Consider the following 57,472-nt stretch of genomic DNA (forward strand, 5'->3'; position numbering starts at 1 on the left):
ACCGGCGTCCACCGCGGCAGACACCTCCATGATCTGCCCAAAACCTCATCCTCGGCCAGAGCCCGGGGCGAGGCAACCGCATACTTTCTCCCACCACGGCGCGTCAGCGACGCTGGACCGCTAGTCCAAGCGATCCTAGTCTGGCTGCTAGTCAGCGTTAAAGGGGTTGCTGGTGTCCGTGGCGAGGGTGCCGCTGCTGGCCGTCAGAACGCAGCCTGAAGCTTTTCCGGCAATTTCGAGGTCGGGGAAAGCAGCGAGGCCTGATGATGCTGCCCGCGTAAGAGTGCCCTTGATGGTGCAGTTGGACTGAAGCATGACCTGCGCGGAATTATCAACCGGGTTGCCGAAGGCGTCCAGGACATGGACGCTCACCGGCGGCGTGATGGGAGTGTTCTTGAGGACGACGGCGGGAATGGCATCAAACTTGAGTCGCCCCGCTGCTGCGGCCGTGATGGTCGCGGTCACCGGTGCGGGAGCCGCCAGCCCTTGGGAAGCTGCAGTGATGGTTGCGGTGCCGGCTTTGGTGTCCCCGTAAAAGAACGACGCCGACGAGGACCCGGCCGGGATGGTCACCGTGGAGATCTTTGCGCCGTTTGCCGCGGCAGCAAAGATGGTGGCACCGGCGGAGCTGGTGGCGAGCGAGACGCTGGAAATCCCGGCAGTAACGGCATTGCCGTAAGCATCTTGGCGTTGCAGCGTAACCGGGCCAAGGATTGCGGCGCTTGAGGCCGGGCCCGTAAGGGCTGCGCTGCTGGTGACTGTCAACTTGCTGGCTGCGGCCGGAACCACGGTGAACGTGCTGCTGACGGCGCCGGCGTAACCAGGGCTGGAAGCGATCAGCGTGTAGCCCGCAGCTGCCTTGTTGATCGAGAGGCCGCCGAACGCGGCTGTGCCCCACCCATCGGTGGTGGCGGTGACCGTTCCGGAGAGCGTCCCGGCAGCGGGATTGGCGCCAAGGCTGATGGTGACCGGGACTCCGGCTGAGGGAATTCCAGCCGAGGTTGCCCGCACACTGACGGTGATCGGCGAGCCAGCGGCCACGGTAGCGGATGGCTGTGAATCGAAGGAGAGGTCACGAAGGCTGGTCACCGCTACGGTTTCGCTGACGGGGCCCGCTGCTGTCCAGGAACGGTGGACGGCAGTTACCTGGTAACGGTGGGTGCCCTCCGGGACGGATGCGTCCGTGCAGGTAGTGCCTGCGATCGGAGCGGCCGGGCTGGAGCCGCAGGCGGCTACGGCTGTGGAACCGCTGATCCGGGTGACGTAGTAGCCCGTGGGGACCACGGCGCCGGGGGACCCTGTCCAGCTGACGGCAACGTTTGAGTTACTGCTTGCCGGCACCGAAACGTTGGTGGGCGGAAGCAGCGTGGCCGCTGACGCCGTCGTACTTCCGGAGCCGGAAGCCCGCCAGTGCGCTGAAGCGGGAGCAGCGCCTGCGAAAGCTGCAATAAAAAGGACCACGACGGCCAGCACTCCGGCACGCAAGAGCCAGTTAAACCAAACCAGCTCCCGCCGAAGCCGGGGGGTGGCTTCGGGGGAGCTGGCGTTTGTGGGCACGGGGACCTTCCGGAAAAATCGAGCTGGATAGCGGTCAGGCGGACTTCATCACCATTGGGCTACGAAGCTGATGGACTGCTTCAGGAAGGTGACTCCATGCCCCTTCAGCTGGCCGCGAAGTGCAGGGGCACCGTGGCGCCCTTGCAACCGTCCTGGTTCTCTGCGCTGTTGACCATCTGAAGAGTTACCGTGCCGGTGGCAGTGCCACCGGGCTCAAGTTCTTTAGCAGTAAAGTCGTAGTCCGTTATTGCGAAGTCGGCCGTCTTGCAGCCGGTCGATGAGGTCCACGTGGTGCCGTCGGTGTTGGCGACTTTGACAACAACTTTCGAGACCTTCTGAACGCCGGTGCCTGGGTTTGTCACGGTGAAGGTGACCTTCTGCGTCGGCCCGCCCGGGGAAAGGTCGCCGCCTGTAGCTGTACCGGTGATCTCGAAGCTGGAGGTGGTGCCGGCCTTGGTGGTGGCGCTGCCTGTTCCGGTGGCCGTCCAGTAGGCGAAAGCTGCACCGCCGCCGATGGCTACCAGTGCGGCAGTGGTGCCGATGATGCGCTTCTTACGTCCAGCAACCTTGCTCATGTCATACCCCTAAAACTTTTGCGGTAACCGCAGAGACCTTGTGAGCCTGTGTGGCTCCGATAGGAATAGCTTGGAGGAGCTGGCTCAAATTACTCATCGGTAATTCGTCAAGGTTTTGTCAAGTGTTCCTCGGCGTTTGCGCAGGTCAGCCGCACGTAGGCCGGGAAGGTACCACTGGGGCTATTCGCGTAGACCGGGGTGTGCGAACCTTTGGTGAAGGGAGCCGTGTTGCGGTGGCAGGAGGGGCCGAAGTGAGAATTGCATGCGGGCAGTTCAGCGCCGGCAGCGAACCCCAGCGGAACCTGGTGCAGATACAACAGCTGATGGAAACTGCCGCGCTGAATAACGCCGACCTGCTGGTGCTTCCCGAGTCCAGCCTGTACGCCGGCACCGAACCCCCAAGTGTCCTGGCGGACGTCGCAGAGCCCTTGGACGGTCCATTCATCAGCGGGATCGCAGCGCTCGCAAGAGGGCTCCACCTGCCCGTGGTGGTGGGAACCGCCGAAGCCACCCCCGGCGGCCTTCCGTTCAACACCCTGGTGGCTCTTGACTCGGAGGGCTCAGTTCAAGGCACGTACCGCAAGGTGCATCTCTACGACGCCTTTGGCTACCGCGAAAGTGACGGAACCAGCCAGGGCACCATCGCCGAGCCGTCTTTGCTCTCCTTCGGGCAGCTGCGCCTGGGCATGTTGACCTGCTACGACCTCAGGTTTCCGGAAAGTGCCCGCTACCTGGTGGACGCCGGCGCGAACGTCCTGCTGCTGCCGGCCATGTGGATCGTCGGCCCGGGCAAGGAAGACCACTTCAACACCTTGGTCCGTGCCCGTGCCATCGAGAACACCACCTACGTGGTGGCGGCCAACCAGAGCGGGCCGCTGGCCACTGCTTACTCGATTGTGGTTGATCCCTTCGGGGTGGTGATCGCCAACGCCGGCGAGGCGCCCGGAGTCATTTTTGCCGAGCTTGAACCTGAACGGATTGCGGCAGTCAGGACCCGTGTGCCGTCCCTGCGCAACCGCCGCTTCACAGTGGTACCCCGGGACCTCCACTAAGCCCCGGAAGTGTGACCTTCTTGACACCTGCATTTGACGTCCACGAAACATTCAGTGCCTTCCGCCGCCATAAAATTGGAGGCAGAGAAATTTCCCGGAAGGACCACTGTGCAGACCACCGACGCCGCGATGAAACCCATCATCGGACTCACCACGTACCTGGAGCAGGCTGGGACCGATGGTTGCGGCACGGTCAGGGCGGCATTCCTGCCCGAGACGTACCTGAACCCCATCATCGCCGCAGGCGGCGTACCCATCCTGCTGCCACCCCAGCCCGTCATGGCAGGCATGATCGAACTGCTTGTTGGCAGGCTCGACGGCCTGGTGGTTCCCGGCGGCTGGGACGTGGACCCGTCCCTCTACGGCCAGGAAGCCCACCCGGAAACTGATGCCCCGCGCCCAGAGCGTGATGCCTGGGAGCAGGCCCTGATCCAGGAAGCGATCCGCCAGGACGTTCCGCTGCTGTGCATCTGCCGCGGCGAGCAATTGCTGAACGTCACGCTGGGCGGCAGCCTCCACCAGCACCTGCCCGACGTCATCGGGAACGGCCAGTACCAGCCCGGCGGCTATAACTTCAACAGGATCCCGGTGGAGATCAAGCCCGGCTCCAGGCTTGAGCAGCTGATCGGTGCCAACCCCGGACCAGTGCCGGTCTCCCATCACCAGGCCGTGGACAAGCTCGGCGAAGGCCTTATTGCTGCAGCCTGGAGCGAGGACCAAGTGGTGGAAGCCATCGAATACCCGGCGAACACCTTCACCATGGGCATCCAGTGGCATCCGGAGGAGCTGCCGGAGGACTTCGGCCTTTTCCGTGGGTTCGTCGAAGCAGCCCGGGCGAAGTTCCTGTCGCGCCTCCTGCCGGCCACGCCGGCGTCGGCCGTCACTGCGGAGATCAATGCCAGCCTCGCTGGGCCGCCGCTCGTCTGAGCAAAATAACCGCCCGCAGGTGGCCAGGAGCTCCTGAAAAAGGCCAATGGGAACGCCCCGAAGCAGCGCGCGATGCGCCTTGTTTCGGGGTGTTTTCGCGTGTTTTTCCTTGCGGACAGGAAATAAGCATGCTTAGTATGTTCTAACACTGAGGTTAAGCCAAACGCTTCATGGTTCTATCCAGGAGTCAGAATGGCTGGTTTCCGAAACGTTTGTCCTCCTGCCCACGGACGAGTCCCACGTAAGGGAGATGCCGGCCCAAAGGGGCAGCGCTGATGCGCCGCCTGGGTGTGGAGGAAGAGTTCCTCATCGTCGACAATGCAAGCGGGCAGGCGGTGCCACTGGGCGAACTGCTGGACCGCCTGAGTGATGATGACGGGCTCAGCAGTGAAATGAAGCAGGAACAGATCGAAGCCTGCACGCTGCCAAGGATCAGCCTGGACGAGCTGGCGCAGGACCTCACGGCCCGGCGGGTGAGCGCGGATTCCACCGCCGGCGCGGTGGGTGCACGCTCCGTTGCCCTTGCCACATCGCCCTTTCCGGTGCAATCCACTGCCGCCCCGGGCGAGCGGATCGAGCGGATGATGCAGAAGTTCGGCGTGACGGCGGCTGAGCAGCTGACATGCGGCTGCCACGTCCACGTGGAGATCGACTCGGACGAGGAAGGCGTTGCCATTCTGGACCGGATCCGGATCTGGCTCCCGGTACTGATGGCCCTGACAGCGAATTCCCCGTTCTGCAACGGTGTGGACACCGGCTACGCGAGCTACCGCTCCCAGGCCTGGAACAGGTGGCCCACCGCCGGTCCCAGCGAAATCTTCGGCTCCGCTGAGGGTTACCACGCCCACATCCAGGAAATGCTCCGCTCGGGAGTTCCCCTGGACCTTGCACAGATCTACCTCGACGCGAGGCTTAGCCACCATCACCCCACCGTGGAAATCCGGGTGGCGGATGTGTGCCTGTTCGCCGACGACGCCGTCCTGCTCGCCGCCCTGGTGCGCGGCCTGGCGGAGACAGCCGCCAGGCAGTGGCGCGCGGGTGTGCCCCCGGTGCCTGCCTCTGCGGTACAGCTTCGACTCGCCTCCTGGCAGGCGGGCCGGTTTGGGCTCGACGGCGAACTGGTGGATCCGCTGACAGGCCAGCCCCGCGCCGCCTTCGACGTGGTCATGTCCCTGTTGGACTTCATCCAGCCGGTGTTGAAGGAGCAGGGCGAGTTCGACGTTGTGGAATCCCTGCTGTTCCAGGTCCTGACCAGGGGCACCGGTGCTGCAAGGCAGCGGGACGCCTACGCCAAAGCGGGCAGCCTGTGCGACGTCATCGCCGACGCAGTCCACGCCAGCAGCCTGCCCGCAACAGCGCTTTGGCAGCTGAGTGATTCGCCGCTGCTGGCGAGCGACCAGAGCTTTTAGGCAAGGATCAGGAACGAGGACCCTGAAATGTGCGGAATAGCCGGCGAAATCGCCTTCAACGGGAGAAAGGCCTCCCAGGAGTCGGTTCTGAAGATGATGGGGGCGATGACATCGCGTGGGCCCGACGGGCGGGGGACCTGGGAATCGGGCTGGGTGGCACTGGGCCATCAGCGCCTCAGCATCATTGACCTTTCCGAGGCAGGGGCGCAGCCAATGCTGGACGACGGCGGCCTGGCCGTCACGTTCAACGGCTGCATCTACAACTACAAAGAACTGCGCCGGGAACTGGAGCCGGAATTCACCTTCCGGTCCAACAGCGACACCGAGGTGATCCTGAAGGCCTACCGGAAGTGGGGCGACGACTTTGTCCACCACCTGGTGGGGATGTTCGCGGTGGCCCTTTACGATCCGCAGCGGCAGGAAGTCCTGCTGGCCAGGGACCGGCTGGGCATCAAACCGGTGTACGTCTCCGAGCTCCCGGGAAGGTTGCGCTTCGCTTCCAGCCTGCCGGCGCTGGTGGCTTCGGGCGGGATGGACACGTCCATTGACGAGACGGCCTTGCACCACTACCTGAGCTGGCACTCGATCGTCCCCGCGCCGCGGACCATCCTGCGCGGCATCCAGAAGCTGCCGGCCGCAACCATCCGGACCATTCGTGCTGACGGAACCTGGCACGACCGCGAGTACTGGAAACCTGACTACACGCGCCGCGCGGAGCACGCGGACTGGTCCGCGGCGGACTGGCTGGAAGCCGTCCGCGGTTCCCTTCAAACGGCAGTACGACGCCGGATGGTGGCGGACGTGCCGGTGGGCGTCCTTCTCTCCGGGGGCCTGGATTCCAGCCTCCTCGTTGCCCTGCTTGCCGAGGAGGGCCAGCACGGATTGTCCACGTTCAGCATCGGGTTTGACGGCGCCGGCGGGGACTCCGGAAACGAGTTCGCCTACTCGGACCTCGTTGCGCGGGAGTTCGGTACGCGGCATGAGCAACTGCACGTCAGCACTTCCGAGTTCACCCCGTCCATCGATGGGGCCGTGGGGGCGATGTCCGAACCGATGGCCAGCCACGACGTGACGGCGTTCCACCTGCTCTCCCGGACTGTCGCCGAGCATCTGAAGGTAGTGCAGTGCGGCCAGGGCGCCGACGAGGTCTTTGGCGGGTACGGGTACCACCAGCCGCTTGCTTCGGTGGGCCGTTCGGAGGCGTTGTCCACGTTCACCTCAAAATTTGTGGACCATAGCCATGAAGAACTCCTCAACATCCTGGAGCCCGAGTGGTACTGCGCCACCGATGTGAGCAGCCGGGTCCTGGCCGCCAACCTGGACGCCCCCGGTGCGGACACCGCCCTGGACGCGGTGCTCCGGCTGGATACCCACCTGCTGATGGTGGACGATCCCGTCAAGCGGCTGGACAACATGAGCATGGCCTGGGGCATCGAAGCCCGGGTGCCGTTCCTGGACCATGAGCTGGTGGAGCTCGCCGCGTCCTGCCCGCCGGAACTCAAGGCATCGCAGGGCGGAAAGGGCATTTTGAAGGACCTGGGCCGGCAGCTGCTGCCCACAGCCGTGGTGGACCGGCCCAAGGGATACTTCCCGGTCCCTGCCCTCCGCCACCTTGAGGAACCGTTCATCTCCATCGTCCGCGAGGCCCTCCATGCACCGGAGGCCAAGCAGCGCGGACTCTTCCAGCCGGCCTACATCGACGTCCTGCTGGCAGACCCCAACACGCAGCGGACAGCCGTGAACAGCAACGTCCTCTGGCAGTTGGCGCTGCTGGAAATGTGGCTCCAGCACCACGGGGTGGGCTAACGCCAGATGACGTCAGCGCCTGGGTGAGCCTCGTCGTCGTGCGGCGTAGGCGAACAGGGCGGTGGTGGCGACGGTGGCCAGATACCCGGCGATCACGATCAGCGAAATCCCCGCCCAGAAGTAGTTGGTGGTGCTGACCTCCTGCCAGGGACTGGGCGCGATCCGGACCAGCGAATACATCGCCACCGCAGCTGACGCCAGCCCGATCAGCACCGGCAGCGTGAGCCAGATCCGGGCCGACCCGATGTGCCCGCCAAAGCCGTCCCACGTATTCCACGCCCCGCGGCGGATGATGAGCCAGCCTGCCGGAATCATAAAAGCGCCCACCAGCAGGAACGCGGCAACCACGTCGGCCGGCCGGTGCCACTGGTTGATGAGCGTGGATACGCCCGATGCAATCGCGAACGTGCCGCCCACAAAACCGGCCAGCGGGCGCCAGCGGGGCGAGGCCATCAGGAACACCGCGGCTGCCGCCGACGCCGCCAGGGCGGTGTGCCCCGACGGCAGCGAATTCAGCTCCAGCGTCACCACGCCCTTGTCCGGCCGGGCCGGAAGCACATCCTTCAGGACCTGGGTGGCAATATTCGCGCCGATGCAGGCAGTCACCGCAATGCCGGCTTCCGTCCAGTGCTTCCGGATCACAGTGACAAAGAGCACCACGACGGCGGCCATCACCAGTGAGATGGTGGGCAGCAGGTCCAGGAACCTGGTGGTCGCCTTGCCCGCCGGCCCGTGGATATCGACGGCCTCCACCAGCGCGGACTCGTCGATGAACTGGCCCGTAGTGGTCTGGACGAAGTAGTAGTACGTGGCGATCAGCCCGGCAACGCAGGCCAGCGTGGCGAGCACGAAAAAGAAACCCGAGCCCGGAGCGGGGCGTGCTGGGGTCCTGGCCGGTGCCTGCCGTTGAGAAGTCATCACTTCAAGGTTGTCACAGAAAGCTGGGATCCCGCCGCATGTGCCGGGGATGCCGGCTGGGCCGGGCCCCGGCTGCAGTTACCCCAGGTTCCGGGCGAGTTCCTCGATCAGTTCGAACTGCTCGCGCACGCCGCCCTCCATGCCGGACTGGGCAATCATGTCCCGCACGTCCTTGCTTCCTGCGTCGGTGCGGATGCTGACCAGGGTGGCGCCGCCGTCGGCATCGCTGAAGGTGACGGTGTTGACCACGGACCCTTCCTCGCTGTCCGGCGACGCGCCGGGCGTCTCCATGACCTCCGTGTGCACGATCCGTTCGTTGGGTACGATCTCGCGGTACGTTCCGTGGAAGGCCACCTCGAACTCGCCGTGCGCCACCATCACGTAGCGCCATGCCCCGCCTACCCGGAAGTCCATCTCGGCCGTGGTCATCTCGCCCCGCCGCCCCGGCCACCAGCGCTTGACCAGTTCAGGCGTGGTCCAGGCCCTGTACACGAGGTGCCGGGGCGCGCTGACGGTCCGGGTGATGAGGATTTCCCGGTCGCTGGGAAAGGTCACGTCCATGGTGCCTGTTTGTGTCATTGTCCTGATCCTTAGTCTTGCGTGTCTTCCTGTTTGAGGTCGGCGAGCACGTCGTCCAGCAGTTCGAAGCGCTCGTCCCAGAGGTGCTGGTAGCCGGAGACCCAGTCATGGATGGGCTTCAGCGCCTGGGGGTTGAGCCGGTACAGCCGCTGCCGGCCCTCATCCCGCACATCCACCGCCCCTACCTCCCGCAGCACCCGCAAGTGCCGCGAGACCTGGGGCTGGGCCAGGCCAAGGAGTTCCACCAGCTCGTTCACCGGGCGCTCACCCTGCGTGAGCGCGTCCAGGATTTCCCGACGGCGTGGCTCAGCTACCGCGTTGAAAGTGTCCGTGGTGGTCGCTGCCCGTGCCATGCGCTCATTATATATCCGTATGGATATGCGTGCTCTGGCTCCTGCCCCGTTTCCTGCCGACCGGTCAATCTGGGTACTCGGACACCAGCGGTTTTGCCTTGACGGTGCTTAGCAACGCGGCAAGTGAACCGTCCATCGGCAGCAGCTCGCTGATGCCCGTGTCCTCGTTTCTCCGCGAGATCGTTTCGGTCAGCATGGAGTGGCCGAACCGGTACACGGCGTGGGCGAATTCGGCCTTGACGGCGGGGTTGAGCTCGGCCTGAGTGAACGCAAAGGACTGGAAGGGGTTAATCGCCGGCTGGACCTTCCGGGCGAACTCCTCGAACACCAGGTGCTGGTATTCCATCTCGTTGACGAAGCGTGCCGCCTGGAAGAGACGCTCACCGTTCCAGCCGTCTGCACCCAACGCCGACTTCCATTCTGCAAGGGTGGCCGCACCGCTCGGGGAAGTGTCGTTCTCGAGGGTGTTCTTGATATCGCCGACGAGCCGGTTGTGCTCGGAGTGGAAGACCTTGTGGATGGCGGTCAGGCCGATGTTCTCGTTGACCCGCCCATCACCGGCAACGAAATGTGCGTCGAGCATTTCATCGTCGTAAGTTCCCGCGGGCTGGCTGGCGAAGTCGGCGGAGGCCGCGTCATCAGCATCGGTCACCGGCGCCACCGGCGGGGTGGCGGGATTGTTGTCCGCGTACTTCGGGGACGGGTCCGCGTTGTGCGAGATCTCGGTCAGGAACGGCGTCTCGAAGTACTTCACATTCGCGGGAACCCGCACGGGAACCACGGTAGTCACCACTGCCACCTTCACTAACGCCGCCACCAGCCAGGTGATTACCGGGCTTACCCCGGGCACCACTTACAGGTTCGTGGTCAGGGCGGTCAACAGCACCGGAGCGGGTGCCGCATCGGCGGCATCCAATGCGGCTACGACGCCCAACCGGCCGGGCGCTCCGGTGATCGGGAGGGCTCGGCAAGGCGACAACCGCGGGCCTGTGACAGCCTCGATCGCCTGGACACCCCCGGCCACCACGGGCGGCTCACCGACCACCGGCTACAAGGTCACCGCCCTGCGGATGAGCTCGGGGGCAAACAATGCCACCGTGGTTTCAAGGACGGACTCCGCGGTCCTTCCGGCGACGGCCAGGACCCTGGAGATGACCCTTACCGGCAGCAACTACCGCTTTGTGGTGGTGGCCATCAACGGCGTGGGCACCAGCCCGGAGTCCGCCCGCTCGAACAGCGTGGTGGCGCGGTAGGAAAGGCATAGCGCAGCCAGCGCCTGCAGCTGGCAAGTGAAGGGGGTGGCCGCCAGGTCACCCCCTTTCGCTGTGCGCAGAGGTGGCCGATAGAGTGAAACCATGCCCGCCCACCCAGAGCATCAGCCCCGGAACGGGTTTCCGAACATCCCTTCCGTGGAGCAGCTTGTTAAGTCAGCGCACGTGGTCAGGCTGCCCATGCGCGTGAAGTTCCGCGGCATCATGGCGCGCGAGTCCCTGCTGCTGCAGGGTCCAGCCGGCTGGGGAGAGTTCTGCCCCTTCCCCGAGTACGGCGACGCCGAGGCCTCCCGGTGGCTTGCCGCCGCGATCGAGGCCGCCTGGACAGGGTTTCCCGCTCCGTTGCGTCCGGTGATTCCCGTCAACGCAACCGTGCCCGCCGTTCCGGCTGACCGGGTTCCGGAGGTTTTGGCGCGCTTTGGCAGGGTGGACGCTGTAAAGGTTAAGGTTGCCGAGCGCGGCCAGACGCTCGACGACGACGCCGCCCGCCTCGCCGCCGTCCGTTCCGCCCTTCCGGATGCGGCCATCCGCGTGGATGCCAACGGGGGCTGGGATATTCCGGCCGCTGTCGAGGCGCTCACACGGCTGGCCAACGTCCGCCTGGAATACGCCGAACAGCCGGTGCCCACCATCGACGGGCTGGCCGAGGTGCGGCGTGCCTTGCGGACCGCCGGAACACCTGTGCTGATCGCGGCGGACGAGAGTGTCCGTAAGGAATCAGACCCCCTGCGCGTGGCGCGCGCCGGCGCGGCCGACCTCATCGTGGTCAAGGTGGCGCCGCTCGGGGGAGTACGGCGCGCCCTGGACATCGTGGCGCAGGCCGGACTTCCCGCCGTCGTGAGCTCAGCGCTGGACACCTCGGTGGGGATCCGCGCTGGCCTTGCCCTGGCGGCGGCGCTTCCGGAACTGCCCTACGCATGCGGGCTGGGTACGGTGTCCCTGTTCGAATCCGACATCACCATGGATCCGCTCGTGGCCGACGACGGCGCCATCCGCCTCCGCGACGTCGCCGCCGACGCCGGGCTGCTTGAGCAGTATGCGGCTCCGCCAGAGCGCCGGGACTGGTGGCTGGCCCGGCTCCGCCGCGTCCACGCCCTCCTTACCGCCTAAACGCTCTCTCACCTTCCGCGCCTTTTTCGCACACGCTCCATCACCTTCCGCGCCTTTTCCGCGGACGCGCCATCACCTTCCGCGCCTTTTCGGCCGACGCTCCATCACCTTCCGCGCCTTTTCCGCGGACGCGCCATCACATCCCTGCAGGTCACGAGCGGCTAACCGGAGCTTCACCTTGTTGACTACTGCGCGTAGAAACCGGCTGACAGGGTGAGGGAACCGCATCGATTTCCCTGGAAGGCCCCCATGTCTGAAACGACTGCCCGCAAGTTCACCCTGCTGCCGATGCTCGGCCATACCAAGGGCAAGCGCAGTGCCGTCACCTGCGCGCTGAAGTGCGACAACGCGTGCGCAGGTGACGTCTGCAACACCAGCTCCAACAGCTACTTCCGCGACATCGCCTCCGCCACAATGTCCCGCCGCGCCGCCCTCGGCTTCGGCGCCGCCGGTGCGCTCGCCGTCGTCCTCGGCAGTGCCGTCACTTCGCCGGAATCCGCCAGCGCTGCCGGCCTCTCGAAGGCTGCGAAGGAAGGCTTCGGCAACTCCAAGCTCCGCTTCGCGCCGATCGCTCCGGTGGATGCCGCCGTCGACGCCGTCACGGTCCCCGAAGGCTTCACCTGGCAGCCGGTCATCCGCTGGGGCGACCCCATCTTCAACGGCGCGCCGGAGTTCGACCTGGACAACTAGACGGCCGCCGCACAGGAAAAGCAGTTTGGCTACAACAACGACTACGCGGACATCCTGGAGATTCCGGGCAGCAAGGGCCGCCGCGCGGTGCTTTTCGCCAACCACGAGTACACCAACGAGAACATCATGTTCCCGGCCACCATGCCTGCGGACCAGATGCGTGCTGTGGGGGCAGCCGCACACGGACTCACCGTGGTGGAGCTGGAGCGCCAGAACAAGAACAAACCGTGGACCTACGTCAAGGGTGCGCCGCTGAACCGCCACTACCTTAACAACACCGTCTACGAGCTGACCGGGCCGGCCGGCTCGTCACTGATCAAGACTGTTGACGATAAGGACGGCCGCTTCATCAAGGGCACCCTGGGAAACTGCGCCGGCGGAACCACACCCTGGGGCACCATCCTCTCCGGCGAAGAGAACTTCAACGGCTACTTCGTCTCCCCGGGCACCTCCGCCGAGGACAAGCGCTACGGCCTGACCAACAAGGCCACCGCCCGCGGTTGGGAACGGGACGACCCCCGCTTCGACACCCGCAACGCCGGCTATGAGAATGAAGCCAACCGCTTCGGCTGGATCGTGGAGGTTGATCCGTTCGATCCCGATTCCACCCCCAAGAAGCACTCCTCGCTGGGCCGCTTCAAGCACGAGGGCGCCAACGTGATCGTGGCCAAGTCCGGGCACGTCGTGGCCTACTCCGGCGACGACGAGCGCTTCGACTACCTCTACAAGTTCGTCTCCAAGGACAAGTACCGCGAGGGCGACCGCAAGCACAACATGACGCTGCTGTCCGCGGGCAACCTGTACGTTGCCAGGTTCACGGGCAACTCGCCGGCCGCTGAAATCACCGGCACCGGCGCAGTGCCTGCAGATAGTGCCTTCGACGGCATCGGCGAGTGGCTGCCCCTGGTCGTGGACGGCGAATCAGCAGTACCGGGCATGTCCGTGGAACAGGTGCTGGTGTACACCCGCCTCGCCGCGGACAAGGTTGGCCCCACCAAGATGGACCGCTGCGAGGACGTGCAGCCCAGCCTGCACACCGGCAAGGTCTACGTGGCGTGCACCAACAATTCCAACCGCGGTGTCGGGTCCAATGAAGGCGCCAACGAGGTCAACCCCCGCAACCAGAACCGCGACGGCCACATCGTGGAAATCACGGAGACCGGCGACCAGACCTCCACCGGGTTCACCTGGAACCTGCTCATGGTCTGCGGCGATCCCGCCCAGGGTGATGTCACCTACTTCTCCGGCCTCCCCGTGGACAAGGTTTCACCCATCTCCTGCCCGGACAACCTCGCGTTCGACTCGGTGGGCAACCTCTGGATTGCCACGGACGGCGCCCCCTCCGGTATCGGCCGCGCTGACGGCCTGTTCAAGGTCACCCTGGAGGGAGCCGATCGCGGCAAGGTGGAGCAGTTCCTCGCCGTTCCCCGTGACGCTGAAACGTGTGGTCCTATCATCCATGACGAGGAGCGCACCGTGTTCGTCGCCGTGCAGCACCCGGGCGAGGACGGTAAGTTCGAGGCGCAGGTGTCCTTCTTTCCGGATTATGTCAAGGAAGGCACGACGCCGGCTCCGGGCCAGGCACGCGCGCCGCGCCCGTCCGTGATCCAGGTGTTCCGCGGCTAGGTTCGTCCCCGGTGAATGAGCCTGTCGAAATCCAACGCTCTCTCACTTAACGCGGGTAATTCCAGGACGCTTTATCACTCTCTTCAGGAGAGTGATGGAGCGTCCCGGTTTAAGGCGCATTAAGTGAGAGAGCGTTGGCGGTTTATGGCACATTAAGTGAGAGAGCGTTGGCGGTTTTGGTGCGGGGAGTGATGGGGCGTCGGGGGTGGCAGACTGGTTTGGTGACTTCGCACAACGATTCCGCCCAAGACGCTTCAGATCAAGACGCTCCCCACCAAAACGCATCCGCTACAGACTCTTCCCCCGCAGAGACGTACTCCGCAGGCGCTTCCGACGCCGCACCTTCGTTGAGTGCCGTGGCGGCGGCGCGGATCGCCGTCGGGGTCTTGGTCGACGGCGGTGTGCAGCACGTGGTGGTGTCGCCCGGGTCCCGGTCCGCTCCCATGGCCTACGCCCTGGCGGAGGCGTCGGCCGAGGGTAAGGTGGAGCTGCTGGTCCGCATCGACGAGCGTTCCGCCGGCTTCACGGCGCTGGGCCTTGCCCTGTCCACCGGCTCGCCCGCCGCCGTCCTCACGACGTCCGGGACCGCCGTCGGGAATCTCCTCCCGGCGGTGATGGAGGCAAACCATGCCGCCGTCCCGCTCATCGTCCTGTCCGCTGACCGGCCGGACGAGCTGCGCGGCACCGGCGCCAACCAGACCACCATCCAGCCCGACATCTTCGGCGAACAGGTGCGCTTCGCCGTCGACGTCCCCGCAGGCACCGACCCCGAACGCGCCATCCGGACCGGCCTGTCGGCGGCCACCGGCGCGTTCCCCGACCTGGCCCCCGGCCCGGTCCAGCTCAACCTGGCGTTCCGCGATCCGCTGATTCCCGAGGCCGGGGCGGAGTTGCCGGCGGCGGCAGAACGGCCGCGGTACCGGCTGGCCAGTGAGCCGCTCGTGATGAACCTTCCGCCTGCATCTGAGCACCTGCCCGAACGACGCACCGTGGTACTCGCAGGGCACGACGCCGGCCCGGTCGCCGAGGCCTTCGCCCGCGCGCATGGCCTGCCGCTGCTGGCCGAGCCGTCCTCCAATGCCCGCTTCGGGCCGAACGCCGTGGGCCCGTACCGGCTTCTGCTGGAGCACTTTGGAGCCGGGGCAGCAGCGCCGATTGAGCGGGTGGTCCTGTTCGGCCGGCCTACTCTGTCGCGGCCGGTCGCAGCCCTACTGGCCCGCGCGGACGTTCAAACCGCCCTCTACCAGCCGGTTCCGGTGGCCTGGTACGAGCCCGGCCGGCGCACCGAGCTGCCCCTGGAAAGCCTCGCGGACCTGGCAGATTTTGCCGGCCGCGGCCCGGCCACATGGCTGGATACCTGGCTGCTTGCCGGATCGGCCGCCCAGCACGCGCTGGACCGCATCCTGGCTGAGGGAGCTGCGGCCACGGGTCCGGCCGTGGGCTCGCTGGTGTGGGAACACGCCCGGGGCCAGCTGCTGCTGGGCTCCTCCAACGGAATCCGCGACGTGGACCTGGCCGGCCTGCCCGCTCCTGAACCTGCCGCCACCGTATATGCCAACCGCGGCCTCGCCGGGATCGACGGCACCATCTCCACCGCCACCGGCATTGCACTCGGCGGGCGGCAGGAAACCACCGTCCTGCTGGGCGATATCACCTTCCTGCACGACGCCGGCGGCCTGCTCCTGGGCACCGGGGAGGAAGAGCCGCACCTGCGGATCGTTGTGCTCAACGACGCCGGCGGGGCCATCTTCGACCTGCTGGAGCACGGCGCGGTGCGTGCGGCAGGAACGTATGGCGACGCCGTCGAGCGCCTCTTCGGCACCCCCCATACAGTGGACATTGCGGCACTTGCTGCAGCGCACGGCGTCGGGCATTGCTCGGTAAGTACGACGGCGGCACTCGCCGAGGCGCTCACGCAGCCGATCGAGGGCCGCAGCATCATTGAAGTCCGAACCGACCGGCAGGGCCTGCGCGCCCTGCACGGCCGGATCAAAGAGGCCGTCGCCGCCGCGGTCGGGGGAGTACTGGCGCGGTAGCCCACAAGCGGTGCCCTGTGGACCTATTCCGTCGGCGGCGTGAACTCGCTGGCGCTAAACGTTGCTCCCTGCGGGTCCCGGATCAAGGCCTCCCGCGTCCACCCGGTGTCGTACTGCCGAAGGATTTCGGCCCCCAGCCGGATAGCGTCAGCAACAGCCTGGTCCCGGTCGGCAACGGCGAACGTCACGTGCCAGTGCGGCGGTTCGCCGGCGTCAGTTGCTACGACCCAGGCGATCGCGTCATCGAAGCCGGGTGGGGCGGCGATCTCTGCGTGCTGGGTCCTGATGTCCGGATAGATTGTTGCTTCAAGGTGGTCGCCGTAGCCTGGGCGTCGGACCATCAGCCCGAAGCCGACGTCGTCCACCTGCCAGCCGAACGCGTCCTCGTAGAACGCAATGCCCCCGCTGGGGTCAGCCGTATGCAGGTCGCTGAAATTCCAGGCTCCCGGCTGATTGACCGCCTGCGCCCCCAGCCGCCGCTTCGGCTGCCAGATGCGGAACTTGACTCCTTCCGGATCGGCCAGCAACGCTCCGCGGCCGCCTTCTCCCGCGTCTGCCGGTGGGGCCAGCACCTTGGCACCCGCCGTCACCAGCCGCCGGACTGCAGCGTCGGCGTCATCGACTGCTATGTAGGTGTTCCACGCCGTTCCCTCCGCGCTGCTTGCTATCCCGGCGACGTCACGGCCGTCCAGCTTTGCTATCAGGTACCTGCCCGGCTCCCCGGGCGGCATTACATCCTCGAAGGTCCAGCCAAAAAGTCCGCCGTAGAAATCAGCAGCCGCGTTTACGTCAGGCTGCTCCGTGTCGATCCAGCACGGGACACCCTGAGGGTAGGTCCGTTGGTTCATGCCTCGCTCCTGTTCATGCTTTCCGTCATTGCGGCTTCGAATGCAGGCAGGCTGCGTTCGATCATGTCCTCGTTGGCAGTGAGGGAGATCCGGAAAAAGCCGGGCGTCTCGAACAGCGCACCCGGAAAAACAAAGACATCCCGGCGGACGAGTGACTCGGTGAACGCCTCGTCGTCCGGAATGGGGGAGGTGGCAAACAGGTAGAACGTGCCCTCCGGCCGGTGAACGCGGTAACCCATGCCGCCCAGCGCGTCCACCAGCCGGTCCCGGCGCCGCTGCAACTGGCCGACGTCGATGGTGAACGTCTCCAGTTCGGGAAGCGCGTGCTGCAGCAGGGCGTTCGGGTACACCCAGCCCATCGCCACCTGTAGGCCGGTGATGGCGGGGCGCATCTCCTCCCGCTGCGGCATCGTGGGCGGCAGCGCCAGATAGCCCACCCGCTGGCCCGGCGAGAGGTGGGTTTTGCCGTAGGAATAGGCCAGGAGAGTGTGCGCGTAGAACTCCACGGGACTGTGGAAGCGGAGGCCATCGAACACAATCCGGTTGTAGGCCTCGTCTGAGACCAGGTAGATCCGCCTGCCGATCCGCACCGAGGCCGCCTCCAGCATTTCCGCCAGCCGGAGCAGCAGGTCGGGAGGGTAGATCCGCCCCGTGGGATTGTTGGGTGAATTGACGATCACAACCCTGGTGCGCTCCGTGATGGCAGACTCAATCGCGTCCAGATCCAGGTCAAACGTTGCCGTGCTGACTTTTACCTTCACCGGAACGAGGCCTGCTTCAAGGATCAGCGGCTCGTACAGGAACCACGGCGGCAGGCTGTAAATGACTTCATCACCCGGATCGCTGACCGTCTTCAGCGCCAAGGCGATGGCGGCAAAACCGCCGGTAGTGAGGTAGATGTCCTCCCTACGGAACGGCACATCCAGTAGCCGCTGAAGGGATTCCGCGGCCGCCTCCCGGGCAGCTTCGCCGTTGGTCTGGTATGCGAACCACTGGTCGTGCTGCGGAGTAAGGGCATCCCGCAACGTACTGACGTACCGGTCGGGCGGCATCTGGTGCGGGTTGCCGAAAGTGAAATCACAAATATCCGACCGGGCTTTCCGGCGCAGGCTGGCCGCCGTGAGGTAGGCGTCAACCCGTTGGAACGAGGGGATGGATGCCAGCCGCCCAGCGCGGACTGATACGGCCGAGGTTGGCCACGGTGTGGTTGTCGGGTCTGTCATGCCGGCGCTCCTCTATTGGCCGGCCAGGGTGGGACGGCACATCGGATGGGCAGCACGCTGCTGAGCCAGGGCTGTAGTGGGACCTATTGTGTGCCGCGGCACACAGGAAGTAAATGCCCGGGCAAGTGGCGCGTGCCGCCGTCGTACGCGTTACGGGTGGCGGCGCGCAAGCCACCCCCGACGCAGAAATTCCCTGCCGCCGCGGATATATCCGCAGCGCCAGGGAATCTGTGTGTCGAAACTGGAGAAGGGCTACTCCTCGATATCGATGTGCGTCGGGTCGAGCACGCGGCGCAGGAACTCCTTCGTGCGAGCCTGGGTGGGGGCGGAAATGACCTGCTCGGCCACGCCTTCCTCCACCACAATGCCGCCGTCCATAAACACCACGCGGTCCGCCACTTCACGGGCGAAGCCCATCTCGTGGGTGACCACCAGCATGGTCATGCCCTCCTTGGCGAGGTTCCGCATCACGGAGAGGACATCGCCCACTGTCTCGGGGTCCAGGGCGGAGGTGGGCTCATCGAACAGCATCAGCTCCGGATCCATGCTCAGCGCGCGGGCAATGGCCACACGCTGCTGCTGGCCGCCGGAGAGCTGGTCCGGGAAACGGTCCGAGAGGTGTCCCAGTCCCACGCGCTCCAGGTTGTGCATTGACACCTTGTCGGCCTCGGCCTGGGACCGCTTGAGGACCTTCGTCTGGGCGATGGAGCAGTTGCGCTTGGCGTCCAGGTGCGGGAACAGGTTGAACTGCTGGAACACCATGCCCACCTTGCGGCGCATCTTGTCGATGTCCACATCGGGATCGGTCGCCTCGAAGCCACCCACGTGGATGCTGCCCTGGTTGGGCTGCTCCAGCAGGTTCACGCAGCGCAGGAGGGTGGACTTGCCGGAGCCGGACGGCCCAATCAGGCACACCACTTCGCCGGGAGCCACGTCCAGGCTGATGCCCTTCAGGACCTCATTGGATCCGTAGGACTTGCGCAGGTCCTTGATCTCCACGCCGGCGGCGTGGACGGTTGCCGTGCCACCGCGGGAGTTGTTTACGACGTCGTTCATGGTCTTCGCTGCCTATCGGTTTGACCGCGCGGTGCGGCTTTCGAACTTCCGGGCCAGGAAGCTCAGGGGGATGGTGATCACCAGGTAGAAGGCTCCGGCCACCAGGAGCGGGGTCAGGCCTGCGCCCAGGCTGGAGATGCCGTCGCGGCCGAACTTGGTGAGCTCGTACTGGGAAGCGGTGAGGCCCAGGACGTAGATCAGCGAGGAGTCCTTGGTCAGCAGGATGACCTCGTTGGTCAGGGGCGGCAGGACGATCTTGAACGCCTGCGGGATGACGATGGTGACCATGGCCCGCCACTGCGGCATGCCCAGGGAGCGGGCTGCTTCGAGCTGGCCCTTCGGTACCGCCTGCAGGCCGGCACGGAGGGTTTCGGCGATGTAGGCCGAGGCGACCATGCCCAGCGAAATCATCACGATCACGGTGATGTTCCATGAGACACCGAACGCCAGCGGGACGCCGTAACCGAAAGCGATGAAGACCAGAAGCGCCGGGATTCCGCGGAAAAACTCGATGTAGCCGGTGGCGATCCAGCGGTACAGCGGGAAGCTGGAGAGCTTCATCAGGGCCAGCAGCAGGCCGCCGGAGAGGCCCACGATGAAGCCGAGGAAGGTGTAGATCAGGGTGTTCACCAGGCCGGTCACGAAGATGCCGGGGAACATGGGGCCGATCTTGCCGAAGTTGAAGACGCTGTTGCCGATGGTCTCCCAGTCGGTGGCCAGGATCAGCGCGGCGATGGCCACAACAAAGATTCCGGCCTGGACATACAGGCTTACTCTGGCTCGCTGACGTGCGGTCATTGCCATGGGTTGCTCACATTCGTTGTGCGTGGCAGAGGCCCCGGACGGACTGCGGTACAGCTCGTCCGGGGCCCCGGCTGCGTAGTTCTCAGGGCCGTAACCCAAGGCGGGGGAGCCTCAGGCCTGCACGGCGACTACTTGGCGGTGGTTGGCTACTTGGCGGCTTCGCCGAACCAGGTGGTCTTGAACTTCTCAAGGGAGCCGTCGTCGGTCAGGCGCTTGAGGGTGCCGTTGACCTTCTCAGCCATGGCGGTGTTGCCCTTCTTGATGGAAATGCCCAGCTGCTCGCCGGTGGCAAATTCTTCAACGCTCTTGAACTTGGGCTGGTCCTTGATGGCGTAGCCCAGGACGGACTGGTTGCCCAGGGCTGCGTCGATGGTGCCGGCCTCAAGTGCCTGCACCAGGAGGCCCGTGTCCTCGAACTGCTGGGCGTCGAGGCCCTGCTCCTGTGCGTAGTCTGCGCCGGTGGTGGCCTGCTGGACGCCCACCTTCTTGCCCTTGGCGTCGGCCAGGCCGTTGATGCCGGAATCCTCGCTGGCTACCAGGGCCAGGTCGTCATCCAGGTACGGCGTGGAGAAGTCCATGACGGCCTTGCGGGTGTCCGTGATGGAGATGGAGGAGATGCCCAGGTCGCACTGGGTCAGCGCGGTGCCGGTCTCGATGGCTTCGAAGGAGCTGTCCACGATGCTCAGTTCGGCGCCGAAGTCCTTGGCGAGCTCCTTCGCGATGTCCACGTCGAAGCCGACCGTCTGGCCGTCCTTCTCGAATTCGAACGGCTCGTAGGGGATATCCGAGCACACAGTGAGCTTGCCGGAGTTGATGAGCTGGATGCCGCCTTCGGAAGCTGCCGGAGTGGAGCTTCCGCCGCCGCAGGCCGTGAGGGTGAGGGCGCCGGCGGCGAACAGTGCTGCTGCCTTGGCGGTGATCTTGGCCGTGGCCAGGGACTTGAGCTGCATGTTTCTTACCTTTTGTTGCAGGAGTATGCGGTACTAAATCGGTTCATAGTGTAGCGCCGTTTAGGAGATGTGCATCACAGGAAACTTAGTTTCACTATTGGATAACTAAGTTACTGCTCATTTCAAGCCTAGGGGAAGGGGCGGTGTCTTGGATGCCGGACATCCTGGCCAAAAGGGCACCTAGTTGCTGATTCCGAGCGACTCCAGCATCGGCCGGAACTTCGCCCAGGTCTCGGCGAGCTCGGCCTCTGGCAGCGAGCCGTCGACTATGCCGCAACCGGCATATAGCCGCACTGTGTCGTTGGACTCAATGACAGCACCCCGCAGGGCGATGCCCCATTCTCCGTTTCCCGCAGCATCAAGCCATCCCACCGGCCCGGCGTAGGGCCCCCGATCCAGGTGCTCCAGCTTGCGGATCAGCGCCCCGGCCACCTGGGTGGGGGTTCCGCAAACGGCAGCAGTGGGGTGCAGGGCATTGATAAGCGCCAGGCAGGTTGGGACGTGCCCCTCCACCTCGGTCAGCTCCGCCTTGACGTCCGACGCCAGGTGCCAGACATTCGGCAGCTCCAGGATGAACGGTTCATCGTGGGCGTTCATGGCCTCCGAGAACGGCGCCAGTTGGGACGTCAGCGACTGGATGGCGATCTCGTGCTCGTGCCGCTGCTTCTCCGATCCCGCCAGCACACGGGTGGCGTAATCCATGGGAAGGCCGTCCTCCCCGTGCGCATCGCGGCGGTCCAAAGTGCCGGCCAGCACGCGTGCCTGTGCCGTGCGCCCCTCCACCTGGATCAGCATCTCGGGGGTGGCACCCACCAGCCCGTCCACTCCGTAGGTCCAACATTCGCGGTACCGGCTGGCCAGCTCGCCCAGCACCTTGGCAGCGTTCACGCCGGAGGGAACAGTGGCCACAACGTCCCGCGCCAGCACCAGCTTCTCCAGCGCGCCCGTCCGGATCTCGGCCACTCCCGCGGCCACGGCGGCCATCCAGTCCTTCTCGCTCAGCGAGCCTGTGTGCAGGGTTGCGCCGGCTGCCAGGGGAAGCGGACGTACGACGGCGCCGCCCGCCTTGCCATAAGCGGTGCCCGGGGTGCCGTTCCCGGCGAAGTCCGCTGCCGCCGTCGTGCTTTCCGCCGCCGTGCTTCCACCGTCGGAACCGCCCCCCAGCCAGCGGTCCAGCGCGGCGAGGGCGCCCGCCTCGGTGAGGGGGCCGTCGTCAAACGTCAGCTGGGTGACCCAGATTTGGCCATCCCGCACGCCCACGACGATCTCGGGCACGATCAGACGGGACTCGTGGGCCGACGTCTTGGAGAAAGCGAAGGAGCCAAAAGCGACGGGGCCGGTGCCCGGGAGTTCCACGGAGTCGGTGATGTCGGCCTCGAGTACCAGGTGTCGCCACCAGATATCGGCCTCGAGGAAGCGTTCCGGGCCGGTGGCGGTGAAGCGGGCGATTTCGCCGAAGCCCACCAGCCCGGCCTCGCGGCGGGTCCAGCAGAGGACATCGTCCCGGACCAGAAACGACGGCAGCCCCCCGGCGAATTTTTGGCCATCAAGGGGGACTGTCAAGGTGCGGAACGTGCTGGTCATGATTGCTCCACGGTACTCCTTTTTACCGCCCCTAAAGCGCACAGGGGAGTACCGTCGGCTGCGCATACCCCAGTAGCCGTGCCGGGCGTAGCCTTCAGCTATGGACTCCGAGGTCCGCATCCTGAACCTTCGCACCGGAATTACGGTGCCATGTCTGGTGCACGGTGCGCCGCCAGCGAAGCCCTTGTTGCTGCTGCACGCCTGGGGTGAATCGCGCCGCAGCTTCGACCGGCTGATCCCGCTCCTCGCCAATTTCCGGATTCTGGCCCCCGACCTGCGCGGGCAGGGTGAGGCGGACAAACCAGTTGATGGCTACTCCCTTCAGGAACAGGCCGAGGACGTTGCGGCGATTCTCGACGCCCTGCACTTGACCTCCGCTTCCATCCTGGGCTCCTCCAGCGGCGGCTACGTTGCCCAGCAGCTGGCCGTCAGCCATCCCGAGCGGGTGGACGCACTGGTCCTGGTGGGCGCGCCGCTGACCCTTAACCGCAGGCCGGCGTTTGCTGACGAGGCGGAAGCCCTCACCGGGCCGATTGACGAGGACTGGGTGCGGCAGTCCCTCCTGTGGTTCCAGCTGGGCAGGCCGGTTCCGCAGTGGTACCTGGAGGACCGCGTGCGTGACGGCCTCAGGATGCCCGCACACGTGTGGAAGTCCGCTCTTGCAGGGCTTTACCAGGCCACACCGCCTTTGGACCTGGGAGTAATCCGCGCGCCCACCCTCATCCTGCGGGGTGAGCAGGACGGTCTCCTGCCCCAGGCCGACCACGAAGTACTTGCTGCCCGCATCCCGGGCTCGGTCCTGAAGGTCTACCCCGGCGTCGGCCACGTGGTCCTGTGGGAGGATCCGGAGCGGGTGGCGGAGGACACCAACGCGTTCCTGGGCTAGCTCCGCCGGCCAGCCCGGGGACCGCCGGGGGAGGTGCTTGGTCGGGACCCTCCTGAAGATTTGAGACAATGACATGGTGAACCGAGCATCCTTGGATAAGCGTCCGGACGAAGTAGCCACGATGTTTGACGACGTCGCCCCCAAATACGACGTCGTCAACGATGTCCTGTCCCTGGGGCAGACCCGCCGCTGGCGCAAGATCGTGGTGGACGCGATGGAAACCACCAAGGGTCAGCGCGTTCTGGATCTTGCCGCCGGAACGGGCACGTCCAGCGAGCCGTATGCCGATGCCGGCATAGACGTAGTGGCGTGCGACTTCTCCCTCGGAATGCTCAAGGTGGGCAAGCGCCGCCGGCCGGACATCGACTTCATCGCCGGGGACGCCACCAACCTGCCGTTCGCCGACAACACCTTTGACGCCACCACCATCTCCTTCGGCCTCCGCAACGTCAACGAGCCGAAAAAGGCGCTGCAGGAGATGCTCCGCGTCACCAAGCCCGGCGGCCGCCTGGTCATTGCCGAGTTCTCGCAGCCCGTGGTCCCGCTGTGGCGCACCATGTACACCGAATACCTCATGCGCGCCCTGCCGGCCATCGCCGTCAAGGTCGCCTCCAACCCGGACGCCTACGTCTACCTGGCCGAGTCCATCCGCGCCTGGCCGGACCAGGACCACCTTGCTGCCTGGCTGGAGGAATCGGGCTGGGAGAAAGTCACCTACCGGAACCTCACCGGCGGCATCGTGGCGGTGCACCGTGCGTTCAAGGCCCCCGGGTCAACTTCAGGCGCTCCCGGGGGAACGGCTGCCGCCATCGCCGCGCACAAAGGCCCCGTGGCCAAGCTGCGCCGCAACATCACCCGCTGACCTATGAAGGTACTGATAGTCGGCGCGGGGCCGGCCGGCTCCACTGCCGCGTACTACCTTGCCAAGGCAGGCATCGACGTCACGGTTTTGGAGAAGACCAGCTTCCCGCGCGAGAAGGTTTGCGGCGACGGCCTCACCCCCCGCGCCGTCCGCGAAATCCAGAAACTTGGCCTGCCGCACCCTGAAGATGACGGCTGGCGCCGCAACAAGGGCCTGCGCCTGATCGCCGGGGGCCGGACCATCGAGCTGCCCTGGCCCGAGGTTTCCGACTTTCCGCAGTACGGCCTGATCCGCACGCGGCTGGGTTTCGACGAGGAATTGGCCCGCCACGCCCAGACCGCGGGCGCCGAAATCCTTGAGCGGCACAGCGTTACTGAAGCCCTTCGAAACGACGACGGCCGGGTAACCGGCGTCCGCGCCGCCATCCTTGACGAGGCCGGACGCAAGACGGGGGAGACGCGCGAGTTCAGTGCCGACGTCGTACTCGCCGCCGACGGAAACTCCACCCGCACGGCCGTATCCCTCGGCATCCAAAAGCGCGACGACCGCCCGCTGGGCGTTGCCGTCCGGACCTACTTCACCTCGCCACGCACGGACGATGACTGGATGGAAGGCTGGCTGGAGCTCCCCGGCCGCGACGGCAAGCTGCTGCCGGGCTACGGCTGGGTGTTCGGCGTGGGCGACGGCACCTCCAACGTTGGCCTCGGCATCCTGAACTCCTCCAAGGAATTCGGCAAGCTCGACTACAAGCAGGTTCTCCGCGAGTGGACCGCCGGCATGCCCGCCGACTGGGGCTTCACACCGGACAACCAAGTGGGCGAAATCCGCGGCGCCGCGCTGCCCATGGGCTTCAACCGCACCCCGCACTACTCACCCGGGCTGCTCCTGCTCGGTGATGCCGGCGGAATGGTTTCCCCGTTCAACGGCGAGGGCATCTCCTACGCCATGGAGTCCGCCCGGTTCGCGGCCGAGTTCATCATCGACGCCTCCTCACGCGCTGCCTCCTCAGGCGGAACGTACGACGCCGACGCGCACCTCTCGCGGTACGCGGAGTATGTGCGGGACCAGTGGGGTTCGCACTTCACGCTGGGGCGGGCGTTCGCAGCGCTGATCGGCAAGCCTGCGGTCATGAAGCTCGCGCTGCGCACCGGCATGCCCATCCCGGTGCTGATGCGGTTCGTGGTCCGGCTTTTGGCCAACCTGACGGACCCCTCCGCGAAGGGCTTCGAGGACCGGGTGATCCGAGTTCTGGAGTCGCTGGTCCCGGCCACATCCAATACCCAGTCGGTTTCGAATCAGCGGTATCCGCAACAAAAAGTTAGGGTTAACCAGTGACCAACCCCGCAGACCACAGCTGGACGCACGCCGGACACGGCCTGCCGGACTCCGAACCCAGCCTCAACACCACCGCCATCGCAACGGGTTTGCAGCTGCCCGCGGGCTTCGCTGCCATCGCCGGGGATGCCGAGCTGGGGCCGGCCATCACCAACAACCTGGCACGGGTGGAGAAGAAGCTCCGCGAGGCCATTGCGAACTCGGATCCGCTGGCGGACGCAACGTCGCGCCACCTTGTGGAAGCCGGCGGCAAGCGCATCAGGCCTTTGCTCACCCTGCTGTGCGCCCACCTTGGTGACGCATCGCTTCCGGCCGTGGTGCAGGCCGCCGTCGTGGTGGAACTGACCCACCTGGCCACCCTGTATCACGACGACGTGATGGACTCAGCCCCGTTCCGCCGCGGTGCGCCCACGGCCCACGAAGTGTGGGGCAACTCGGTGGCGGTCCTCACCGGTGACTTGATCTTTGCCCGGGCCTCGATCCTGGTTTCCGAACTCGGTTCACGGGCGTTGGGGATCCAGGCCCGAACCTTCGAGCGGTTGTGCCTGGGCCAGCTGCACGAAACCGTGGGGCCGCGTCCGGACGAGGATCCCGTGGAGCACTACCTTTCCGTCATTGCGGACAAGACCGGTTCGCTGGTTGCGGCATCCGGCCAGCTTGGTGCAATTTTTGCCGAAGCCGATCCCGCCTACGAGTCGGTCCTGGTGGAGTACGGCGAGAAGGTGGGCGTGGCATTCCAGCTTGCCGACGACGTCATCGACGTCACCGGGATCAAGGTCAAGTCGGGCAAGTCACCGGGGACGGACCTGCGGGAAGGCGTTCCCACCCTGCCGGTCTTGCTCCTGCGCCGGGCTGCCGCGGAGGGTGACAGCTCCGCCGTCGAACTTCTCAAGCTCATCGATGGCGACCTGACCTCCGATGAAGCCTTGGCCGAGGCGGTGGCGGCGCTGCGCGGGCACCCGGTGACTGCGGAGTCTTGGGTTGTGGCGCGCGAGTGGGCGAACGAGGCAATTGCCGCGCTTGCACCGCTCCCTGAAGGTGTGGTCAAGGAATCGCTGTCCAACTTCGCGCTGGCTGTGGTGGACCGCGCCAGTTAGTCCTTGTCGTGTGTGGAAGCCCGGCTCCGTGGATGGTGCCGGGCTTTTCTTTAGGGCCCGACCGTGCCTGGTCCTGGCGTTTTAGTTGCTGTCCCAGGGTTAGCCGTTAAACGGGATAGCCCCGGTCCGCAGCAACGATACGAGTCATACGTTGCCGTGAACCGAGGCTATCTCTCCGTTCGCATCAGACCCGCCGGAGGCGTTTAGCGGATCCGTGAATAGTCTATGACAGATTTGTCACAAGATGCAAGTCCTGTGTTACTGAAGGTGTCAAAGACTTTCAAACCACATTGGGGCACATTGCGGCGTCCGCTTGGCTCTTCCGGATGGTGAGCTGGCGCGTCCGTGTCGAAGTGCCCCACGAAGGCGGGCTTGTCCACATAATCAAGGACCACTGTGCCCTTCGCCTCACGGACAGGACACCGTGGAGGCATGGACATTGAAGCTTTCCTCGGCAGGCGCGCGGGCGCAGCGCGCAACTCCACGCTCCGTCAGGCAGGGTTTACCCGAAGCAGCATCGATAAGGCCCTGGCGTCCGGCCGGATAGTGCGCCTGAGGCGGGGCATCTACAGCCTGCCGCAAGAGGCGGGTGTCCTTGGCACGGCGCTGCAGTACAACGCCCTGTTGACCTGCTTGTCGGCTGCACCGACGTATGGGCTGTGGACGGTGCAGAAACCAGAGGCACTACACCTGAGCCCGGGCACAAGAGGACCCCGCCTGGCGCAGTTGCCCACGGGAGGTGTTCACATCCACGCCACCGCTGGCTGCCGATCGCCGGACTGGCGGACGTGCTGATCCATTCCTTGCGGTGCCTGCCGGAGATCGAGGCGTTGGTTATGGTGCAGTGTGCCGCTCAGCGCGGGGACATCACGGTCGAGTTCCTGTGCCGCAAGCTCCCCGGAAACCGTAATGCCCGGGCCAGGGCAGTCCTGGACTATGTGATTCCGAGGGCCGACTCGTTGCTGGAGGTCCTGGCGAACTATCACTTCCGGCGAGCGGGGCTGTATGTCCGCAGGCATGTGGAGGTGCCTGATGTTGGTGAAGTGGACTTCCTTGTGGAGGACTGCCTCGTGGTGGAGACGGACGGCGCAACCCATTTCGAGCCACGTTCCGTAAAGCGGGACCAGCGCCGTAACAACCGCAGCATCATCGATGGCTACTTGGTCCTCCGCTACTACTACGACGACGTTGTCCACGCACCAGAGGTCATGGTCTCCGAGGTGCAGGCAGTGCTGAAACTATGGCGAGGCGGGCGGTATCCGGCTGGTCCTGCCAATGGTGTTGACCTGTTTGCGTAGTTTTCAGTGTCGGCAATGGAGCCAGCCGGCGGGAAATCAAGGGGCCAGCCTAGCGCTTGGCTTATAAATCACGCATTTTGGCCCGAGGCCGGTCGGGGCGGCAGGAAACCTCAGCCTTCCTCGTCCTCGAAGGCCCACTCGAACATGTCGAACACGAACTCCGAGAACGTGCCTTCTTCGGACTTCCACTGGCCGCGGGCGTTGTTGCGGCGGTACACAATGGGGTCCGGGACGCTGAGGTCGCCTACGCGGAAGCCCCAGGTGTATTCCTCTTCTTCATCCTCGAGGAACATCAGGAAGCCTTCGTCGTCGACTTCGAGCTCGTCGGGATCCCAGAAGTAGTGGTAGGCCTCCATCAGGTCCTCGCAGCCGCCGATGGCCAGATAGAATTCGCGGAGGACCAGGGGAATCTGGAATTGGTGGTCGGCCAGGGCCTTGTCCAGCTCCTCGGGAGACAGCCCGTCCTCTTCCTGCCATTCGTCTTCGAGATACTTCGGAACAAGCGCACGGAATTTCTCGAGGAACATGTCAGTCATGGTTCATATCCTAGCTAATCGCGGGCCCGCGATTCGCCGCTGTCAACCCATGCACGGTGCCATCCGTTGACGGCCAGCGGGATGTACCAGGAGCGCCGCCAGGCAACCACCCGGAAGGCAAAAACGAGGGCGGCCACCACACAAGCGGTCACCGCATTAAAGGATCCGGTGACCCACAGCACCGCGGTCAGGGCGGCCCCGGTGAAGGCCGGCAGCGCGTAGAGGTCCCGGGAGTTGAACAGTTGGGGCACCTCGTTTGCTGTGATGTCGCGCAACAGGCCCCCGCCTACCGCTGTGGTAACGCCCAGCAGGACGGCCGCAACAGGATTGACGCCGAAAGAGAGCGCCTTCAGTGTGCCTGTGATGCAGAACAAGGCCAGCCCGCCGGCGTCGAACAGGACCAGCAGTGACGTGAAGCGTTCCACGCTGGAAAACAGGAAGTATACCAGGAAGGTGGCCAGCATCGGCGGGACGAGATATGCGGGATTGCTGAAGGCCGCGGGGGGCGTCGCGCCGAGGATGATGTCGCGGATAACCCCGCCGCCCAGGGAAACGAGGGAGGCCAGCAGGAGCGAACCCACAATGTCGAACTGCTTCCGCGCGGCCAGGAGGGATCCCGAGACAGCGAAGAAGAAGACACCTACCAGGTCCAGCCACACCAGGGCGATGTCAAAAGGGAATGTCATTGAGCGTCCCGGCGGTTTCAAAGAGGGCGGACAGGGCGGCTCCAACGTTACGCTAGCCCCTATGAACAGCCCCATCATGATCGCCTGCGCCCATGGGACATCCAGCACACAAGGCGCCTCAGAGGTCAACGCACTGCGCGACGCCATTGCAGCGCTCCGCCCGGGCCTCGACGTCCGCGAAGCCTACGTGGATGTCCAGCAGCCGGACCTGGTGGACGTCGTGGCGGGCCTGCCGGAGGGGGAGTCCGCGGTGGTGGTGCCGCTTCTGCTGAGTGTTGGCTACCACGTGAAGGTGGACATCGCGCGGGCTGTGAAGAGCCGTTCGGGCAGTGCGGCCGCCGCCCCGCTCGGACCGGATCCGCGCCTCGCCGCGCTGCTCGACCAGCGCCTGCGCGAAGCCGGCGTGACGGACCGCGACGTGATTGTCCTGGCCGCCGCCGGCTCGTCCAACCCCAAGGCGGCCGTGAGTGTCGAGGAGCTGCTGGGCCAGCTCCAGGAGCTGCGGCCCAACCGGATGGTCGCCGCCTATGGGGCCTCTGCCAAGCCGTCCGTGCCCGACGCCGTCGCGATGCTTCGCGAGGAGCTGGAAGGGGGTGCCGGGGCAGGGGCGTCGGCAGGGGCTGTCGACGTCGGCGGGCGGGTGGTGATTGCCTCCTACCTCCTGGCGCCTGGCTACTTCCACGACCAACTCGCCAAGGCGGGAGCCGACCTCGTGACGGAACCGCTGCTGCCGTCGCCGGTGCTCGCCGAGATCGCGCTGGAAAGGTACGACGCCGCCGTCGCGAAGGCCCGCGAAACCGCGGCCGAAAAAGCGGCGGAGCCACCAGCTGAGGTGCCTGCCAGCGAGCCCGCCGCAGCGCCCGCAGAAGCCGGGCCAGATGCACAGCAGGGTGGCTTCTTCAAGGCCGTCCGGCGTTTCGTGACGAAATATTTCCCTAGGTGACTTAGCGTTTCCGGGCCTTTGTGACGCTATTCGGGCGGGACCTACAGTCGATGCATGACTGATACAGCTCTAGCCGGAGCGTCCGCGGACACCGCCGCCCCGAAGCGCCCGGCCCGCACGTCCCGACCCGCCGCGAAGCCGCACGGGCAGTGGAAAGTGGACGGCAAGACGCCGCTGAACGCCAACGAAACCTGGAAACAGGAAGACGACGGCCTTAACGTGCGCGAGCGTATCGAGTCCATTTACTCCAAAGAGGGCTTCGACGCCATCCCCGGCCAGGACCTGCACGGCCGGTTCCGCTGGTGGGGCCTGTACACCCAGCGCAAGCCCGGGATCGACGGCGGCAAGACAGCAACCCTTGAGCCGCACGAGCTCGAGGACAAGTACTTCATGCTCCGCGTGCGGATCGACGGCGGAGCGCTCACCACCGAGCAGCTGCGCGTCATCGGGCAGATTTCCGTTGATTTCGCACGGGACTCTGCCGACCTTACGGACCGCCAGAACATTCAGCTGCACTGGATCCGCGTGGAGGACATCCCCGAGATCTGGACCCGCCTGGAAGCTGTTGGCCTCTCCACCACCGAGGCCTGCGGCGACGTACCGCGCGTCATCCTCGGTTCGCCCGTGGCCGGCATCGCCAAGGACGAGATCATCGACCCCACCCCGCTGATCGAGGAGCTGGGGGAGCGGTTCATCGGCAACCCGCTGCTGTCCAACCTGCCGCGCAAATACAAGACCGCCATCACCGGCCACCCCAGCCAGGACGTGGTCCACGAGATCAACGACTTCGCCCTGGTGGGTGTCCGCCACCCCGAACTGGGGATCGGCTACGACCTCTGGGCCGGCGGCGCGCTGTCCACCAACCCGATGCTCGGGAAGCGGCTGGGCGCCTTCGTGAAGCCGGAACAGGCCGCGGATGTTTGGCTCGGCGTCACCAGCATCTTCCGCGACTACGGCTACCGGCGCATGCGCACCAAGGCCCGCCTGAAGTTCCTGATGGCCGACTGGGGTCCGGAGAAGTTCCGCCAGATCCTCGAGGACGAGTACCTGGGCTACAAGCTGGCCGACGGTCCCGCCGCGCCCAAGCCCACCACTCCGGGTGACCACATCGGTATCCACGAGCAGAAGGACGGCAAGTTCTTCATCGGTGCCACTCCGCTGGCCGGCCGCCTGTCCGGCGCGAGCCTGGTCAAGCTCGCGGACACCCTCGAAGCCCGCGGTTCCTACCGGCTGCGCACCACCCCGCACCAGAAGCTGGTGGTCCTGGACGTTGAGAAGGACCAAGTGGAGCCGCTGGTGGCCGAGCTGGATGCGCTGGGCCTGTCCGCCCGCCCGTCCGTGTTCCGCCGCGGCACCATCGCCTGCACCGGCATCGAGTACTGCAAGCTGGCCATCGTGGAGACCAAGCACACGGCCGCAACCGCCGTGGCCGAGCTGGAACGCCGCCTGGCCGACCTCGCCGAATCCGGCCAACTGCCGCACGCGCTGTCCCTGCACATCAACGGCTGCCCCAACTCCTGCGCCCGCATCCAGACCGCGGACATCGGCCTCAAGGGCATGATGCTGCCCACGCCCGACGGCGACCCGTCCCCGGGCTTCCAGGTCCACCTGGGCGGCGGACTGGCATCCAACGAGCGCGAGGAAGCAGGCCTGGGACGCACCGTCCGCGGCCTCAAGGTCTATGTCGACGACCTGCCCGACTATGTGGAGCGCGTGGTCCGCACGTTCGTGGCCCAGCGCGCCGAGGGCCAGACCTTCGCAGAGTGGGCTCACGCAGCAGACGAGGAGGCACTCCAGTGAGTAAGCACGCACTTGGAGTAGACCCGGTGGTTGCGCCGGCTGTTGCATCAGCACAGGTTGAGGCGACCGTGGCTGAACTCGCGCCCGCTCCGAAGCTCCGCTCGAAGGAAGAGCTGAAGGCCCTTGCCGAAGCCGGTGCTGCCGAGCTCGGCTGGGACGCCCCGGCCCGCGACGTCATCGCCTGGGTGGAGCGCAACTTCGACCTGCCCGCGGTCGCCGTCGCATGCTCCATGGCTGACGCCGTCCTGCCCGCCCTGGTCGCGGACCAGCTGCCCGGCGTCGACGTCCTGTTCCTGGAGACCGGCTACCACTTCCCGGAAACCTACGCCACGCGTGACGAGGTGGCCGCAAACCTCCGCGTCAACGTGGTGGACGTTCTCCCCGAAAACACCGTAGAGCAGCAGGACCGGCTCCTGGGCAAGGACCTCTTTGCCCGCGATGCCGCCCGGTGCTGCGCCCTTCGCAAGGTGGCTCCGCTGCGCCGCACCCTGTCCGGCTACGAACTCTGGTTCACCGGCGTCCGCCGCGACGAGGCACCCACCCGTACCAACACCCCGCTGGTGACCTGGGACGAGGCCAACGGCCTGGTCAAGGTCAACCCGGTGGCTGCTTGGACGTTCGACCAGCTGGTCCAGTACTCGGACGACAACCTCCTGCCCGTCAACCCGCTGCTTTCCCAGGGTTACCCCTCCATTGGCTGCCAGCCCTGCACGCGGAAGGTGGCGCCGGGCGACGACCCCCGCGCCGGCCGCTGGGCAGGCTCCGACAAGACAGAATGCGGACTACACGTATGAGCACTTTCCTAACCGAGGAGACTACCCAGGTGACTGACTCCGCCGTCTCCACCCGACTGAGCAGCCTGGACACCCTCGAGTCCGAGGCCATCCACATCATCCGCGAGGTTGTTGCCGAGTTCGAGAAGCCCGCGCTGCTGTTCTCCGGCGGCAAGGACTCCGTGGTGATGCTCCACCTGGCCACCAAGGCATTCTGGCCGGGCAAGGTTCCGTTCCCCGTGCTGCACGTGGACACCGGGCACAACTTCCCCGAGGTCATCGACTTCCGCGACCGCACCGTGGAGCGCCTGGGCCTGAAGCTCGTGGTCGGCTCCGTGCAGGAGTTCATCGACCGCGGCGAACTGGCCGAGCGTGCCGACGGCACCCGCAACCCGCTGCAGACCGTCCCGCTGCTGGACGCCATCCAGCAGAACAAGTTCGACGCCGTCTTCGGCGGCGGCCGCCGTGACGAGGACAAGGCCCGGGCGAAGGAGCGCATCCTGAGCCTGCGCGACGAGTTCGGCCAGTGGGACCCGCGCAACCAGCGCCCCGAGCTGTGGAACCTCTACAACGGCCGCCACACGGTGGGCCAGCACGTCCGTGCGTTCCCCATCAGCAACTGGACCGAGCTGGACATCTGGCGCTACATCGAGCGAGAGAACATCGAACTGCCTGGCCTGTACTACGCCCACGAGCGCGAGGTCTTCGCCCGCGACGGCATGTGGCGCGCAGTGGGCGAGGTATCCCAGCCGCTGCCGCATGAGGACGTCATCACCAGGACCGTCCGTTACCGCACCGTGGGGGACATGTCCTGCACCGGCGCCGTGGAGTCGGACGCGTACACCGTGTCCGATGTTGTGGTTGAAGTCGCCGCCTCCACCCTGACCGAACGTGGCGCCACTCGTGCAGATGACCGCATCTCCGAGGCAGCCATGGAAGACCGCAAGAAGGACGGGTATTTCTAATGACCACCGAAGCAGTTCTCCCGGCGGACCTGGAGACAGCCCTGCCTACGACCCTCTTCCGGTTCGCTACCGCAGGATCGGTCGACGACGGCAAGTCCACGTTGGTGGGCCGCCTCCTTCACGATTCCAAGGCCATCCTGGCTGACACGCTTGATGCCGTTGCCCGCACCTCAGCCGACCGCGGCTTTGGCGGCGACAAGGGCGGCATCGACCTTGCCCTGCTGACCGATGGCCTGCGTGCCGAGCGCGAACAGGGCATCACCATCGACGTGGCCTACCGCTACTTCGCCACGGACCGCCGCAGCTTCATCCTGGCCGACTGCCCCGGGCACGTTCAGTACACCAAGAACACGGTGACCGGCGCGTCCACAGCGGATGCCGTCGTCGTACTCATTGACGCCCGCAAGGGTGTCCTGGAGCAGACCCGCCGGCACCTGTCCGTACTGCAGCTGCTGCGCGTGGCGCACGTGATCGTGGCCGTCAACAAGATCGACCTGGTGGACTTCAGCGAGTCCGTGTTCCGCGAGATCGAAGCCGACGTGCAGCAGGTGGGCCGCGAGCTGGGCCTCGGTTCCGATGGCATCACCGACCTGCTGGTCATCCCCGTTTCGGCGCTCGACGGCGACAACGTGGTGGACCGCTCCGAGCGGACTCCCTGGTACACCGGACCCGCGCTGCTCGAGGTGCTCGAGACCCTTCCGGCCGCTGACGAGCTGGAAAGCCACCTGGAGAGCTTCCGCTTCCCGGTGCAGCTGGTCATCCGGCCGCAGGGTGCACTGGCTCCCGACGCCGTCGCAGCCGGCCTGGATGCGGAGGCCTACCGCGACTACCGCGCGTACGCCGGCCAGATCACCGAAGGCTCGGTCAAGGTGGGGGACAAGGTCTCCGTCCTGACTCCCGGCCAGGACCCGCGCACCACCACGGTGGTAGGCATCGACTTCGCCGGCGCCTCGCTGGAGGAAGCCGCGGCACCGCAGTCCGTCGCCATCCGCCTGGCAGAGGAATTCGACGTCGCCCGCGGTGACACCATCGCCGCCGCCGGCACCGTCCGCGAAGCATCCGCGGACCTGTACGCCTCGCTCTGCTGGCTGTCCCCGAAGCCGCTCCGCGAGGGCCAGAAGGTGCTGGTCAAGCACGGCACCCGCACGGTCCAGGCGCTGGTCCGCAACGTTGGCGGCAAGCTGGACCTGGCCTCCTTCAAGCTGGAGCCCGCGTCCACGCTGGAACTGAACGACATCGGCCACGCGCAGCTCCGGCTCGCCGCGCCGCTGCCGCTGGAGAACTACCTGCACCACCGCCGCACCGGCGCCTTCCTGGTGATCGATCCGCTGGACGGCAACACGCTGGCCGCCGGCCTGGTCAAGGACCACCCGGGCGACCACGAGGACGAGCGCTACAGCATCTAGGCTCGGCCAAATCGCCGGAACGGTGCGTGGTAGCCGTAGCGCTACGGCTACCACGCACCGTTCCGGCGATTTCGCGGTTAACGGCTGGCTTACCTGTTCACGTACCAGCGGGGGGCGTTGTCCGGGTCGGCCGCGTACTCCGCCACTTCGGCGCGAGGCCGGCTGATGATGATCTCAGTCTGGACGTTCACCATGGTTGCGTCTCCTTGTTGGGGGTGGGGCTCCGGTCCGCTGGGCGGGTGGGGTTAGCCTAGGAACCACGTTAGTCCTCAGCCGTGAGTGGGAGGCCCTGTATGGAAACCATCAACAGCAAGCTGCTCAACTGGGCTTCAATCCTGGACGGCCAAACGCGGGAGCAGGCCGTGATGACGTCCACGCTCCCGTTCATCTATCCGCACCTGGCGCTGATGCCCGACGCGCACCTGGGCAAGGGCGCCACCGTGGGCTCGGTCATCCCCACGCTGCACGCGATCATCCCGGCGGCCGTGGGGGTGGACATCGGCTGCGGCATGATCGCCGTCCGGACCCAGTATTCGTTGAAAGACCTGCCGAAGGACCGTAAAAAGCTCCGCGAAGACATCGAGCGCGTCATTCCGCTGTCCGCCGGGCACAACAACAAAAAAGTGCTCCCGACGGCGGAGCCCCGGATCGCGGAACTGAAGGAACTGGCGGCAAAGGCGGGCTTCAACCCCGCCCAGTACGTTGCGAAGTGGGAGCTGCAGCTGGGCTCGCTGGGCTCGGGCAACCACTTCATTGAAGTTTGCGCAGACGAGGCCGACGACGTCTGGCTGTTCCTGCACTCCGGCTCGCGCGGCATTGGCAACAAGATCGCCCAGCACCACATCGGCGTCGCCCAGCTCGTCTCCCGGAAGAACCAGATTCACCTGCCCCACCCGGACCTGGCCTACCTCGATGAGGGCACGCCGCAGTTCGACCGGTATATCGCGGAGCTCCGCTGGGCCCAGCACTTCGCCCTGCTGAACCGGGAGGAAATGATGGACCGCGTCAGCACGCAGTTCGGCAACTGGGTGGGCGGCCCGGTGCAGGAACGCGAGCGGATCAATTGCCACCACAACTTCACGCAGCAGGAGACGCACTACGGCAGGTCCCTCTGGGTATCCCGGAAGGGGGCCATCAAAGCCGCGCCGGGCGATCCCGGACTCATTCCCGGTTCCATGGGGACGGCGTCGTACGTTGTGGAAGGACGCGGCAACCCAGCATCCCTGAACTCTTCACCGCACGGGGCAGGTCGGGAGTACTCCCGCAACGCTGCCCGCAAGACGTTCTCCCTCGAGGAGCTGAAGAAGGCCATGCGGGGCATCGAGTTCCGTGCCTCCGAAGCGTTCATCGACGAGATCCCGGCTGCGTACAAGTCGATTGACCAGGTGATGCAGGACGCCGCCGACCTCGTCACGGTCCGGCACAAACTTCGGCAGTTGATCAACGTCAAAGGCAACTGACGTGGGTGGACCGGTCTGTCCTGCTGGTAAGGGTCAGGACGCTTCAACGGCCGGCGCTGTTGCCCGCGCCCGTGTGGATTCGAGGGAAAAGTGCCTCCGGGAGGAAGTAGGAGAACTTATTTCAGCCAAGGTCCGGTTTCTGTTTAAGGGTCGCCTGCAGCAGGTACGTCGTTTGGCGGCCACACTGTTTGATCCGTCGGAGGTGCTCCGCAGCCAGGTGCGGCAGTGCAATGGCAGGGTCATTCTCACGGGTTTCGTTGCGAAGGGCACGTTCCAGGTTGATGGCCATCTCGGCAAGGCGTTCAGCGCCCACCATCTGGCTGGATGTCTTGAGGCTTAACACCGCGTCCATTGCTCCCCGGAAGTCCCCGGTTGTCAGCGTCTGCCGCAGCCGTTCAATCCGTTCGGGCAGGCACCCGATGAAGTTCTGCACGAATACCCTCCAGACTCCCTCATCGCCTTCCAGCTCCTCGCGAAGCCTTTCCAGCACGGCTGGATCAAGGAGGGGCGCGTAGCCGTCGCCCTGGGTCACTGTTGCCCCCCGCGGCTAGCCCGCCCGCCGGGCAGGGCCCAGTGACACAACCCTCGCCTGCATCGCTCGATACCCATGACGTGCCCCTGAAAGTCAAAACACCTATGTGCCTCCCAGCAGGACTTTGAATGCACGCTACGTGGCGGGGGATGGCGAGGCACGAGTAGTGAGTACTCGAATCTCATGGGATAGGGAAATCCCGGCTCACAAGTGGTGGGACGCCGTCGTCGAAATATGACGCTAAATGAACCCGCGTGACCCCCCGTTTCCGCTTCATTGAACGGCTTTCGGCCACTCCCTATGGTGAAACAATGACTAGTTCCAAGCCCGGGATGACCCGCATTGTGGCAGGCGAAAGCCCGGTCCCCAAGCGCAGGCGTGCCATCGAGGCTGCCCTGGCTGTTGGGCTGGTCCTGCTGATCGTCGTGGGGGCAGTGGTGGCATCCACCGTCTCGCGTAACACTGAGGCGCAGGCTGTTGAACCCACGCCCGCGGCGGACCTGAAGCTGGGATATTTTGGCAACGTCACGCACGCGCCCGCACTGGTAGGCATCAAGGAAGGCTTCCTGGCTGAAGCCCTGGGCGATACCGCCCTCAGCACTGAAACTTTTAATGCCGGGCCGGCGGCCATCGAGGCGCTGAATGCGGGCGCCATCGATGCTGCCTATATCGGTCCCAATCCGGCGATCAACTCCTTCGTGAAGAGCCAGGGCGAGTCGGTCAGGATCGTGGCCGGAGCTGCTGCCGGAGGTGCCCAGCTGGTGGTCAGGCCTGGGATCACATCCGCGGCGGACCTCAGGGGCAAGACGCTCGCGTCGCCGCAGCTCGGCGGCACGCAGGATGTGGCCCTCCGCGCCTGGCTTGCGGACCAGGGCTACAAAACCGATGTCGACGGCAGCGGCGACGTCGCCATCAACCCCACCGAGAACGCCCAGACACTGAAGCTGTTCCAGGACGGAAAGCTCGACGGCGCGTGGTTGCCCGAGCCTTGGGCGTCCAGGCTGGTGCTCCAGGCCGGAGCGAAGGTGCTGGTGGACGAAAAGGACCTGTGGGATGGCAGCAGCACCGGCAAGCCGGGCGAGTTCCCCACGACGGTCCTGATCGTGAACCAGAAGTTCGCGGCCGACCACCCGGATACGGTGAAGGCGCTGCTGGCGGGCCACGCAAAGTCCGTCGCCTGGCTGAACGAAGCACCGGCCGGGCAGAAGGCTTCCGTCGTCAACGCGGCACTGCAGGAGTCAGCAGGCGCAGCCCTGGCCGACGACGTCCTCGCACGGTCCCTGGCCAACATTACCTTCACCCTTGACCCGCTGGCCGGAAGCTACCCCCGGCTGCTGCAGGACGGCGTGGAGGCCGGCACCACCAAACAGGCCGACATCAACGGCCTTTTCGATCTTCGCCCGCTCAACGACGTCATCGCCGGCGGCGGCACCCAACGGATCCCGGCTGCCGGCCTCGGCCGGGACTGACCCCTTCCATCACTACCTAAGGACGGCACCATGCCAGTCGTACTGGAACATCTGGGCAAGCGCTTCGGCGACGGCGCCCCGGTACTGGACGACGTCAACGCCAACATCGGCAAGGGCGAGTTCGTTGCCCTCCTCGGTGCCTCCGGCTGCGGCAAATCCACCCTGCTGAACATCATGGCGGGACTGGAGGCGCCGACGTCGGGCGCCCTCGAAGTGCCCAGCGACGGTGCTGCCTTTATGTTCCAGGACGCGGCACTGTTTCCCTGGCTCACCGCCCGGGAGAACATTGAGCTGGCCCTGAAGCTCCGCGGCGTTGGCAAGGCCGAGCGCAAGGCCAAGGCACAGGAGCTTCTCGAACTGGTGCACCTTGGCGCCGCGGGGGACAAGCGCCCGCACGAGCTGTCCGGCGGCATGCGCCAGCGTGTGTCCCTGGCCCGGTCGCTGGCACAGGACCGGCAGCTGCTCCTCATGGACGAGCCGTTCGCCGCCCTCGACGCCATCACCCGCGACCTGCTGCATGACGAGCTCGAGCGCATCTGGAAGGAAACCGGGCGCACCATCGTCTTCGTGACCCACAACGTCCGTGAGGCCGTGCGCCTGGGCCAGCGTGTGCTGCTGCTGTCCTCCCGCCCCGGCCGCGTTGTCCAGGAATGGGCAGTCACCGAGGAACACCGGACCGACGCCGGGCTTGCCGGCCAGCTGACCGGGGTCATCACTGCCCGGCTGCGTGAGGAGATTCGCCGCCATGCCAAGTAAGTCCCTGTCGGGCTCCGCGCCCGATGCCGCCCCCGCCCCTTCGCCGGACGGCTTCCGTCCTGCGGACGAAGCGTCCGGCTCCGACAGCAGCATCGGACTTCCCAATGCTCGCAAGCTCGCATCGGGCCCCTCGTCCGATGCTTTAGATGCCACCACGGAAACCCGGCACGTCCATGCCGCTTTAACAAGAAGTTCGACGGGCAGAGAGGACCTGCGGGAACTGGAATCCGGCCTTGACTCGCTGCAGTCGGACGCCGACCGCAAGCACCGGATCGACTGGAGCCGCGTGCTCCTGCCCATCGCGGCCCTGGTGGTCCTGGTGCTCATCTGGCAGTTCTACGTCTCGCTCGGAGTGAAGCGCCGCGACCTGGTGCCCGGCCCCATGGATGTGGTGACGCAGATGGGCGTCCTCTGGAACGAGGGCAAACTTCAGGAAGCCGTCTGGACCTCCATGCAGCGGGGGCTGGTTGGCTTCGTGATCAGTGTGGCCATCGCTACTCCCGTTGGCCTGTTGCTGGCCCAGGTGGCTCCGCTGCGCCGTGCTTTCGGTCCACTGATTTCCGGCCTTCAGGTGCTGCCCTCGGTGGCGTGGGTGCCTGCCGCCATTATCTGGTTCGGCCTCACTGACGCCACCGTGTACTTCGTCATCTTTATGGGCGCCATTCCGTCCATCATCAACGGACTCATCTCCGGGGTGGACCAGATCCCGCCGCAGTACCGGCGCGTGGGAACGGTCCTGGGTGCCTCCCGGCTGGAGATGGCGCTGCAGATCATCCTTCCCGCCGCGCTGCCTGGATACCTGGGCGGGCTCAAGCAGGGCTGGGCCTTCTCCTGGCGCTCACTTATGGCCGCGGAAATCATCGCAGTGGGCGGAACCATCGGGTTCGGCCTCGGCTCCTTGCTCGACCAGGGCCGCATCCTGTCCGACATGACCGTGGTGATGTCGGCAATCCTGCTGATCCTGGCAGTCGGCATCCTGATCGAACTGCTGGTGTTCGGCCCGATCGAGAAGCGCCTCCTGCGCAGCCGCGGCCTGCTCTCCGGCAGCACGCGCTAGCCCGCACCTACAAAACCGCAAGCAAAGCTCGACGGCGACTCCCGCCGTCGGGCTTTGCTGTGTTTCCGTTCCTGCCAGTACCCAACCGGGGCACTTTGGCACGGACACGCCGCTAATGGCGCCTGTTCCGGCTTCAACACCCGCCAATGTCCCCCACGACGGCGGCAAACCGGTATGTGACGCAGCATTACCTTGCGTGAACTGGTGTTGCTCGGCCTTTGTTGGCGATTGTGACGCGGCCCTACCGTTGATTCATGGCAATTCAGGATATCTACCCCACAGCGTTGCGGTTGCTCGGCCGCCCCGTGCTGGTGGTCGGCGGCGGCCCGGTGGCAGCACGCCGCGCCAAGGGTCTGCTCGATGCCGGTGCCCAGGTCACCGTCGTGGCGCCGGTTGCCTCCGCCGCGCTCCGGGAGCTCGCTGATGCCGGCCTCCTCACCTGGGAGCCGCGCACCTACGCTTCCGCCGACGTCGACGGCGTCTGGTTCGTCCAGACGGCCACCGGCGATTCCGCAGTGGACGCCCAGGTCTCTGCGGACGCCGAGGCGCAGCGCATCTGGTGCGTCAACGCCTCCGACCATGAAGCCTCCGCCGCCTGGACCCCCGCCGTCGCCGAGGTGGACGACATCAAGATCGCCGTGAACGCCGGGGGAGACCCGCGCCGCGCCATGGCCGTCCGCGACGCCGTCGCCACCGCGCTCGAAACCGGAGACCTGCCGCTGCGTCGCCGCCGGGCGTCTGCTGGAAGCGTTGCCCTCGTAGGCGGTGGCCCCGGCGACACCGGCCTCATCACCGTCCGCGGCCGCCGCCTCCTGGGCCAGGCCGACGTCGTGGTGGCAGACCGCCTGGGTCCCCGCGAACTCCTGAACGAACTGGCCCCCGATGTCCGCGTGATCGAGGTGGGCAAGACCCCCGGCCACCACCCCGTGCCGCAGTCAGAGATCAACCGCATCCTCGTCGAGGAAGCCCTGAAAGGCCACCGCGTGGTCCGGCTCAAGGGCGGCGACCCGTACGTCCTGGGCCGCGGCGGGGAAGAAGCCGAGTACTGCCGGCAGCACGGCGTCGAGGTCGAAGTGGTCTCCGGCGTCACGTCCGCAATTTCCGTTCCCGCCGCCGCCGGCATCCCCGTTACGCACCGCGGCCTGGCCAAAGGCTTCAGCGTTGTGACCGGCCATGAGGAACTGTCCGAAGTTCCGGCCCGCCCGGACCACACCGTGGTGCTGCTGATGGGTGTAGGCCAGCTGCGCGAATCGGCGTCCGCTCTGGGCAAAGCCGGTCTGCCCGGTAACACCCCGGTTGGTATTGTGGAAAACGGCTATTTGCCGAACCAGCGCGTCACCATCGGCACGCTCGGTTCCATTGCGGACCAGGCGGAAGCCGCCGGCGTCGCAAACCCGGCAGTCATTGTCATCGGCGACGTGGTGCGCGTGAGCCCATTTGCGCCATCGCACTTCAAAACCACCGACTACAGCACCATCACCCCGAACAAGCCCCGAGTCCTCACCAGCTAGCCCACCAACCCAACTGGGTAGCGCCAAGTGTCGTTATGAGCCCTCAGTACGACAGTTAGCGCTACCTAGTTGGGACGGACCGAAGAAAAGGAACACAGCCGTGTCATCAAGCACCACCGTAGGTTCTGCCGAACGCCCGCTGCGCGTCGCCGTCGTGGGCTCCGGCCCGGCAGGCGTCTACGCCGCGGACATCCTCACCAAGAGCGAAGCCGTCAAGAGCGGCGAGCTGACCGTGAGCATCGACCTCTTTGACCGCTACCCGGCACCCTACGGACTGATCCGCTACGGCGTGGCCCCGGACCACCCCCGCATCAAGGGCATCGTCAACGCCCTGCACAAGGTCCTGGACCGCGGCGACATCCGCTTCTTCGGCAACGTGGACTACGGCACCGACCTCACCATCGAGGACCTCCGCACCCACTACGACGCCGTCATCTTCGCCACCGGCGCCATCAAGGACGCGGACCTGAACATCCCCGGCATCGAACTGGACGGCTCCTACGGCGGCGCCGACTTCGTCTCCTGGTACGACGGCCACCCGGACGTCCCGCGCGAATGGCCGCTGGAAGCCAAGGAAATCGCCGTGATCGGCAACGGCAACGTGGCCCTGGACGTGGCCCGCGTCCTGTCCAAGCACGCCGACGACCTGCTGGTCTCCGAAATCCCGGACAACGTCTACGCAGGCCTGAAGGCCTCGCCCGTCACCGACGTGCACGTCTTTGGCCGCCGCGGCCCGGCCCAGGTTAAGTTCACCCCGCTGGAACTGCGCGAGCTGTCCCACTCCAAGGACGTGGACATCATCCTGTACCCGGAGGACTTCGAGTTCGACGAGGAATCCGACCGCCAGATCCAGACGAACAACCAGACCAAGACCATGGTGGGCACGCTCACCAACTGGATCGCCGAGCAGCCGGAGGACCTTTCCGAGCTTAAGGCTTCCCGCCGCCTGCACCTGCACTTCCTGCACAGCCCGGTGGAGATCTATGACGACGCCGAGACGCCGGGCAAGGTGGCCGGCATCAAGTTCGAGCGCACCGAGCTGGACGGCACGGGCAATGCCCGCGGCACCGGCGAGTTCGTGGAGTACCCGGTCCAGGCCGTGTACCGCGCCATCGGCTACTTCGGGTCAGCCCTGCCGGAGATCGAGTTCGACCACACGAAGGGTGTCATCCCGAACGACGGCGGCCGCGTCCTGGATGCCGCCGGCACCCACGTGCCGGGCATCTACGCCACGGGCTGGATCAAGCGCGGACCGGTCGGTCTGATCGGCCACACCAAGGGCGACGCCCTCGAGACCGTGACGTACCTGCTGGAAGACCGCGAAAACCTGCCCGTGGCTGCCGTTCCCGAGGCGGACGCCGTCGTCGAACTCCTTGACGGCCGTGGCGTGAAGTTCACCAGCTGGGAAGGCTGGCTGGCACTGGACGCCCACGAGCTCGCCCTCGGCGCTGCTGCCACCGAGGCCGGCGGTTCGCACGGGGTTGAGGTCAAGCGCGAGCGCATCAAGGTGGTGCCGCGCGAGGACATGGTTGCCATCTCCCGCGACGGCGTGGCCGCTCAGGTCTAGGACACCGCAAGCAAGGCGAGGTCACTTCGCGCCCATCCCCACGGGATTAGGGCCGCGATGTGACCCCGCGTCCGCCCCTCACCTCGCAAGCTCGGTCAGGGAACCCTGCGGACGCGGCTCCACGCGTTGCATGGTTTAGCGGCCGGCCCCGCCGGCCGCCATCAGCTCCAGGCGCTTGAGCGTCTCGCGGTTCCGTACCGTGATCATCGGGTCCCGCATCACCTTGGGCACCTTCTTGCCCGGCCCGCGGATCGCGTCTTCCGCAATGGTGACAAGGCATTGGGATCCCTGGTCCTGGAGCGTGATCACGATCCTCGCTTCGCCCATCGGCCAGCCGCGCGCCACCAGTTCCAGTGACTTTCCGGGTTCGACGGCGGTTACCCGGGTGCTGTCGTTGATGAGCAGCGGCCAAGCGCCCACGGAGTGATGCAGGCGCGCTCCGGCCTGGGGCCAGGTGTCATCCACGGCGCGAATCCGGGACGCGCCCACCACCCAGCCGGAGTACAGCCAGCCGTCGGCAATGACCCGCCAGACGTCGGCGGCAGGGGTGTTGAACAGCTGGGACACGGTGGACATGGTGTTCCTTCCTGGGGTGGCTGGGCTGCTGTGGTTCCCCTTTGGAGGGGGAGCGGCGGCAGAATGCGCGACGGCGGGCGGCGGGGTTTGCTGCGCCGCCTGGTAGGAGCGCTCCCGCAGGCGACGGGTCCAGTCGTAGGCCTGTGCGCCCGGCGGCTGGTTCTCGAGCGGATTGAAGCGCAGGGGAGTGTCGGCCGGCTCCGGGGAGGCGCGCAGCCGGAGTTCGCCGCACTGCCGCCACGGCCCCGCAGGCTTGGCCCAATACAGCCCCAGTACCCACTCGCCATCGGTGATCGACCCCGCCGGCAGGCTTAAGCTCCGAAGCCCCAGCAGCACGGGACCCTTCCGTCCCCGGTAGGGCATCAATGTGGTGAAGGTGGCCGAGGAGACGTCGAGCCGGGGCTGGAGCAGGAACCTCCCGGGAAGCTGCCAGCCGGTGGAGGCGAAGAGGATGTCGGCAGCGCCGTCCGGGCCGCTGCCGTCAGAACCGCCGCCGGCAGCACCGCCGTCCGCGCCGGCGTCGAGCGTTGTGCCGGAAACGGAGTTCCGGGACGGCGTCACCCGGAGTGCCAGGCCCAGAACGTCCGGAAGCGTCTGAGGCAGCCCGGCCGAACGCGAAAACCGGGCCACAACGGGGTCAATGCCGGGAGCGTCGAGCCAATCCAGGCCGCTCGGCTCGCCGGAAGTCCCGGTCCTGGTCACTTTTCCGGCAAGGCCACGTCCCTTGGGATGGATAGGACGGTCGGGGCGGGCCACTTTGAGGAGCCGGAACAGGGCAGCAAAAGCCCGGCCCGCCGTATCCGTGACGGCAGGGGCAACCTCCCTCGGCATGCCGCCGTCGGCCGTTTGGTCCCTCAGCAACTGCTGCGTCATGCTTCCTTCCTACCCACATCGAGGGGGAACTACATGCGTCCGAACCGGGACCGGATCAGGGCGAATATTCCATAAGCGATGAAACCTGCCCCGATGGCGACCAGCACATAGGGACCGAACGGGTGGTCCTGCAGGGCTTTGAGGCCGCCGTCGAGTCCCGTGGACTCCTCCGGACTGTGCTTGGCGGCGGCAATCACAAAGAGCAGGCCGGTGAGGCCCAGGGCGGCCCCCTTGGAAATGTGGCCGGTGACGCCAAGGGTGTCGATCAGCCGCCCGCGCCGGGTGCCGTCAAAGTGGAAGAGCTCTTCCTTGAACCCGCGTCGCACGCCCTTGAACACAAAATAGATGCCGATCCCGATGATCGTCAGGCCCAGCGCCACCAGCGCCCACAGTCCCAGCGGTGTGGCCATCAGCGAGGCGCTGAAGTCTTTCGTGCTTTCACTCGAATCCCCTCGCAGTCCCACGGCAAAACCGGCGAAGCTGAGCCCAACGCTGCTGTATGCGATGGCAAGGAATCCCGACGAGATCAGCTTCGAAACGCGGTCCTTGCGGGGCAGCCGGCGAGCCCGCAGGGTTGCCTCGCTTGCCTGCCACAGCCCCAACCCGATGCATGCCGCGACACACACCCACATCACTAGCGGACCCCAAGGGTTGGCGGCCAGTTGCTCGATGGCGCCCGTAGGTTCCGCTTCACCCGGCTGGCCGAAGGCCACGGCGATGGCAATTGCACCGATAATGACGTGCAGCAGAGCCATCACGGCGAACCCCGTCCGGGCAAGGACATCCAGGGCGGGGTGGTTGGAGGCCTCCTCGACGGCGTCCGCGGCCTGGCTGATGGTGGAGTCGCTGTCCGACATTGCTCAGCCGTTCATGGGCCCTTCGGCACGAATCTTCTCCGCACCGGGTCCTTCGACGTGAACGGTGCAACGCACCACCAGCTTTCCGGGGGCGTTGTCCAGCTCCACCAGGGAATCGTCCGCGCTCAACACCGTGAAGACCTCCGAGCCTGACACGACGGCCACCCCCTTGGCTTTCGCGGTGTCCCTGGCATTCCCGAATGCCTCGCGCTGAAGCCCTTCCACGTAGTTGTCGTCATCTTCACGGGCGGAGTCCCCGAAGGCCCAGCCGAACAAACTGCCTGTAGTTCCCATGGCGACGATATTACGCGGTCTGCCCGCGCAAGACGGGCTTTCGTAACATTAGTAAGTGTGCTTACCATGGGCGGACCATGACCTCAATGGGACACGGCAAGTGAAGTCCGCAGGCGCGGCACCTCAACCAGTTCAACGTTAGGAATGCACATCATGGCAGGAAATCTCATTGCCCGGTCAGTTCACGATCTGACGGCAGCAGCGTGGTTCGGTGGATCTTTGATGGGTGCCATCGGCCTGAACGGTGCAGCGGCGGCGGCCAAGGATCCGTCCGAGCGCACCCGCCTCTCCAGTGCCGGATGGATGAAATGGGCACCGTTCCAGACGGCAGCCTTTGCCTCGCACCTGGTGGCGGACCTCGCCATCGCCTGGGAGAACAAAGAGCGCATCGCCAAGCAGGACGGTGTGGCCAGGGATACCGTGATCAAGACCGCGGTGACGGTGGCTGGCGCAGCAGTGACCCTCTACTCAGGAATCCTGGGCAAGAAGGTTGAAAAGCTTGCTGCCGAGGGCGCCGAGGGTGCCACCGAGCCGCGCCCCGATGCTTCGGACGAGTTGAAGGCCGCCCAGCAGCAGCTCAAGATGTTGCAGTGGGTCATCCCCGCATTCGCGGGGCTGGTGGTCATCCTGGGCGCCAAGCATGGCGAGATGCAGCGTCCCAAGAATGTGTTCGCAGGCCTGCAGCGCTAACCCATAACGCACGACGACGGTCCGGCACCCAGGTGCCGGACCGTCGTCGTATGTGTGGGTGGTTGCCGCCCGGGGGCCGGCTAGACCGGCTGGCTGTTCGGGGGCGGCAGGTCCGGGTTCATGTCCTCGAGTTTCGGATCCTCCGCCGTCCACACCTGGATGATGGCCCAGGCGACGGCGGCCAGCGGCACGGACAGCACGGCACCTACGATGCCGGCCAGGATGGTTCCGGCGGTCAGCGCCATGAGGATCACCAGGGCGTGCAGCTGCAGCGATTTGCCCATCACGATCGGCTGCAGGAGGTCGCCTTCGAGCTGGTTGACCGCGATGACCACGGCCACCACGATCAAGGCCACCACGGGACCGTTGGCCACCAGTGCCACCAGGGCAGCGAGGATCCCGGCAACAGTGGCGCCCACCAGCGGCACGAAGGCGCCGATAAAGACGATGAGTGCCAGGGGGATGGCCAGCGGAACCTGCAGGATCAGCAGTGCGGCCCCAATGGCTACTGTGTCCACCAGTGCCACGATCGCCGTGCCGCGGACGTAGCCGCCAAGCACCTCAAGGGTGCGCTTGCCCACCCGGCGCAGTTTGGCCTCGCGTTCCCCGCTGAACGGGCGGAGGAAGAAATTCCAGATCTTGGCGCCATCCTTCAGGAAGAAGAACAGGATGATGATCACGAGGCTGGCCCCGGCGATGAATTCGGTCACCACGGACAGCCCGGTGATGGCGCCGGAACGGACCTGGCTGCTGGTGGCGAACTGCACGATGCCCTCGCGGGCCTGGTCCAGTTGCGCCTGTTCGATGGGTATGGGCCCGGTGAGCAGGAACCTTTCCAGTTCGTCCAGCCCGGATGCAGCCTGCTGGGCCAGTTCGCCCCACTGGTTGCGGACGGAGTAGTAGATAACTGTGCCAACGCCACCCAGCACCAGAAGCAGCCCGATGAAAGCGATGCCGGTTGCCAGCCCGCCCCGCAGCCCACGGCGGCGAAGCATGTTCACGAATGGGCCGATGGCCGCCGCCAGGATCAGCGCAATCAGGATCGGTATCACCAGGAGCTTGATCTGCATCAAGGCGTACACCGACACCACGGCGACGGTCAGGATCAGCAGGACCTGCGCGGAGCGGATGCCCACCCGGCCCAGTCCGTCTGCCCACAGTGCGCTGGGGGGCTTGGGTTCCTGTTTTCGCGCAGCGGTTGCCTGGGCCTGCTGCAGGGCTGACCCGGCGGCAGGTGACGGTTGCGGGGTGTCGCTGCCTGGCCCGTGGTCGGCCACGCGTATTGCTCGCGCCATGGGGACTCCTCATCTCGGCGGGTGCCCTGGCGCAGTGTGCACGGCAGGGATTACTACCTTTGTCAGATAGTAAGCCTACTGACTGATTAAGGAAGGGCGAAACCCCGAAGCGTCATCGAACTACGCGGCGAGCCACTCGGCGCAGGAGTTAAGGTTTGCGTTGACGGTGGCAACGGCGGCGTCCTCGTCCCGCTGCTCAATGGCCGCCAGCAGGACGTCATGTCCCTCGTGCTGGAGCCCGTCGAATCCCGGCCGGCGCAGTTGCTTGAGCAAATCCTCGTGGACCACGGCACCGAAGCTCACGTACAGCTCGTGCAGCAGGGGATTGCCCGATGCCTGCGCCACCCGCTCATGGAAACCCCAGTCCGCCCGCGCCCAGGCCTCGTAGTCCTCCGAGTTCCAGGCTTCATTCCTGTCGGTGAGGAGAACACGCAGGGCTGCAACGTCGTCGGCTGTGGCATTCCGCGCCGCCAGCCGGGCGGCCTGGGTGTCCAGGCCGAGCCGGACTTCCAGGATGTGGGCCTCTGTGTGGTCCTGGTACATGCGGCGGGCAGCGCCGGAGATCTCGCTGGTTGCGCGGACGTATGTGCCATCGCCGCGGCGGACTTCCAGCATGCCGCTGTGGGCGAGCGCCTTGATTGCCTCGCGGAGGGTGCCGCGCGAGACGCCCAGGTCAGCCATCAGTCCGGTTTCGGACGGGATGCGCTGGTGGAGGGGCCACTCGCCGGAGTGGATCATGGTCCGCAGCTTCGCGGTGACTTCGTCCGCGAGCGGCGGGCGGGATGAAGGGCTCAGTGCCATGGCGGCCTACTTCCTCTTCCCTGCAACGCGGCCGGCGGTACTGCCGGCCGCGCCGGAAACGCTCCGGGTCATCGCGCCGCCGGTGATCAGGTGCGCCACCACAATCTGTACCAGCGCCAGGGCCAGCAGCAGGGCGAGGGGCAGCGTCCAGCCGCCGGTGGCGCTGTGCAGGAGGCCCATCCCGAACGGGCCGGCGGTGGCGAGCAGGTAGCCCGAGGACTGGGCCAGCGTGGACAACGCCGTGGTTTCGGCCGTGCTCGCGCCGCTGCGGCTGATCATCACCATCACCAGCGGGAAGATGCCCAGGCCGAAGCCCAGCAGGACCGCGGGAACGATGGCCAGGCTCACGGGCAACACCAGGAGCATGGCCAGGCCCACCGCCATGGTGATGCTGACCAGGTAGAACGCGGGGCGCAGCATCCTGGAACGGGAACCGATGGCGATGAGCAGCATGCCCGCGGGGACGGACACCAGCTGCATCAGTCCGAACATCAGTCCGCTCCCGGAGGCGTCCATCCCCATGTTGGTGAGCATGTACGGGAACCAGCTCAGCAACGCATAGGCCAGCAGTGCCTGCAGCGTGAAAATGGCCGTCAGCAGCAGCCCTTTCCTGGTCCGCAGCAACGGCCAGGGGGACACATGCCCCGCCGTCGAACGCGTGCTGTTCCGGTGCGCATGCAACGCCACGGGAAGGAAGCCCAGGAACGCCGCCACGGCAGTGATGCCGATGGCGCCGACGGCGGCTGACGGTGAGCCCAGGGCTTGCGCCAGTGGAACGACGGCGACGGAGGTGACAGTTGCTCCGGTGGTCATGGTCACCGTATAAACGGCGGTCATGAGGGATGTCCGGGAGGCGAAGTGTTCCCGGATGAAGGACGGCATGGCCACGTTGCAGACGGCGAGCCCGGACATTCCCACTACACTGCCGGCCACCAGCATCCCGGTTGCGGGGATTCCGCGGAGCAGGAGGCCGCCGGCCAGCATGGCCAGGGACAAAAGGATCGCCTTCTCAACACCCAGCTTGCCGGTGAGCCAGGAGGTACCGGCGCCCGCCAGGGCGAAGCACAGGGTGGGAATGGACGGAATGAACGCAGCCACCAGCGGCCCATAGCCCAGCACCGTTTGAAGGTCATGCAGCAGCGCCGATGCCCCGGTGATGCCCGCCCGCAGATTGAGCCCGATCAGCACCAGCGCAATAACACCGAATACGACGGCGGATCGCGGCTTGGTGAGCGGGGTACCGGAGGCAGGTGCGGACGCAGCACGCGCCGGCGACGGCATGTGGGGCGCGGGGGACGGCGCCGTGAAGACCGCGGAGGGTGCGGCAGCAGGGGCGGGGGGAGTGGCGGGCATTTTTCTAGGCTAAAGGTTAGACGTTTGATGTCTCCAGTTTTGTGGCGAAGCTCTCCCGGCCCGTCCTGCCAGCGCAATAGACTTCCACCGAGGGCATGGATGCCATCCGGCCCGTATGCAGCACCAACGCGGAAGGACGGCTGTGAAGGCTTCCCAAGGGATCGAGATCGAAAAGAAGTACGACGTCGGCAATGACGCCACAGTGCCCGCGCTGGAACAACTGCCCGGCGTTGCCCGCGTCGGAACTCCCCACACCGCTGTGCTGGAGGCCGTCTACTTCGATACCGACCGGCACGCGCTCGCAGCCCGCCGCATCACCCTGCGCCGCCGTACCGGGGGGATCGACGCCGGCTGGCACCTGAAGCTGCCCCCGGCAGCCCAAACCGGCACCGGAACAGAACCCCAGCAGCGCCGGGAGCTGCACGCCCCTCTTGGCCAGCCCGACGTCGTACCCGACAACCTGCTGGCCCGCGTGCAGGCGTACCTCCGTGGCACGAAAGTGGCTCCCGTGGTCCGGCTGGAAACCCGGCGCACCACCCACCCGCTCTACGGGGAGGACGGCGCTCATCTGGCAGACCTGGCGGACGACGAAGTGGAGGCGACACGCCTGCACCGCGAACCCGCGGATGAACAGCCGCAGCGCTGGCGGGAGTGGGAACTGGAACTCGTCAACGGCAGTCCGGACCTGTTTGGCCCCGCAGAGCAACTCCTCGCCGCCGCCGGCGCCCGTCCCGCCGGCCACGCATCCAAACTCGCGCGGGCACTCGGCAGCGCTGCAAACGGGAGCGGAGAACAGGAAACGGAAAGTCCCGCTGCGCTCCTGGCCGGAAAGAAGGCCCCGGCAGCCGCCGTCGTCACCGTCTATGTGGCGGAGCAGCTGCGCCAACTCTTCTCCGGGGATGCCGCCGTCCGGCTGGAGGAGCCGGAGGCCGTCCACGATATGAGGTCCGCAACCCGGCGGATCCGGTCCGTGCTGGCCGCGTACCGCAAGCTGTACAGGGCTGTCCCGGTACGTCGCCTCCGGGACGAACTTGGCTGGCTCGGCCACCTGCTGGGCGAACCCCGTGACGCCGAAGTCCTGCTGGGCCGGCTGCGGGGCCATCTTGATGAGCTGCCGCCGGGCGAGGGGACGGACGCAGCGCGGGAACAGGTGGAGCGCAAGGCCGGTGCTGCCTTCGACGCCGGATACCGCCGGCTCCAGGCGGCGCTGCAGTCGGAACGCTATTTCCGGCTGCTGAACGATCTTGAGGACTTCTGCCGCCAGCCGCCGGTGCTGTCGCAGGCCGTGGCCCCCGGGCGGAGCGTTACCGCAAAGGTGGTGGAGAAGTCCGCCCGCCGGCTGCGCCGCTCGCAAAAGGCTGCAGCGCATGCCAGGCGCGGGACGGCCCACGAAAACGCCCTCCACCAGGTGCGCAAGGACGCCAAGCGGCTTCGCCATGTGGCCGAGTCGGCAGGGCTGGTACGCGGTAAACGGGCGCGGAAAGTGGCCAAGGCCGCCCACCGGCAGCAGAGGATCCTGGGTGACTTCCACGACGCCGTGATTGCGCGGAACCTGCTGCAGTCACTCGAAGCAGGCCACATGCTGCCGGAGCCCACGGCCGAGGCTCTGGCCGCGCTGCGGATCCGCCAGGCGGAACTCATGGATAGGGCCGAGGCCAAGTACCGCAAAGCCCGTAAGAAGTCCCGCGGCCTGCTGAAACCCCGGGTCATTTAGTCCCCGGGCGCTCACACCAAGCGGTGCAGCGGCTACTTGCCCTGGCGTGCGGACAGTCGGGCCACCGCCAGTGCCAGCCACAGCTGCACGCGGTCGGTGGTGACGGCGGGATCGTAGCCGGTCAGTTCGGTGATCTGTGCCAGCCGGTACCGGACCGTGTTCCGGTGCAGGGTGAGCTCCTCGGCGACGGCGGCCACGGAGCCGTTGTTGTTGAGGTAGCTTTCCAGCGTGGTCATCAGTTCCGCACCATGGGCCGCGTCGAACATCCGGAGTGGATTGAGGGACTCGTGCGCCATATCGGCCAGCGGCACATCCTCACTCGCCAGCAGCAGCGACGTCAGGCTCAGCCGCTCCGGCTCGTTGACGGGCAGCCCGTGGCTCGCGGCATCGCGTGCCTCGAAGTAGCTCCAGCGCAGGCCGTTCGGCTTGGTGTACGCGCCGCCGATGCCGATGGTCGCATGGATGCCCGCCTCGGCCAGGTGGTCGCTCAACTTCCGCGCCAGGGACGGTGCCGCGCCGCCGTCGTCGTTCAATACCAGCACCAGGTCCTTGCCCACGACGGCGGCAACCGCCTTCTCCAGTTCCCGCGGCACCGAGGTGCTCACCAGGGCCTTGTGGTGGGTGGCGGAGACGGCCAGCAACACCACATTCTTGCGGGTGCTGTTCACGCCGACGCCGGCCAGCCGGCGTTGGGCCTCGCTGGTTTCCAGCGCCCCGTGGATCACATCCTCCAGCACCTGCCCGCATAGCGCCCGCTCGGCCTGGCGCTGCTTGACCATGTTGTTCAGTTCAACGCTGATCAGGTTCTGGGCATACCCGATGATGCCGGTGTCCTCGAAGGGCCTGCGGACCCACAGCGTGCAGGCGTCGCGCCGGCCGGTGGGGATGGGGTAGGAGGCCCAGGTGTCGGCCTGCGGCGTGTCCTTGCTGCTGTTGTACAGCTGGGCCGTGAACTGCGTGAGGACAATGTCCGCGCGAAGCATGCCGCCCAGGTGCTTTAACAGCTCGGCCAGGCCACCGCCCGTCAGCAGGGCACGGGCCAGCACCTGGTGTCCTGCGATCAGCCGCTCCAGCTTCGCGTAGTGGTCCGCGGACTGGGCATCCGCCACCAGCTTGCCGATGGCAATGAACGGCGTCTCGTACGGGACCTCCACCACGGGCAGGCCCCAACGGTTCGCCTCGGCGAGCAGCGCAGGCGGCACTGCCTCATGGGAAAGGCCCACGCCAAAACCGATACCGACGGCACCGGCCCGCTGCACCTGCCGGACAAACCGCCGCTGCTCGGGCGCGGACTTCAGCCGCAGGCCAGTGGTGAGGATCAACTCGCCGCCGTTGATGAACCGCTGCGGATCCTCCAGCTCGGTCACTGCCACCCAGTTGATGTCCTGGTGCCACGTCGTCTCGGCAAGCCCTGCTTTGGACAGGTTCAGGGATTTGACACCCAGGAGGGCAGCAAGGGAAATGGCCATGGGACCAAGGATAAACGGCTGCTAGTCAACCGCACTAAAAAGCAGCAGAAAGGGTGTGCAGGTGGCTATTCACGGCGCAGGGGTGCTGGCATAGGCTCAAGGCAGTCAAATCCATCCGCCTTGCCGCCGATGGCCCCCAGGAAAGAGGTTGCACACCGTGGTCCAAACCTTGCAGAACTTCATCAACGGCGCGTTTGTTACGCCTGCCGGTACCGGCACGCTGGACATCGTCAACCCCACCAACGGTGACGTTGTGGCGTACTCGCCCATCTCCGTGCAGGAAGACGTTGACGCGGCCATGGCAGCCGCCAAGGAGGCCTTCAAGAGCTGGAAGCACGTCACGCCGGGCCAGCGGCAGCTGATGCTGCTCAAGCTGGCAGACGCCATCGAGGCCAACAGCGACGAACTGGTGGAGGCGCAGCACCGCAACACCGGCCAAGTGCGGTCCCTGATCGCCTCGGAGGAAATTGCCGCCGGCGCTGACCAGCTGCGCTTCTTCGCCGGCGCCGCGCGGATCCTCGAAGGCAAGTCCGCCGGTGAATACTTCGAGGGCCACACCTCCTACGTCCGCCGGGAACCCATCGGCGTCGTGGCCCAGGTTGCCCCGTGGAACTACCCGTTCCTCATGGCCATCTGGAAGATCGGCCCCGCGCTCGCAGCCGGGAACACCGTAGTGCTCAAGCCCTCGGACACCACGCCTGAGTCAACCCTGGTCCTGGCCCGCCTCGCCGGTGACATCCTGCCCGCCGGCGTCCTGAACGTTGTGCTGGGCACGGGCAAGACCGGCGCCATGATGGTGGACCACAAGGTCCCGGGACTCGTGTCCATCACCGGCTCCGTCCGCGCCGGCATCGCCGTCGCCTCCGGTGCAGCCAAGGGCCTCAAGCGTGCCCACCTGGAGCTGGGCGGCAAGGCGCCGGCCATCGTCTTCAAGGACGCCGACATCAAAAAGAGCGCCGCAGCGATTGCCGAGTTCGCGTTCTTCAACGCCGGCCAGGACTGCACGGCCATCACCCGCGTGCTGGTGGAGGAATCCGTGCACGACGACGTGGTGGCAGCCATGGTGGAACACACCAGGACCCTCCGCACGGGTTCACAGAACGACGAAGACAACTACTTCGGCCCGCTGAACAACGTAAACCACTTCAACCAGGTCACCTCCGTGGTGGAAAGCCTGCCCGCGCACTGCCGGATCGAAACCGGCGGGCACCGGGCGGGGGAAAAGGGCTTCTTCTTTGAGCCCACCATCATCACCGGCGCGAAGCAGTCGGACAGCATCGTCCAGCAGGAAACGTTCGGCCCGGTCATCACCGTGCAAAAGTTCAGCACGGAGCAGGAAGCCGTGGAGCTGGCCAACGACGTTGACTACGCCCTGGCCTCCAGCGTGTGGACGTCCAACCACGGCACCGCCATGCGCCTGAGCCGCGACCTGGACTTCGGCGCCGTCTGGATCAACACCCACATCCTGCTCACCGCCGAAATGCCCCACGGCGGCTTCAAGCAGTCCGGCTACGGCAAGGACCTCTCCATGTACGGCGTCGAGGACTACACGCGCATCAAGCACGTGATGTCTGCGCTCGACGCCTAATCCTGCCCCCTAACCTCGCTCCGCTTCGGCCAAGGAACTCCGCCGGCGTGGCCCCATCCAGCAAGGAAAGAATCATCATGACCACCACCGCATCAGACATCACCTTCCGCCTGGAGCAGAAGCGGCGCGTCCAGGCCGACTTCCCGGGCCCCAAGTCGCTGGCCCTGGCAGAGCGGCGCAAGGCCGTCGTCGCCGCGGGCGTCGCGTCCGGCGTCCCGGTCTACGTTGCAGACGCCGACGGCGGCATCATCCACGACGTGGACGGCAACTCCTTTATTGACCTGGGTTCAGGCATTGCCGTGACCAGCGTCGGAGCCTCCGATCCCGCCGTCGTGGGCGCCGTGAAGGAAGCCGTGGAGCACTTCACGCACACCTGCTTTATGGTCACGCCGTACGAAGGCTACGTGGCCGTCGCCGAGCAGCTGAACCGCCTCACCCCGGGCGACCACGAAAAGCGCACTGTCCTGTTCAACTCCGGTGCGGAGGCAGTGGAGAACGCCATTAAGGTGGCCCGCCTGGCCACCGGGCGCGACGCCGTCGTGGCGTTCGACCACGCCTACCACGGCCGCACCAACCTCACCATGGCGCTGACCGCCAAGGCCATGCCGTACAAGACCAACTTCGGCCCGTTCGCGCCCGAGGTCTACCGCATGCCCATGAGCTACCCGTACCGTGAGGAAAACCCGGATATCACCGGTGCCGAGGCCGCCAAGCGCGCCATCACCATGATCGAAAAGCAGATCGGCGGCGACCAGGTTGCCGCGATCATCATCGAACCCATCCAGGGTGAGGGCGGCTTCATCGTCCCGGCCGAGGGCTTCCTCCCAGCGCTGGCAGCATGGGCCAAGGAAAAGGGCATCGTCTTCATCGCGGACGAGGTCCAGTCCGGTTTCTGCCGCACCGGTGAATGGTTCGCCGTCAACCACGAAGGCGTCATCCCGGACATCATGACCCTCGCCAAGGGCATCGCCGGCGGCATGCCGCTCTCCGCGATCACCGGCCGGGCAGACCTGCTCGACGCCGTCCACCCCGGCGGTCTCGGCGGCACCTACGGCGGCAACCCTGTGGCCTGCGCCGCCGCACTCGCCTCCATTGGCACCATGGAGGAATACGACCTGGCCGGCCGCGCCCGCCACATCGAAGCCCTCGCCACCACCCGGCTGCGGGAACTGCAGGAGGAACTGGCCGGTGCCGGGTCTGCAGTGATCGGGGACATCCGGGGCCGCGGCGCGATGCTGGCCATCGAACTGGTCCAGGCAGGCTCAAAGGAACCGAACCCGGAGCTGACCAAAGCCGTCGCCGCCGCCTGCCTCAAGGAAGGCGTCATCATCCTGACCTGCGGCACCTACGGCAATGTGATCCGCCTGCTGCCGCCGCTGGTCATTACAGATGAACTGCTGAACGACGGCCTGGACGTCCTTGCTGCGGCCATCAAGGCCAACGCATAACGGCAGCCAACTAGAGTTAGCGTCCCCTCGCAACGGCGCGAACAAACCCCCAGGCCCCGGAACTACCGTTCCGGGGCCTGGGGGTTTAACTGCGGTCTATTCTTACGCCGCTATCTGACGTCGTTGTCCGGTCCGCCGATGACCACCTGCGCCGGGCTGTGCAGGACGTACCCGTTGAGCCAGGAAAACAGGGCACGCACTTTCTGCTGGAATCCGGACAGGAGTGCAAGGTGCACCAGGAGCCAGGACATAAAAGCCAAGGACCCCTGAAGCTGGACGCGCTTGCGGCCGAGCTCAGCGACGGCGGCGCCCCGGCCGATCATGGCCATGTATCCCTTGTCCGTGTAGTGGAAAGGCTGCCGGGTGCCGCCGTTGAGGTCGGCGTAGACGTTGCGGGCAGCCCACTTTCCGGCCTGCTGGGCCACGGAGCCAAGCTGCGGCAGTTTCGCCCCGGTTGAATCGGTGATGTTGGCTGCGTCGCCGATGACGTAGACGCCTTCTGGACCGGGAGCAGTCAGATCCGTGCGGACGTCGATCCGTCCGCCTTTTCCCTGGGGAAGCCCCGAGCCGGCCAGCAGATCGCCGGCTTTCAAACCGCCGGCCCAAACCACGATGCCGCCCGGGATGTCCGTCCCGTCGGCAAGGGTCACACCGTCCGCCCGCACCTCGGTCACGCCGACTCCCATGTGCAGTTGGACGCCGATCTTCGTCAGGCGCTGCCGGGTATATTCCTGGGACTTCGACGAGAACATGGTCAGAACCGTCGGGACCATGTCCACCAGGTGCACGCGGCACCGTGCCGCGAGCTCAGGGGAAAAGTACTTGGTCACCACGAATTTGATGTTTTCCGCCAGGGCTCCGGCGGTCTCCACGCCGGTGGGGCCGCCGCCCACCACCACCATGTCCACTTTGGAGCCTGGCTCCCTGTCCGCCCGGTCCAGCAGCCGCGTCACGCTGGTGCCGAGCCGGGTGGCGTCCGTGACCGAATACAACGGGAAGGCATGTTCCTCCGCGCCGGGGGTATTGAAAAAGTTGGGCACCGCGCCGACGGCGATAACCAGGGCCTGGGCCCGGAAGGTGTCACCCTCGGCGGTGGTGACAGTGTGGTTCCCGGCATCGATTGCGGCCACGTCCGCGGTCAGGACCCGCACGTTGCGAAGCCGCCGGAAGACCGACCGAATGGGCCGGGCGATGGCAGACA

At 66.1% G+C, this 57,472-nt stretch carries 51 protein-coding genes and 1 pseudogene (1 of these 52 cut by a window edge); 29 read left to right on the forward strand and 23 right to left on the reverse strand.

Annotation, left to right across the window (positions count from 1 at the left end; all coding sequences use genetic code 11):
* Window positions 1–147: 147 nt before the first annotated feature.
* Together M8J71_RS12030 and M8J71_RS12035 are read right to left on the reverse strand one after the other, a co-directional pair.
* Window positions 148–1,557, reverse strand: coding sequence for a carboxypeptidase-like regulatory domain-containing protein (locus tag M8J71_RS12030; protein WP_256248139.1), 1,410 nt, complete (start codon window positions 1,555–1,557; stop codon window positions 148–150).
* 104 nt (window positions 1,558–1,661) lie between these two features.
* A complete protein-coding gene (locus tag M8J71_RS12035) occupies window positions 1,662–2,132 on the reverse strand; it encodes a hypothetical protein (RefSeq protein WP_256248140.1) in 471 nt (156 codons plus the stop codon).
* Window positions 2,133–2,383: 251 nt separating this feature from the next.
* On the opposite strand from M8J71_RS12035, the gene M8J71_RS12040 reads away from it, so the two are divergent.
* The 4 genes from M8J71_RS12040 (at window position 2,384) to M8J71_RS12055 (ending at window position 7,326) form a co-directional block, all read left to right on the forward strand.
* Window positions 2,384–3,184 carry a carbon-nitrogen hydrolase family protein gene (locus M8J71_RS12040; protein ID WP_256248141.1) on the forward strand — a complete coding sequence of 267 codons (801 nt, stop codon included), beginning with the start codon at window positions 2,384–2,386 and terminating at the stop codon, window positions 3,182–3,184.
* Window positions 3,185–3,292: 108 nt separating this feature from the next.
* A complete protein-coding gene (locus M8J71_RS12045; RefSeq protein ID WP_256248142.1) occupies window positions 3,293–4,111 on the forward strand; it encodes a gamma-glutamyl-gamma-aminobutyrate hydrolase family protein in 819 nt (272 codons plus the stop codon).
* A gap of 275 nt (window positions 4,112–4,386) precedes the next feature.
* Entirely contained in the window at window positions 4,387–5,520 is a 1,134-nt protein-coding gene (locus tag M8J71_RS12050; protein ID WP_256248143.1) for a glutamate--cysteine ligase, read from the forward strand.
* A gap of 27 nt (window positions 5,521–5,547) precedes the next feature.
* The gene (locus M8J71_RS12055; RefSeq protein ID WP_256248144.1) at window positions 5,548–7,326 is read left to right on the forward strand and encodes an N-acetylglutaminylglutamine amidotransferase; all 1,779 of its coding nucleotides are present in this window, start codon (window positions 5,548–5,550) and stop codon (window positions 7,324–7,326) included.
* Between the two features lie 12 nt (window positions 7,327–7,338).
* Here M8J71_RS12055 and M8J71_RS12060 read toward each other — a convergent pair whose 3' ends face one another.
* From M8J71_RS12060 to M8J71_RS12075, 4 genes are all read right to left on the reverse strand, one after another.
* On the reverse strand, window positions 7,339–8,244 hold the full coding sequence (locus M8J71_RS12060) for a phosphatase PAP2 family protein (RefSeq protein ID WP_256248145.1): 906 nt from the start codon (window positions 8,242–8,244) through the stop codon (window positions 7,339–7,341).
* A gap of 78 nt (window positions 8,245–8,322) precedes the next feature.
* Window positions 8,323–8,823: an SRPBCC family protein gene (locus M8J71_RS12065; protein ID WP_256248146.1), complete on the reverse strand. Its 501-nt coding sequence runs from the start codon at window positions 8,821–8,823 to the stop codon at window positions 8,323–8,325.
* 11 nt (window positions 8,824–8,834) lie between these two features.
* Complete coding sequence (locus M8J71_RS12070) at window positions 8,835–9,176, reverse strand: ArsR/SmtB family transcription factor (protein WP_256248147.1); 342 nt, start codon at window positions 9,174–9,176, stop codon at window positions 8,835–8,837.
* 64 nt (window positions 9,177–9,240) lie between these two features.
* Window positions 9,241–9,966 carry a peroxidase family protein gene (locus M8J71_RS12075; protein WP_256248148.1) on the reverse strand — a complete coding sequence of 242 codons (726 nt, stop codon included), beginning with the start codon at window positions 9,964–9,966 and terminating at the stop codon, window positions 9,241–9,243.
* A gap of 199 nt (window positions 9,967–10,165) precedes the next feature.
* Here M8J71_RS12075 and M8J71_RS23445 point away from each other — a divergent pair, with 199 nt between their 5' ends.
* From M8J71_RS23445 to menD, 4 genes and pseudogenes are all read left to right on the forward strand, one after another.
* Complete coding sequence (locus tag M8J71_RS23445; protein WP_256248149.1) at window positions 10,166–10,429, forward strand: fibronectin type III domain-containing protein; 264 nt, start codon at window positions 10,166–10,168, stop codon at window positions 10,427–10,429.
* Between the two features lie 102 nt (window positions 10,430–10,531).
* Window positions 10,532–11,557: an o-succinylbenzoate synthase gene (locus M8J71_RS12085; RefSeq protein ID WP_256248150.1), complete on the forward strand. Its 1,026-nt coding sequence runs from the start codon at window positions 10,532–10,534 to the stop codon at window positions 11,555–11,557.
* A gap of 249 nt (window positions 11,558–11,806) precedes the next feature.
* Window positions 11,807–13,873 (forward strand): annotated as a pseudogene (locus M8J71_RS12090) (PhoX family protein).
* Between the two features lie 221 nt (window positions 13,874–14,094).
* Window positions 14,095–15,909, forward strand: a complete 1,815-nt coding sequence (gene menD / locus M8J71_RS12095; protein ID WP_374114843.1) for a 2-succinyl-5-enolpyruvyl-6-hydroxy-3-cyclohexene-1-carboxylic-acid synthase — start codon at window positions 14,095–14,097, stop codon at window positions 15,907–15,909.
* A 23-nt stretch (window positions 15,910–15,932) separates the two neighbouring features.
* Here menD and M8J71_RS12100 read toward each other — a convergent pair whose 3' ends face one another.
* From M8J71_RS12100 to M8J71_RS12125, 6 genes are all read right to left on the reverse strand, one after another.
* Window positions 15,933–16,757 (reverse strand): VOC family protein, encoded by an 825-nt coding sequence (locus M8J71_RS12100; RefSeq protein WP_256248151.1) that lies wholly within the window; start codon window positions 16,755–16,757, stop codon window positions 15,933–15,935.
* Window positions 16,754–17,980 (reverse strand): aminotransferase class I/II-fold pyridoxal phosphate-dependent enzyme, encoded by a 1,227-nt coding sequence (locus M8J71_RS12105; RefSeq protein ID WP_256248152.1) that lies wholly within the window; start codon window positions 17,978–17,980, stop codon window positions 16,754–16,756. Before M8J71_RS12105 ends, M8J71_RS12100 begins: the two co-directional genes overlap by 4 nt.
* Window positions 17,981–18,232: 252 nt before the next feature.
* Window positions 18,233–19,036, reverse strand: a complete 804-nt coding sequence (locus M8J71_RS12110; protein WP_256248153.1) for an amino acid ABC transporter ATP-binding protein — start codon at window positions 19,034–19,036, stop codon at window positions 18,233–18,235.
* Window positions 19,037–19,048: 12 nt separating this feature from the next.
* Window positions 19,049–19,840: an amino acid ABC transporter permease gene (locus tag M8J71_RS12115; protein ID WP_163161642.1), complete on the reverse strand. Its 792-nt coding sequence runs from the start codon at window positions 19,838–19,840 to the stop codon at window positions 19,049–19,051.
* Between the two features lie 146 nt (window positions 19,841–19,986).
* Entirely contained in the window at window positions 19,987–20,790 is an 804-nt protein-coding gene (locus tag M8J71_RS12120; RefSeq protein ID WP_163161644.1) for an ABC transporter substrate-binding protein, read from the reverse strand.
* 180 nt (window positions 20,791–20,970) lie between these two features.
* Entirely contained in the window at window positions 20,971–22,374 is a 1,404-nt protein-coding gene (locus tag M8J71_RS12125) for an isochorismate synthase (protein ID WP_256248154.1), read from the reverse strand.
* Window positions 22,375–22,474: 100 nt separating this feature from the next.
* On the opposite strand from M8J71_RS12125, the gene M8J71_RS12130 reads away from it, so the two are divergent.
* From M8J71_RS12130 to M8J71_RS12155, 6 genes are all read left to right on the forward strand, one after another.
* Complete coding sequence (locus M8J71_RS12130; protein WP_256248155.1) at window positions 22,475–23,260, forward strand: alpha/beta fold hydrolase; 786 nt, start codon at window positions 22,475–22,477, stop codon at window positions 23,258–23,260.
* Between the two features lie 76 nt (window positions 23,261–23,336).
* Window positions 23,337–24,122 carry a demethylmenaquinone methyltransferase gene (locus tag M8J71_RS12135; protein ID WP_256248985.1) on the forward strand — a complete coding sequence of 262 codons (786 nt, stop codon included), beginning with the start codon at window positions 23,337–23,339 and terminating at the stop codon, window positions 24,120–24,122.
* 3 nt (window positions 24,123–24,125) lie between these two features.
* On the forward strand, window positions 24,126–25,457 hold the full coding sequence (locus M8J71_RS12140; protein ID WP_256248156.1) for a geranylgeranyl reductase family protein: 1,332 nt from the start codon (window positions 24,126–24,128) through the stop codon (window positions 25,455–25,457).
* Window positions 25,454–26,554, forward strand: coding sequence for a polyprenyl synthetase family protein (locus tag M8J71_RS12145; protein ID WP_256248157.1), 1,101 nt, complete (start codon window positions 25,454–25,456; stop codon window positions 26,552–26,554). Before M8J71_RS12140 ends, M8J71_RS12145 begins: the two co-directional genes overlap by 4 nt.
* 432 nt (window positions 26,555–26,986) lie before the next feature.
* Window positions 26,987–27,349, forward strand: a complete 363-nt coding sequence (locus M8J71_RS12150; protein ID WP_256248158.1) for a type IV toxin-antitoxin system AbiEi family antitoxin domain-containing protein — start codon at window positions 26,987–26,989, stop codon at window positions 27,347–27,349.
* Entirely contained in the window at window positions 27,343–27,852 is a 510-nt protein-coding gene (locus M8J71_RS12155; protein WP_256248159.1) for an endonuclease domain-containing protein, read from the forward strand. Before M8J71_RS12150 ends, M8J71_RS12155 begins: the two co-directional genes overlap by 7 nt.
* A gap of 110 nt (window positions 27,853–27,962) precedes the next feature.
* Here M8J71_RS12155 and M8J71_RS12160 read toward each other — a convergent pair whose 3' ends face one another.
* Window positions 27,963–28,388 carry an SMI1/KNR4 family protein gene (locus tag M8J71_RS12160; protein WP_163161658.1) on the reverse strand — a complete coding sequence of 142 codons (426 nt, stop codon included), beginning with the start codon at window positions 28,386–28,388 and terminating at the stop codon, window positions 27,963–27,965.
* Between the two features lie 14 nt (window positions 28,389–28,402).
* A complete protein-coding gene (locus M8J71_RS12165; RefSeq protein WP_256248160.1) occupies window positions 28,403–29,074 on the reverse strand; it encodes a trimeric intracellular cation channel family protein in 672 nt (223 codons plus the stop codon).
* 61 nt (window positions 29,075–29,135) lie between these two features.
* Here M8J71_RS12165 and M8J71_RS12170 point away from each other — a divergent pair, with 61 nt between their 5' ends.
* The 6 genes from M8J71_RS12170 to M8J71_RS12195 all read left to right on the forward strand — a co-directional run bounded on the left by M8J71_RS12170 (window position 29,136) and on the right by M8J71_RS12195 (window position 36,421).
* Window positions 29,136–30,017 (forward strand): sirohydrochlorin chelatase, encoded by an 882-nt coding sequence (locus M8J71_RS12170; protein ID WP_256248161.1) that lies wholly within the window; start codon window positions 29,136–29,138, stop codon window positions 30,015–30,017.
* Between the two features lie 54 nt (window positions 30,018–30,071).
* Window positions 30,072–31,817: a nitrite/sulfite reductase gene (locus M8J71_RS12175; RefSeq protein ID WP_256248162.1), complete on the forward strand. Its 1,746-nt coding sequence runs from the start codon at window positions 30,072–30,074 to the stop codon at window positions 31,815–31,817.
* Window positions 31,814–32,611: a phosphoadenylyl-sulfate reductase gene (locus tag M8J71_RS12180; protein WP_374114844.1), complete on the forward strand. Its 798-nt coding sequence runs from the start codon at window positions 31,814–31,816 to the stop codon at window positions 32,609–32,611. The genes M8J71_RS12175 and M8J71_RS12180 overlap by 4 nt, the downstream gene beginning before the upstream one ends.
* Entirely contained in the window at window positions 32,608–33,555 is a 948-nt protein-coding gene (gene cysD / locus M8J71_RS12185) for a sulfate adenylyltransferase subunit CysD (RefSeq protein WP_256248163.1), read from the forward strand. Before M8J71_RS12180 ends, cysD begins: the two co-directional genes overlap by 4 nt.
* Window positions 33,555–34,961 carry a sulfate adenylyltransferase subunit 1 gene (locus M8J71_RS12190; protein ID WP_256248164.1) on the forward strand — a complete coding sequence of 469 codons (1,407 nt, stop codon included), beginning with the start codon at window positions 33,555–33,557 and terminating at the stop codon, window positions 34,959–34,961. Before cysD ends, M8J71_RS12190 begins: the two co-directional genes overlap by 1 nt.
* A gap of 293 nt (window positions 34,962–35,254) precedes the next feature.
* On the forward strand, window positions 35,255–36,421 hold the full coding sequence (locus tag M8J71_RS12195) for an RtcB family protein (protein ID WP_256248165.1): 1,167 nt from the start codon (window positions 35,255–35,257) through the stop codon (window positions 36,419–36,421).
* Between the two features lie 121 nt (window positions 36,422–36,542).
* On the opposite strand, the gene M8J71_RS12200 is transcribed toward M8J71_RS12195, so the two are convergent.
* Entirely contained in the window at window positions 36,543–36,953 is a 411-nt protein-coding gene (locus M8J71_RS12200; RefSeq protein WP_256248166.1) for an Hpt domain-containing protein, read from the reverse strand.
* A gap of 332 nt (window positions 36,954–37,285) precedes the next feature.
* Here M8J71_RS12200 and M8J71_RS12205 point away from each other — a divergent pair, with 332 nt between their 5' ends.
* The 5 genes from M8J71_RS12205 (at window position 37,286) to M8J71_RS12225 (ending at window position 43,313) form a co-directional block, all read left to right on the forward strand.
* The gene (locus tag M8J71_RS12205; protein WP_256248987.1) at window positions 37,286–38,422 is read left to right on the forward strand and encodes an ABC transporter substrate-binding protein; all 1,137 of its coding nucleotides are present in this window, start codon (window positions 37,286–37,288) and stop codon (window positions 38,420–38,422) included.
* A gap of 30 nt (window positions 38,423–38,452) precedes the next feature.
* Window positions 38,453–39,178, forward strand: a complete 726-nt coding sequence (locus M8J71_RS12210; protein WP_256248167.1) for an ABC transporter ATP-binding protein — start codon at window positions 38,453–38,455, stop codon at window positions 39,176–39,178.
* A complete protein-coding gene (locus M8J71_RS12215; protein ID WP_256248168.1) occupies window positions 39,168–40,235 on the forward strand; it encodes an ABC transporter permease in 1,068 nt (355 codons plus the stop codon). Before M8J71_RS12210 ends, M8J71_RS12215 begins: the two co-directional genes overlap by 11 nt.
* A gap of 254 nt (window positions 40,236–40,489) precedes the next feature.
* Window positions 40,490–41,746: a uroporphyrinogen-III C-methyltransferase gene (gene cobA, locus M8J71_RS12220; protein ID WP_256248169.1), complete on the forward strand. Its 1,257-nt coding sequence runs from the start codon at window positions 40,490–40,492 to the stop codon at window positions 41,744–41,746.
* 100 nt (window positions 41,747–41,846) lie between these two features.
* Window positions 41,847–43,313, forward strand: a complete 1,467-nt coding sequence (locus M8J71_RS12225; RefSeq protein ID WP_256248170.1) for an FAD-dependent oxidoreductase — start codon at window positions 41,847–41,849, stop codon at window positions 43,311–43,313.
* A 135-nt stretch (window positions 43,314–43,448) separates the two neighbouring features.
* On the opposite strand, the gene M8J71_RS12230 is transcribed toward M8J71_RS12225, so the two are convergent.
* Genes M8J71_RS12230 through M8J71_RS12240 form a run of 3 tightly spaced genes read right to left on the reverse strand, consistent with a single transcriptional unit; the run spans window position 43,449 to window position 45,913 of the window.
* The gene (locus M8J71_RS12230; RefSeq protein WP_256248171.1) at window positions 43,449–44,762 is read right to left on the reverse strand and encodes an SRPBCC family protein; all 1,314 of its coding nucleotides are present in this window, start codon (window positions 44,760–44,762) and stop codon (window positions 43,449–43,451) included.
* Between the two features lie 29 nt (window positions 44,763–44,791).
* Window positions 44,792–45,619: a DUF1206 domain-containing protein gene (locus tag M8J71_RS12235; RefSeq protein ID WP_256248172.1), complete on the reverse strand. Its 828-nt coding sequence runs from the start codon at window positions 45,617–45,619 to the stop codon at window positions 44,792–44,794.
* A 3-nt stretch (window positions 45,620–45,622) separates the two neighbouring features.
* Complete coding sequence (locus tag M8J71_RS12240; protein WP_256248173.1) at window positions 45,623–45,913, reverse strand: hypothetical protein; 291 nt, start codon at window positions 45,911–45,913, stop codon at window positions 45,623–45,625.
* A 153-nt stretch (window positions 45,914–46,066) separates the two neighbouring features.
* On the opposite strand from M8J71_RS12240, the gene M8J71_RS12245 reads away from it, so the two are divergent.
* Window positions 46,067–46,603 (forward strand): hypothetical protein, encoded by a 537-nt coding sequence (locus M8J71_RS12245; RefSeq protein WP_256248174.1) that lies wholly within the window; start codon window positions 46,067–46,069, stop codon window positions 46,601–46,603.
* Between the two features lie 80 nt (window positions 46,604–46,683).
* On the opposite strand, the gene M8J71_RS12250 is transcribed toward M8J71_RS12245, so the two are convergent.
* From M8J71_RS12250 to M8J71_RS12260, 3 genes are all read right to left on the reverse strand, one after another.
* On the reverse strand, window positions 46,684–47,898 hold the full coding sequence (locus M8J71_RS12250; protein ID WP_256248175.1) for an AI-2E family transporter: 1,215 nt from the start codon (window positions 47,896–47,898) through the stop codon (window positions 46,684–46,686).
* A 120-nt stretch (window positions 47,899–48,018) separates the two neighbouring features.
* Window positions 48,019–48,699: a FadR/GntR family transcriptional regulator gene (locus M8J71_RS12255; protein ID WP_256248177.1), complete on the reverse strand. Its 681-nt coding sequence runs from the start codon at window positions 48,697–48,699 to the stop codon at window positions 48,019–48,021.
* 6 nt (window positions 48,700–48,705) lie between these two features.
* Window positions 48,706–50,052 carry an MFS transporter gene (locus tag M8J71_RS12260; RefSeq protein ID WP_256248178.1) on the reverse strand — a complete coding sequence of 449 codons (1,347 nt, stop codon included), beginning with the start codon at window positions 50,050–50,052 and terminating at the stop codon, window positions 48,706–48,708.
* A gap of 142 nt (window positions 50,053–50,194) precedes the next feature.
* Between M8J71_RS12260 and M8J71_RS12265 the strand changes: the two genes are divergently transcribed.
* Window positions 50,195–51,766 carry a CYTH and CHAD domain-containing protein gene (locus M8J71_RS12265; RefSeq protein ID WP_256248179.1) on the forward strand — a complete coding sequence of 524 codons (1,572 nt, stop codon included), beginning with the start codon at window positions 50,195–50,197 and terminating at the stop codon, window positions 51,764–51,766.
* 32 nt (window positions 51,767–51,798) lie between these two features.
* Here M8J71_RS12265 and M8J71_RS12270 read toward each other — a convergent pair whose 3' ends face one another.
* Complete coding sequence (locus tag M8J71_RS12270) at window positions 51,799–53,235, reverse strand: PucR family transcriptional regulator (RefSeq protein WP_256248180.1); 1,437 nt, start codon at window positions 53,233–53,235, stop codon at window positions 51,799–51,801.
* A 157-nt stretch (window positions 53,236–53,392) separates the two neighbouring features.
* Between M8J71_RS12270 and M8J71_RS12275 the strand changes: the two genes are divergently transcribed.
* Together M8J71_RS12275 and gabT are read left to right on the forward strand one after the other, a co-directional pair.
* Complete coding sequence (locus tag M8J71_RS12275) at window positions 53,393–54,823, forward strand: gamma-aminobutyraldehyde dehydrogenase (protein ID WP_256248181.1); 1,431 nt, start codon at window positions 53,393–53,395, stop codon at window positions 54,821–54,823.
* Between the two features lie 77 nt (window positions 54,824–54,900).
* Window positions 54,901–56,271, forward strand: a complete 1,371-nt coding sequence (gabT, locus tag M8J71_RS12280; protein ID WP_256248182.1) for a 4-aminobutyrate--2-oxoglutarate transaminase — start codon at window positions 54,901–54,903, stop codon at window positions 56,269–56,271.
* Window positions 56,272–56,381: 110 nt separating this feature from the next.
* Here gabT and M8J71_RS12285 read toward each other — a convergent pair whose 3' ends face one another.
* Window positions 56,382–57,472 carry the 3' portion of an NAD(P)/FAD-dependent oxidoreductase gene (locus tag M8J71_RS12285; protein ID WP_256248183.1) on the reverse strand. It continues 163 nt past the right edge of the window, so 1,091 of the gene's 1,254 nt are visible here — the last part of the coding sequence; its start codon lies off the right edge, out of view — the gene reads right to left on this strand; the stop codon is at window positions 56,382–56,384.

Origin of the sequence: Pseudarthrobacter sp. R1 (assembly GCF_024494415.1) — a bacterium.
Lineage (GTDB): Bacteria > Actinomycetota > Actinomycetes > Actinomycetales > Micrococcaceae > Arthrobacter.

Coding starts and splice junctions, on each gene's coding strand:
- M8J71_RS12035 (WP_256248140.1), bottom strand. CDS start 2,132: ATGAGCAAGGTTGCTGGACGTAAGAAGCGCATCATCGGCACCACTGCC.
- M8J71_RS12050 (WP_256248143.1), top strand. CDS start 4,387: ATGCGCCGCCTGGGTGTGGAGGAAGAGTTCCTCATCGTCGACAATGCA.
- M8J71_RS12055 (WP_256248144.1), top strand. CDS start 5,548: ATGTGCGGAATAGCCGGCGAAATCGCCTTCAACGGGAGAAAGGCCTCC.
- M8J71_RS12060 (WP_256248145.1), bottom strand. CDS start 8,244: ATGACTTCTCAACGGCAGGCACCGGCCAGGACCCCAGCACGCCCCGCT.
- M8J71_RS12065 (WP_256248146.1), bottom strand. CDS start 8,823: ATGACACAAACAGGCACCATGGACGTGACCTTTCCCAGCGACCGGGAA.
- M8J71_RS12070 (WP_256248147.1), bottom strand. CDS start 9,176: ATGGCACGGGCAGCGACCACCACGGACACTTTCAACGCGGTAGCTGAG.
- M8J71_RS12085 (WP_256248150.1), top strand. CDS start 10,532: ATGCCCGCCCACCCAGAGCATCAGCCCCGGAACGGGTTTCCGAACATC.
- M8J71_RS12100 (WP_256248151.1), bottom strand. CDS start 16,757: ATGAACCAACGGACCTACCCTCAGGGTGTCCCGTGCTGGATCGACACG.
- M8J71_RS12105 (WP_256248152.1), bottom strand. CDS start 17,980: ATGACAGACCCGACAACCACACCGTGGCCAACCTCGGCCGTATCAGTC.
- M8J71_RS12110 (WP_256248153.1), bottom strand. CDS start 19,036: ATGAACGACGTCGTAAACAACTCCCGCGGTGGCACGGCAACCGTCCAC.
- M8J71_RS12115 (WP_163161642.1), bottom strand. CDS start 19,840: ATGGCAATGACCGCACGTCAGCGAGCCAGAGTAAGCCTGTATGTCCAG.
- M8J71_RS12120 (WP_163161644.1), bottom strand. CDS start 20,790: ATGCAGCTCAAGTCCCTGGCCACGGCCAAGATCACCGCCAAGGCAGCA.
- M8J71_RS12125 (WP_256248154.1), bottom strand. CDS start 22,374: ATGACCAGCACGTTCCGCACCTTGACAGTCCCCCTTGATGGCCAAAAA.
- M8J71_RS12130 (WP_256248155.1), top strand. CDS start 22,475: ATGGACTCCGAGGTCCGCATCCTGAACCTTCGCACCGGAATTACGGTG.
- M8J71_RS12140 (WP_256248156.1), top strand. CDS start 24,126: ATGAAGGTACTGATAGTCGGCGCGGGGCCGGCCGGCTCCACTGCCGCG.
- M8J71_RS12150 (WP_256248158.1), top strand. CDS start 26,987: ATGGACATTGAAGCTTTCCTCGGCAGGCGCGCGGGCGCAGCGCGCAAC.
- M8J71_RS12160 (WP_163161658.1), bottom strand. CDS start 28,388: ATGACTGACATGTTCCTCGAGAAATTCCGTGCGCTTGTTCCGAAGTAT.
- M8J71_RS12165 (WP_256248160.1), bottom strand. CDS start 29,074: ATGACATTCCCTTTTGACATCGCCCTGGTGTGGCTGGACCTGGTAGGT.
- M8J71_RS12170 (WP_256248161.1), top strand. CDS start 29,136: ATGAACAGCCCCATCATGATCGCCTGCGCCCATGGGACATCCAGCACA.
- M8J71_RS12175 (WP_256248162.1), top strand. CDS start 30,072: ATGACTGATACAGCTCTAGCCGGAGCGTCCGCGGACACCGCCGCCCCG.
- cysD (WP_256248163.1), top strand. CDS start 32,608: ATGAGCACTTTCCTAACCGAGGAGACTACCCAGGTGACTGACTCCGCC.
- M8J71_RS12190 (WP_256248164.1), top strand. CDS start 33,555: ATGACCACCGAAGCAGTTCTCCCGGCGGACCTGGAGACAGCCCTGCCT.
- M8J71_RS12195 (WP_256248165.1), top strand. CDS start 35,255: ATGGAAACCATCAACAGCAAGCTGCTCAACTGGGCTTCAATCCTGGAC.
- M8J71_RS12205 (WP_256248987.1), top strand. CDS start 37,286: ATGACCCGCATTGTGGCAGGCGAAAGCCCGGTCCCCAAGCGCAGGCGT.
- M8J71_RS12210 (WP_256248167.1), top strand. CDS start 38,453: ATGCCAGTCGTACTGGAACATCTGGGCAAGCGCTTCGGCGACGGCGCC.
- M8J71_RS12215 (WP_256248168.1), top strand. CDS start 39,168: ATGCCAAGTAAGTCCCTGTCGGGCTCCGCGCCCGATGCCGCCCCCGCC.
- cobA (WP_256248169.1), top strand. CDS start 40,490: ATGGCAATTCAGGATATCTACCCCACAGCGTTGCGGTTGCTCGGCCGC.
- M8J71_RS12230 (WP_256248171.1), bottom strand. CDS start 44,762: ATGACGCAGCAGTTGCTGAGGGACCAAACGGCCGACGGCGGCATGCCG.
- M8J71_RS12235 (WP_256248172.1), bottom strand. CDS start 45,619: ATGTCGGACAGCGACTCCACCATCAGCCAGGCCGCGGACGCCGTCGAG.
- M8J71_RS12240 (WP_256248173.1), bottom strand. CDS start 45,913: ATGGGAACTACAGGCAGTTTGTTCGGCTGGGCCTTCGGGGACTCCGCC.
- M8J71_RS12245 (WP_256248174.1), top strand. CDS start 46,067: ATGGCAGGAAATCTCATTGCCCGGTCAGTTCACGATCTGACGGCAGCA.
- M8J71_RS12250 (WP_256248175.1), bottom strand. CDS start 47,898: ATGGCGCGAGCAATACGCGTGGCCGACCACGGGCCAGGCAGCGACACC.
- M8J71_RS12255 (WP_256248177.1), bottom strand. CDS start 48,699: ATGGCACTGAGCCCTTCATCCCGCCCGCCGCTCGCGGACGAAGTCACC.
- M8J71_RS12260 (WP_256248178.1), bottom strand. CDS start 50,052: ATGCCCGCCACTCCCCCCGCCCCTGCTGCCGCACCCTCCGCGGTCTTC.
- M8J71_RS12270 (WP_256248180.1), bottom strand. CDS start 53,235: ATGGCCATTTCCCTTGCTGCCCTCCTGGGTGTCAAATCCCTGAACCTG.
- gabT (WP_256248182.1), top strand. CDS start 54,901: ATGACCACCACCGCATCAGACATCACCTTCCGCCTGGAGCAGAAGCGG.